The sequence below is a fragment of the Massilia sp. UYP32 genome (assembly GCF_050434365.1).
Lineage (GTDB): Bacteria > Pseudomonadota > Gammaproteobacteria > Burkholderiales > Burkholderiaceae_D > Telluria > Telluria timonae.
In genome coordinates, this window is record NZ_JBNDIK010000039.1 from 1 (window position 1) to 45,389 (window position 45,389).

At 64.3% G+C, this 45,389-nt stretch carries 43 protein-coding genes and 2 tRNA genes; 33 read left to right on the forward strand and 12 right to left on the reverse strand.

Annotation, left to right across the window (positions count from 1 at the left end; genetic code table 11):
• Positions 1–152: 152 nt before the first annotated feature.
• Positions 153–228 (forward strand) — tRNA-Phe (locus ABIB42_RS24335).
• Positions 229–346: 118 nt separating this feature from the next.
• Here the strand turns inward: ABIB42_RS24335 and ABIB42_RS24340 are convergent.
• Entirely contained in the window at positions 347–1,231 is an 885-nt protein-coding gene (locus ABIB42_RS24340) for a helix-turn-helix domain-containing protein (protein ID WP_429249131.1), read from the reverse strand.
• 200 nt (positions 1,232–1,431) lie between these two features.
• Here ABIB42_RS24340 and ABIB42_RS24345 point away from each other — a divergent pair, with 200 nt between their 5' ends.
• The 7 genes from ABIB42_RS24345 to ABIB42_RS24375 all read left to right on the forward strand — a co-directional run bounded on the left by ABIB42_RS24345 (position 1,432) and on the right by ABIB42_RS24375 (position 8,396).
• Positions 1,432–2,304, forward strand: coding sequence for a fumarylacetoacetate hydrolase family protein (locus ABIB42_RS24345; RefSeq protein ID WP_429249132.1), 873 nt, complete (start codon positions 1,432–1,434; stop codon positions 2,302–2,304).
• Between the two features lie 13 nt (positions 2,305–2,317).
• On the forward strand, positions 2,318–3,103 hold the full coding sequence (locus tag ABIB42_RS24350) for an alpha/beta fold hydrolase (protein ID WP_429249133.1): 786 nt from the start codon (positions 2,318–2,320) through the stop codon (positions 3,101–3,103).
• Positions 3,104–3,132: 29 nt separating this feature from the next.
• Positions 3,133–4,467, forward strand: a complete 1,335-nt coding sequence (locus tag ABIB42_RS24355) for an amidohydrolase family protein (RefSeq protein WP_429249134.1) — start codon at positions 3,133–3,135, stop codon at positions 4,465–4,467.
• 132 nt (positions 4,468–4,599) lie between these two features.
• Positions 4,600–5,370, forward strand: coding sequence for a hypothetical protein (locus tag ABIB42_RS24360; protein ID WP_429249135.1), 771 nt, complete (start codon positions 4,600–4,602; stop codon positions 5,368–5,370).
• Between the two features lie 254 nt (positions 5,371–5,624).
• Positions 5,625–6,971, forward strand: a complete 1,347-nt coding sequence (gdhA, locus tag ABIB42_RS24365) for an NADP-specific glutamate dehydrogenase (protein WP_429249136.1) — start codon at positions 5,625–5,627, stop codon at positions 6,969–6,971.
• Positions 6,972–7,253: 282 nt separating this feature from the next.
• Positions 7,254–7,502 (forward strand): hypothetical protein, encoded by a 249-nt coding sequence (locus ABIB42_RS24370; protein WP_429249137.1) that lies wholly within the window; start codon positions 7,254–7,256, stop codon positions 7,500–7,502.
• 549 nt (positions 7,503–8,051) lie between these two features.
• Positions 8,052–8,396: a zinc ribbon domain-containing protein YjdM gene (locus ABIB42_RS24375; RefSeq protein WP_429249138.1), complete on the forward strand. Its 345-nt coding sequence runs from the start codon at positions 8,052–8,054 to the stop codon at positions 8,394–8,396.
• Between the two features lie 13 nt (positions 8,397–8,409).
• On the opposite strand, the gene ABIB42_RS24380 is transcribed toward ABIB42_RS24375, so the two are convergent.
• Positions 8,410–9,285 (reverse strand): class I SAM-dependent methyltransferase, encoded by an 876-nt coding sequence (locus ABIB42_RS24380; RefSeq protein WP_071360516.1) that lies wholly within the window; start codon positions 9,283–9,285, stop codon positions 8,410–8,412.
• A 170-nt stretch (positions 9,286–9,455) separates the two neighbouring features.
• On the opposite strand from ABIB42_RS24380, the gene ABIB42_RS24385 reads away from it, so the two are divergent.
• The 5 genes from ABIB42_RS24385 (at position 9,456) to uvsE (ending at position 14,362) form a co-directional block, all read left to right on the forward strand.
• Positions 9,456–9,863, forward strand: coding sequence for a hypothetical protein (locus tag ABIB42_RS24385; protein WP_429249139.1), 408 nt, complete (start codon positions 9,456–9,458; stop codon positions 9,861–9,863).
• Positions 9,864–9,947: 84 nt separating this feature from the next.
• Positions 9,948–11,336, forward strand: a complete 1,389-nt coding sequence (locus ABIB42_RS24390) for a tetratricopeptide repeat protein (RefSeq protein ID WP_429249140.1) — start codon at positions 9,948–9,950, stop codon at positions 11,334–11,336.
• A gap of 232 nt (positions 11,337–11,568) precedes the next feature.
• Positions 11,569–12,153: a lipocalin family protein gene (locus ABIB42_RS24395; RefSeq protein ID WP_005671502.1), complete on the forward strand. Its 585-nt coding sequence runs from the start codon at positions 11,569–11,571 to the stop codon at positions 12,151–12,153.
• 218 nt (positions 12,154–12,371) lie between these two features.
• Positions 12,372–13,307 carry a CAP domain-containing protein gene (locus ABIB42_RS24400; RefSeq protein ID WP_429249141.1) on the forward strand — a complete coding sequence of 312 codons (936 nt, stop codon included), beginning with the start codon at positions 12,372–12,374 and terminating at the stop codon, positions 13,305–13,307.
• A 146-nt stretch (positions 13,308–13,453) separates the two neighbouring features.
• The gene (uvsE, locus tag ABIB42_RS24405; protein ID WP_429249142.1) at positions 13,454–14,362 is read left to right on the forward strand and encodes a UV DNA damage repair endonuclease UvsE; all 909 of its coding nucleotides are present in this window, start codon (positions 13,454–13,456) and stop codon (positions 14,360–14,362) included.
• Here uvsE and ABIB42_RS24410 read toward each other — a convergent pair.
• The 3 genes from ABIB42_RS24410 to ssuE are packed head-to-tail and all read right to left on the reverse strand — an operon-like array spanning position 14,342 to position 16,833.
• Positions 14,342–15,052, reverse strand: a complete 711-nt coding sequence (locus tag ABIB42_RS24410; protein WP_071360518.1) for an alpha/beta fold hydrolase — start codon at positions 15,050–15,052, stop codon at positions 14,342–14,344. The two genes, uvsE and ABIB42_RS24410, sit on opposite strands and share 21 nt — an antisense overlap.
• Before the next feature lie 60 nt (positions 15,053–15,112).
• The gene (gene ssuD / locus ABIB42_RS24415) at positions 15,113–16,264 is read right to left on the reverse strand and encodes an FMNH2-dependent alkanesulfonate monooxygenase (protein ID WP_429249143.1); all 1,152 of its coding nucleotides are present in this window, start codon (positions 16,262–16,264) and stop codon (positions 15,113–15,115) included.
• Between the two features lie 17 nt (positions 16,265–16,281).
• Positions 16,282–16,833, reverse strand: a complete 552-nt coding sequence (gene ssuE, locus ABIB42_RS24420; RefSeq protein ID WP_429249144.1) for an NADPH-dependent FMN reductase — start codon at positions 16,831–16,833, stop codon at positions 16,282–16,284.
• Positions 16,834–17,026: 193 nt separating this feature from the next.
• On the opposite strand from ssuE, the gene ABIB42_RS24425 reads away from it, so the two are divergent.
• From ABIB42_RS24425 to ABIB42_RS24460, 8 genes are read left to right on the forward strand one after another with little or no spacing between them, the layout of a single operon-like run.
• A complete protein-coding gene (locus tag ABIB42_RS24425; RefSeq protein ID WP_429249145.1) occupies positions 17,027–18,241 on the forward strand; it encodes an acyl-CoA dehydrogenase family protein in 1,215 nt (404 codons plus the stop codon).
• A gap of 5 nt (positions 18,242–18,246) precedes the next feature.
• A complete protein-coding gene (locus tag ABIB42_RS24430) occupies positions 18,247–19,062 on the forward strand; it encodes a methionine ABC transporter ATP-binding protein (protein WP_005671515.1) in 816 nt (271 codons plus the stop codon).
• Positions 19,055–19,717, forward strand: a complete 663-nt coding sequence (locus tag ABIB42_RS24435; protein ID WP_005671517.1) for a methionine ABC transporter permease — start codon at positions 19,055–19,057, stop codon at positions 19,715–19,717. The genes ABIB42_RS24430 and ABIB42_RS24435 overlap by 8 nt, the downstream gene beginning before the upstream one ends.
• A gap of 33 nt (positions 19,718–19,750) precedes the next feature.
• Positions 19,751–20,596 carry a MetQ/NlpA family ABC transporter substrate-binding protein gene (locus tag ABIB42_RS24440; protein ID WP_429249146.1) on the forward strand — a complete coding sequence of 282 codons (846 nt, stop codon included), beginning with the start codon at positions 19,751–19,753 and terminating at the stop codon, positions 20,594–20,596.
• A complete protein-coding gene (locus tag ABIB42_RS24445; protein ID WP_005671522.1) occupies positions 20,596–21,987 on the forward strand; it encodes an LLM class flavin-dependent oxidoreductase in 1,392 nt (463 codons plus the stop codon). Before ABIB42_RS24440 ends, ABIB42_RS24445 begins: the two co-directional genes overlap by 1 nt.
• Positions 21,988–22,009: 22 nt before the next feature.
• Entirely contained in the window at positions 22,010–22,981 is a 972-nt protein-coding gene (locus ABIB42_RS24450) for an aliphatic sulfonate ABC transporter substrate-binding protein (RefSeq protein WP_005671524.1), read from the forward strand.
• Between the two features lies 1 nt (position 22,982).
• Complete coding sequence (locus ABIB42_RS24455) at positions 22,983–23,804, forward strand: ABC transporter permease (protein ID WP_005671526.1); 822 nt, start codon at positions 22,983–22,985, stop codon at positions 23,802–23,804.
• Entirely contained in the window at positions 23,801–24,529 is a 729-nt protein-coding gene (locus ABIB42_RS24460) for an ABC transporter ATP-binding protein (RefSeq protein ID WP_005671528.1), read from the forward strand. Before ABIB42_RS24455 ends, ABIB42_RS24460 begins: the two co-directional genes overlap by 4 nt.
• Before the next feature lie 9 nt (positions 24,530–24,538).
• Here ABIB42_RS24460 and epsC read toward each other — a convergent pair whose 3' ends face one another.
• The gene (gene epsC / locus ABIB42_RS24465) at positions 24,539–25,471 is read right to left on the reverse strand and encodes a serine O-acetyltransferase EpsC (protein WP_005671530.1); all 933 of its coding nucleotides are present in this window, start codon (positions 25,469–25,471) and stop codon (positions 24,539–24,541) included.
• 165 nt (positions 25,472–25,636) lie between these two features.
• Here epsC and ABIB42_RS24470 point away from each other — a divergent pair, with 165 nt between their 5' ends.
• The 8 genes from ABIB42_RS24470 to ABIB42_RS24505 all read left to right on the forward strand — a co-directional run bounded on the left by ABIB42_RS24470 (position 25,637) and on the right by ABIB42_RS24505 (position 33,459).
• Positions 25,637–26,122, forward strand: a complete 486-nt coding sequence (locus tag ABIB42_RS24470; RefSeq protein ID WP_005671532.1) for an acyl-CoA thioesterase — start codon at positions 25,637–25,639, stop codon at positions 26,120–26,122.
• Between the two features lie 57 nt (positions 26,123–26,179).
• A tRNA-Phe gene (locus tag ABIB42_RS24475) sits at positions 26,180–26,255 on the forward strand.
• An 841-nt stretch (positions 26,256–27,096) separates the two neighbouring features.
• Positions 27,097–29,229 carry a type VI secretion system Vgr family protein gene (locus ABIB42_RS24480; RefSeq protein WP_429249147.1) on the forward strand — a complete coding sequence of 711 codons (2,133 nt, stop codon included), beginning with the start codon at positions 27,097–27,099 and terminating at the stop codon, positions 29,227–29,229.
• A gap of 11 nt (positions 29,230–29,240) precedes the next feature.
• Positions 29,241–30,662, forward strand: coding sequence for a DUF2169 family type VI secretion system accessory protein (locus tag ABIB42_RS24485; RefSeq protein ID WP_005671537.1), 1,422 nt, complete (start codon positions 29,241–29,243; stop codon positions 30,660–30,662).
• Positions 30,663–30,671: 9 nt separating this feature from the next.
• Positions 30,672–31,025 carry a DUF4150 domain-containing protein gene (locus ABIB42_RS24490; protein ID WP_005671540.1) on the forward strand — a complete coding sequence of 118 codons (354 nt, stop codon included), beginning with the start codon at positions 30,672–30,674 and terminating at the stop codon, positions 31,023–31,025.
• A 2-nt stretch (positions 31,026–31,027) separates the two neighbouring features.
• Positions 31,028–32,128: a polymorphic toxin type 15 domain-containing protein gene (locus tag ABIB42_RS24495; RefSeq protein WP_081590027.1), complete on the forward strand. Its 1,101-nt coding sequence runs from the start codon at positions 31,028–31,030 to the stop codon at positions 32,126–32,128.
• Positions 32,125–32,790 carry a GAD-like domain-containing protein gene (locus ABIB42_RS24500; RefSeq protein ID WP_005671545.1) on the forward strand — a complete coding sequence of 222 codons (666 nt, stop codon included), beginning with the start codon at positions 32,125–32,127 and terminating at the stop codon, positions 32,788–32,790. Before ABIB42_RS24495 ends, ABIB42_RS24500 begins: the two co-directional genes overlap by 4 nt.
• Positions 32,791–32,811: 21 nt before the next feature.
• Positions 32,812–33,459 (forward strand): hypothetical protein, encoded by a 648-nt coding sequence (locus ABIB42_RS24505; protein ID WP_429249148.1) that lies wholly within the window; start codon positions 32,812–32,814, stop codon positions 33,457–33,459.
• A gap of 347 nt (positions 33,460–33,806) precedes the next feature.
• Here ABIB42_RS24505 and ABIB42_RS24510 read toward each other — a convergent pair whose 3' ends face one another.
• The 5 genes from ABIB42_RS24510 to ABIB42_RS24530 form a co-directional block, all read right to left on the reverse strand.
• Positions 33,807–35,381 carry an AbgT family transporter gene (locus tag ABIB42_RS24510; protein ID WP_005662947.1) on the reverse strand — a complete coding sequence of 525 codons (1,575 nt, stop codon included), beginning with the start codon at positions 35,379–35,381 and terminating at the stop codon, positions 33,807–33,809.
• 213 nt (positions 35,382–35,594) lie between these two features.
• Positions 35,595–36,014, reverse strand: coding sequence for a hypothetical protein (locus ABIB42_RS24515; RefSeq protein WP_429249149.1), 420 nt, complete (start codon positions 36,012–36,014; stop codon positions 35,595–35,597).
• Positions 36,015–36,139: 125 nt separating this feature from the next.
• A complete protein-coding gene (locus tag ABIB42_RS24520) occupies positions 36,140–36,847 on the reverse strand; it encodes a hypothetical protein (protein WP_157225399.1) in 708 nt (235 codons plus the stop codon).
• Between the two features lie 248 nt (positions 36,848–37,095).
• Positions 37,096–37,683: a TerD family protein gene (locus ABIB42_RS24525; RefSeq protein ID WP_005662951.1), complete on the reverse strand. Its 588-nt coding sequence runs from the start codon at positions 37,681–37,683 to the stop codon at positions 37,096–37,098.
• Between the two features lie 27 nt (positions 37,684–37,710).
• Entirely contained in the window at positions 37,711–38,835 is a 1,125-nt protein-coding gene (locus ABIB42_RS24530; protein WP_005662953.1) for a toxic anion resistance protein, read from the reverse strand.
• Between the two features lie 148 nt (positions 38,836–38,983).
• Here ABIB42_RS24530 and ABIB42_RS24535 point away from each other — a divergent pair, with 148 nt between their 5' ends.
• On the forward strand, positions 38,984–40,789 hold the full coding sequence (locus ABIB42_RS24535; RefSeq protein WP_005662955.1) for a DUF885 domain-containing protein: 1,806 nt from the start codon (positions 38,984–38,986) through the stop codon (positions 40,787–40,789).
• A 7-nt stretch (positions 40,790–40,796) separates the two neighbouring features.
• Here ABIB42_RS24535 and ABIB42_RS24540 read toward each other — a convergent pair whose 3' ends face one another.
• Positions 40,797–42,227 (reverse strand): PKD domain-containing protein, encoded by a 1,431-nt coding sequence (locus ABIB42_RS24540; protein WP_157225400.1) that lies wholly within the window; start codon positions 42,225–42,227, stop codon positions 40,797–40,799.
• Between the two features lie 337 nt (positions 42,228–42,564).
• Here ABIB42_RS24540 and ABIB42_RS24545 point away from each other — a divergent pair, with 337 nt between their 5' ends.
• From ABIB42_RS24545 to ABIB42_RS24555, 3 genes are all read left to right on the forward strand, one after another.
• Positions 42,565–43,971 (forward strand): FAD-binding oxidoreductase, encoded by a 1,407-nt coding sequence (locus ABIB42_RS24545; protein WP_273034418.1) that lies wholly within the window; start codon positions 42,565–42,567, stop codon positions 43,969–43,971.
• Positions 43,972–44,294: 323 nt separating this feature from the next.
• On the forward strand, positions 44,295–44,795 hold the full coding sequence (locus ABIB42_RS24550) for a type VI secretion system amidase effector protein Tae4 (protein WP_081589827.1): 501 nt from the start codon (positions 44,295–44,297) through the stop codon (positions 44,793–44,795).
• On the forward strand, positions 44,792–45,265 hold the full coding sequence (locus tag ABIB42_RS24555) for a type VI secretion system amidase immunity protein Tai4 (RefSeq protein WP_005662960.1): 474 nt from the start codon (positions 44,792–44,794) through the stop codon (positions 45,263–45,265). Before ABIB42_RS24550 ends, ABIB42_RS24555 begins: the two co-directional genes overlap by 4 nt.
• Positions 45,266–45,389: the final 124 nt, after the last annotated feature.

The window sequence follows — 45,389 nt, forward strand, 5'->3', positions numbered from 1 at the left end:
GCTGTCATCTTGAGCACTGTCCCGTCCCCCTTCAGGGCATCCTAGGGGACATTTCTACTTAGCGGAGAGGGGACATTACTACTTTGCGCTAACAAAAGCGTTCGAGAGCACTTGCGCAACTGAAAATCGCTGGCTATAATCATGCCTCTCTTGGCCTGGTAGCTCAGTTGGTAGAGCAGAGGATTGAAAATCCTTGTGTCGGTGGTTCGATTCCGCCCCGGGCCACCAAGTATATCGTTCGCGCAACGCCAACCCTCAGCGGTTGGCGTTGTCGTTTCTGGCGTGCGCAGTCCCCGGCTCCGGTCCATCTCCGGCGTCACAAGGGCTAGCCTCTCAAGTACCGGTTTCAGACTGCCAGGCCGGTCACTGTCGCTGGCATCGCTCCCACCGCAGCACGCCGGAAGGTGGAGGGCGAAACCCCGGTGTGCTCCTTGAAGAAACGGGAAAAATTGCTGGGAGCGGAAAAACCGAGGTCGAGTGCGACCGATGTCAACGATGCGCCCTGGGCGATCAGCCGGCGCATCGCCTCTTCCACCCGAACGGCGCTCCAGAAAACCTGCGGACTCGTGTTGAGCTGATCGCGGAACAGCGTAAAGAAGTGCGCGCGCGACAGACCGACCTGGTGCGCGATCTCATCGAGTGCGATCTTGTCGCTGACATGCTCCCGCATCAGCGTGATCGCGCTACGCAAGCGATGGTCGAGCAAGGGCGGCAGCAAGCGCTTGGGATCGGCCACTGGTCCGCGCGCGGTGGCATCGATGGTGGCGCTGATCAGCTGCTCGACCAGGCCATTCAACCCATCCTGGGGTTCGCGCGCCGACAGGATCAGGTCCAGCACCTGCCAGCAGGCCTGGCGCAAGCCGGCATCGATCGGAATGCGCGATGACGGGAAGACGAAGGGACGACCGGTCGCCTGCCGCAGTTCATTGAGCCACTTCCGCGAAATCATAAACACCAGGAACACCGCCGGTCCCGTTCCATCCAGCCGCGTCATGTCGTGCGACTGATATGCATTTGTCGCAAGGCCCACATTTTCCTCGTACCGGACCACCTCGGGACCAACGTTGGCCTGGGCCCGCGCACCGCCCAGCCAGAACACGATCTGCGATTCGGAGTGCGCGTGCGCGACCAGGTCGGTACGCGTTTCCAGCACGATCGCCTGTCCAAACGTTCCTTCGTAGAACGCATACGACTCTGCCATCTTGTCTCCCTTGCCAGCATTGCTGGTCATATTTATGTCCAAATTGTAATCCGGGCAGCGGGCGATACCGGACATTTGAAAAAAGATATCAGACGCATTGATAAGCAGTTGGACCCGCCGATAAGCCCAGCCATGGGTTGATAAGCGCATTTTCCCGTTTGTTCCCAGACTCCTCCCACGGTTAGCGGTCCGAGCTTCAATCGGTCCCGACCGAATACCTGGAGGAATACATGCAAATCGCAACATATCAACTCGATGGACGCCGTTTCGTAGGACTCGTTTCCGACGACCGCGAGCAGGTCACGCCGTTCGCGCTTCCCGAGAGCGTGGCGGCCGAAGGCGCCCTGGCGATCATCAAACTGCTGGCCGACGGCGGCGCGCTCCCGGCAACCGCCGGGCAAGCCGTGCCGCTCGCATCGGTCCAGCTGCTGGCGCCGATCCCGGTACCACGCCGCAACGTCTGGTGCGTGGGCCGCAACTATCACGCCCACGCCAAGGAACTGCAAACCTCGGTATTCAAGGACAACGACGCCAATCCCGAAGCCTGGCCGATCGTCTTTACCAAGGTGCCCGAATGCGTCGTCGGTCCGTTCGACAACGTGATGCTGCCGGGCGCCGCGATCTCCGCGCAAATCGATTACGAGGCCGAACTGGCGGTGGTCATCGGCAAAGGCGGCAAGAACATTACCCGTGCCGACGCCATGGGGCACGTGTTCGGCTACACGGTGGTCAACGACGTCACCGCGCGCGACGTCCAGATGCGCCACCAGCAGTGGGACATGGGCAAGTCGTTCGACACGTTCTGCCCGATGGGTCCGTGGATCGTTACCGCCGACCAGCTCGATGGCACCAGGACCCGCGTGCGTTGCTGGGTCAACGGCGAGCTGCGCCAGGATGGACCGACCGACAACCTGATCTTCGACATCCCGACCCTGATCGAGACGATTTCGCGCGGAATCACCTTGTACCCGGGGGACATCATCGCCACCGGCACCCCTGCGGGCGTTGGGCTGGGCATGCAGCCGCCGCGCTTCCTGGCCGCGGGCGACGTGGTGCGGGTCGAGATCGACGGCATCGGTGCCATCGAAAACCAATTCGTTTAAAAGGAAACACTCCATGACTACCCACATCGTTGCAGGACTGACCGTCGAAGTCGAAGGCGAAGGCGCCACCATCGTGTGCGTCCACGGCCTGGGCGGCTCGAGCAATACCTGGACCCCGGTGATGGCGGCGCTGCAAGGCCATCGCATCGTTCGCATCGACCTGCCGGGCAGCGGCCGCTCGCCAGCCGGTAGCGGCGAATTGAACATCGCCAGCATGGCCGACGCGGTCCAGGCCGTGTGCCGCGAGCTCGACATTACCAAGGCAATCTTCCTGGGCCACTCGATGGGCACGATCGTTTGCCAGCACATCGCGACGCACAACCCGGCGCTGGTCACTGGCCTGGCGCTGTTCGGCCCGCTCGTGTGCCCACCCGACGCGGGACGCGCCGGCATCCTGGCCCGCGCCGACAAGGCAGCCACCGGCGGCGCCGCCGCGATGCAGGAAATCGCCGATGCCATCGTGGGCGCCGCGACGTCGAAGGAAACCAAGGCGCAACAGCCGGCAGTGCTGGCCCTGGTGCGCGAGAGCGTGATGCGCCAGACGCCCGAAGGCTACGGGCAAAGCTGCCGGGCGCTTGCGACGGCGCAGGCGGCGGCAATCGAAGACATTTCGGTGCCGACCTTGTTGATTACGGGAGACCAGGACGGCGTTGCGCCTGCGGCCAACGTGGCGGCAATGGCGGAACGTATCAAGGGCAGCGACATGGTGGTGCTGGAAGGCTGCGGTCATTGGACCACCTTCGAGCGTCCGCAGGAGTGCATGCAACAGCTGACGAAGTTCTTGAGTTCTTCAAAATAACCAGGCCCTGAGGGCCAGAGGAGACATACATGAAGAAGATTGCAATCACCAATGTCACGATTTTCGATGGCAGTGGCGACGACGTATTCAAAGGTGAAGTCCTCGTAGAAGGCAACCGGATCGTTGAAGTAGCGCATTTCCCAAACCAGGTGTCGGGCACCGCCGACCAGGTGATCGACGGCGGCGGCAAGTTCCTGATGCCGGGAATGACCGAAGCCCACACCCACTTTTCGTGGAATGACCAGCCGACGCTGTCGGCCATCCAGTTCATGCCACCGGAAGAACACATCCTGTGGTGCGTCGACGTGGCCAAGCGCTACCTCGACATGGGCTGGACCTCGGCCATTGGTGCGGCCGCCGCCAAGCCGCGTCTCGATATCGTCCTGCGCAATGCAATCACCGCCGGCCAGTGCGTCGGGCCGCGCTACCTGGCCGGCAGCCAGGAGATCGCCACCCTGGGCGGTCTCGGCGACAACACCCTGCCCCACCTCCCGTTCCAGGAACTGAGTTTCGGCCACATCGTGAGCGGCCCCGAGGAAGTGCGCAAGGCCGCGCGCATGTTCATCAAGTACGGCGTGGACCACCTCAAAATCAACCTGTCGGGCGAATATATTGCCGGCCTGCCGGCCGAACTGTCGCCGTTCTCGGACGAAGAAGTCGCCATGCTGACGAGCGAGGCGAAGCGCAACGGCAAGCGGGTGGCGGCGCACGCGCGCTCCGACGAGTCGGTACGGCAGTGCCTCCGCCATGGCATCGACATCATCTTCCACGCCAGTTTTGCGAACGAAGAAACGCTCGACATGCTGGAGGCGAACAAGGAGCGGCACTTCGTCGCGCCCGCCATCGGCTGGCTGGTGCGCACCAGCTTCCACGCGTCGGAATATGGCATCACGCCTGACATCGCCAAGCAAATGGGGTACCCGCAGGAACTGGAAGCGGCAGCAGCCTCGCTGCGCCAGATGCACAAGCGCGGCATCCGCATCCTGCCGGGCGGCGACTACGGCTTTGCATGGATGCCGCACGGGACCAATGCCAACGACCTCCAGTATTTCGTGGACTACATCGGCATGACCCCGACGGAAGCGCTGGTCTCGGCGACCCGCCTGGGCGGCGACATCATGATGCGGCCGGATGAACTGGGCCAGGTTCGCCCCGGTTTCCTCGCCGACCTGGTGCTGGTCGACGGCGACCCGCTGCAGGACCTGCGCATCCTGACCGAGCCCGCCAGGATTGCGATGGTGATGCAGGACGGTGTTATCCACAAAGGCTTGCAGGACGCCAGTGCGCGCGCAGCGGCCATTCACGTCCCGGCGCGCGAAAACCCGATGCTCGACAAGGGCGTGCAGGAAGCCGTGCCGGCCTGACCGCAGCCTCGTGCTGTCAAGCGCCCGCAGCGGTCCTGCTGCGGGCCTATCCCAACCCGAACGAATACCGACAGCGCCTCCGGCCCCATGCCGCGGCAGCGCGGGAGGCTGCTTGTCGAAAATGGAGATGGTATGAGTCTGAATAAATATGTGATGCGCAGTGCGGTAGCGATTGCTGCACTGACCGGAACCGGCACCGTGCTGGCGGCCGAGTTCCAGGTGGCTAACCTGAACGCCCTGTACACGACCCGTTCCAAGGCCGATCCGGTGCTCGGCACCGGGACCGACGATGAGAAGCTGAAGACCTACCAGTTCGAATATTTCGCAGGGTTCAAGTACGGCGATGTGTACGTCGATGCCGAGCTGTACAACGGCGAGAACGTCGGCGGCGCCGGCGCCGGCTCGTTCGGCGGCAACAGCCCCAACCAGAGCCTGCTGGTCTTCAATCCACGCCTGAGCCTGGGGAAGATCAGCGGCCGCAACCTGGCCTTCGGCCCGATCGCCGACGTGTCGCTGATCGCGCGCTACGAGCGCGCCAGTTACGCCGACTTCCGTTCCTACAACCACGGCATCTCCTTCAACTTCAACGTGCCGGGCTTCGCTTACTTCGAGTCGGGCATCCTGCGCCGCAATACCAATTTCTACAAGGGCGAGAAGCTGTGGCGCTCGGTCCTGATGTCGAAGCCGTTCGTGGGCGAACGGCTTCGTTTCAACCTGCTATCGCTGGTCAATGGAACGGGTGTGAATGGCACCGAAGTATTCCTGCGCCCGGAACTGCTGTGGGCTATCGACGCCAAGGGCAGCTTCCAGGCCGGCCTGCGCTACGAAATCCATCGCTACAAGATCGAAGGACGGGACTATTCGCGCAACTCGCCCACCCTGATGGCGAAGTGGACGATGTAATGATCAGCTAGCCGTCAGAACGTTCCCCACTCAGCCTCGGGGCGGTCTCTTCCAGCGAGCCGCCCTGTTGTCCGGTGCGCGCCGACCAGTCCTGGCTGCCGGCCGCCACCAGGGCACGAGCTTGCCACCAAATGCGGGGTGCACCACCGGAAAGCATGTCTGTGAGCATCAATGCAACGAAACAGCTACTTCAGACGAATTAAATTATCCGAAAATGCTCGACCGAAAAATTTTCGCATTCTATTGGATAAGTCATGAAATACGCCTCCGTGCATCAATACTTGCAACATGTCGCTGACCGCAATCCTGGCCAACCTGAGTTCCTGCAGGCAGTCACCGAGGTCATGGAAAGCCTGTGGCCTTTCATTGAAAAGCATCCCAAGTACGCCGAGCAGGGCTTGCTCGACCGCCTGGTCGAGCCCGAGCGTGTGGTGATGTTCCGCGTCTCGTGGGTCGACGACCACGGCCAGGTGCAGGTCAACCGCGGCTACCGCATCCAGCACAGCATGGCGATCGGTCCCTACACGGGCGGCCTGCGTTTCCATCCGTCGGTCAGGCTGTCGGTGCTGAAATTTTTGGCCTTCGAGCAGACCTTCAAGAACGCTCTGACCACGCTGCCGATGGGCGGCGGCAAGGGCGGTTCCGATTTCGACCCCAAGGGCAAGAGCCCGGGCGAGGTGATGCGTTTCTGCCAGGCTTTCGTGACCGAACTGTTCCGCCACGTAGGCTCGGACACTGACGTTCCAGCCGGCGACATTGGCGTAGGCGGGCGCGAAGTGGGCTTCATGGCCGGCATGATGAAAAAGCTGACCAATCGGGCCGATTGCGTTTTCACGGGCAAGGGCCTGAGCTTCGGCGGCTCGCTGATCCGGCCGGAAGCCACCGGCTACGGCACCGTGTATTTTGCTGACGAAATGCTCAAGACCCGCGGTCGCTCGTTCGACGGCCTGCGCGTCAGCGTGTCGGGCTCGGGGAACGTGGCGCAGTACGCAGTGGAAAAAGCGATGGCGCTCGGCGCCAAGGTGCTTACGATGTCGGACTCCAGCGGCACCATGATCGACATGGACGGTTTCACGCCAGAAAAACTGGCCATGCTGATGGAAGTGAAAAACCACCTCTATGGCCGCGTCAGCGACTACGCCCAGCGTGCCGGTGTCCATTTCGAAGCGGGCGTGCGCCCATGGCATGTTCCTGTCGACGTGGCCCTTCCCTGCGCGACCCAGAATGAGCTGGACATCGACGACGCGGCCACCCTGATCAAGAACGGCGTGCTGTGCGTGGTGGCAGAAGGCGCCAACATGCCCTCCACCATCGAAGCGGCAAAGGCGTTTGAAGCGGCCGGCGTGCTCTACGCGCCTGGCAAGGCCAGCAACGCCGGCGGCGTCGCCACTTCCGGCCTGGAGATGAGCCAGAACGCCGAGCGCATGTCCTGGCCGCGCGAGGAAGTGGATGCGCGCCTGCTACAGATCATGCAGGGTATCCACGCGGCCTGCCTGCAGTACGGCAAGCGCCCGGACGGCAGCATCAGCTATGTGGATGGTGCAAACATTGCCGGCTTTGTCAAAGTGGCCGATGCAATGCTGGCGCAAGGCGTGATCTAAGCAAGATCATCACCGATAGCGCAAAACGCCACCTCGGGTGTAATGCCGTTCAGTCAGGGTTGGTCTAGTAGCAACAAAACGCCAACCCGTGCAGGTTGGCGTTTTTCATTCCGACTACGGATTTGCGTTCGCTGAGCACTGAGAATGCCCTCGCGTTGATGCACGTACGATCCTGGATCTCCGGCCTTGCAATGGACCGAACCTCCCCAAAATCAGTCCTCTCACTTCCGGGTTTCGCTCGAAACGGAGTGCGTTGGCAAGCAACTTTCAAGGAGTACAGACATGGGCGCAAAGACAGGTTCTGGCAGCAAAGGCACGGCAAACGACACGGGCAAATCCGGCAATGATTCCGGCAGCAGGGTCAAGGAAGCCAGGGGTCCATCCTACGAGCACCGGCAAGGGGAAACCCCGTCGGACAAGAGCGAACAGCACCAGGGCAAGCATCCTCCGAATACGATCTACAAGGGTCCCAAGGACTTGCACCCGTCCGCTGACCCCGACCGTGGAAACCGCCAGTCCGACAAGGGCTAGCTGCATTTCCGTACCGGTTCCCGCAGGCCCGGGGGTCGGCGACCGTGCGCCCGCATCGCAGTGCGAGCGCGTGACTGCGTCCGCACCAGAGCAGTTTGTCGGATGCCAAGGTGCCGGTTGATATCGCTTCCGGCCGGGTAGCCTGGTTGGCAGAGCAGAAGATTGAAAATCCTTGTGTCGGTGGTTCGATTCCGCCCCGGGCCACCAAGAATAGCGAAAAAACGCCAACCTTCACCGGTTGGCGTTTTTTTTCGCGCCTGCGATCGCCATGTCCGAGGATCGTGCCCTGCCGGGAAAGCACCCGGAAGCGCATGAGAGCGCTCAGGAGGGTGGCGCAACGGGCTGTCGGTGTGTTTCCTTCTGGTATCATGCGCGCTGACTGATGGTTGTCGGCGCCGGACTGGTATCGGAGCCGCCCGCGCGGCGACCGCATGCGATACGCTGCGGCCATGCCGCGCCTTGTCCGATGGCGCGCAGCCGGTCCAGCGGCATCCAACCAGCCTCCCTATTGCGGCCCTCCCGGGCCAGCGTTGATATTTCAAGGTTCACATGCACACCCTTCCTCCCTGCCCCCAATGCCAATCCGCCTATACCTATGAAGATGGCGGCGGCCAATATGTGTGCCCGGAATGCGCCCATGAGTGGCCGGTCCAGGCGGCCGCCGCGGCGGCCGAGAGCGTGCGCGTCTACAAAGATGCTTCAGGCAATATCCTCCAGGATGGCGACACCGTCACCGTAATCAAGGACCTCAAGCCGAAGGGGTCGGGCGGCGTGATCAAGCAAGGCACCAAGGTCAAGAATATCCGCCTGGTCGATGCCGACCACGACATCGACTGCAAGATCGACGGCTTCGGCGCCATGAGCCTCAAGACGGCATTCGTGCGCAAGGTGTAAGCACGCCCGGCGCCTAGTGCAGCGCGCCGCCCGCCTCGCGGGTCAGCACGATCTCGAGGTATTCGGCCGGCGCCACCATCGAATCCGGCCCGGCCGTGTTGAAACGGTCGATCAGGGCCAGCAGGTCTTGCTCGAGCGCGTCGGCGGCGGACGGCGCAAGGGCGGCGAACGCCCGGTTCAGCGGTCCGTAGTAATCGCGGAACACATGCACCCAGTGCGTGGGCGACGCGTAGCGGAAGTTGAACATCCTGCGCGTGATGCGCGCCTGGAGCGCGTCGGCGCCGAACAGCTGGCGCACATGGTCTTCATTTCCCCACAGTAGCGGCGACGCCAGCCCGGGCGGCGGCGCGATGTGCTTGCCGACCGCCTTGAACAGCTGGCCGATGAAGCCCTCGGGCGTCCAGTTCGCCATGCCGATGCGTCCGCCGGGCCGCACCACGCGCCGGATCTCGGCGGCGGCGCGCGCCTGGTCGGGCGCGAACATCACGCCAAAGGTGGACAAGGCCACGTCAAAACTGGCGTCCGGGAACGGCAGCGCCTCGGCGTCCGCTTCGCGAAAGTCGATCGCCAGGCCTTCGGCGGCGGCGCGCGCCCGCCCCTTCTCAAGCAGCGCCGGCACGTAGTCGGTGGACGTGACGCGGGCGAAGCGGCGCGCCGCGGCCAGCGTGGCGTTGCCATTGCCGGCGGCGACGTCGAGCACGCGCTCGCCGGCGCGCACGTCGGTGGCCTCGGCCAGCAGTTCGCCGACGATCTGCAGCGTGACGCCGACGACGGCGAAGTCGCCGCTGGCCCAGGTGGCCTGCTGGCGCTGCTTGATCGCGGCCAGGTCGGGACCGGCGGCGCCCGGACCCGCTTGGGGCGACGGCGAGGGTTGGACTGGCTGAGTCATGATCCATCTCCTTGAGCTGGCAGGTTTTCGATATGACTGGCCGCGCCACCCATGGTTCGACGCTATACCTTGCGCCTTCTCAATCCTGAGGTGGGAAATCAGCCCGCCGCTGCGACTCCAAGAACAAGCCAGGCACCGCAGACACGGCGCCGCCTCGGAGGATTCCCATCATGAAACCGCGCCTTGTTCCGCGTGGCATTGCCGTCGCAATCGTCATCCTTGCCATCGCCGTCATCGGCGCAGTGGCGCTCGCCGCCATGCCGTCGCTCTGGTCGGGCCGCGGCACGGCCAATACCGGTTTCGACCCGCTGTTCGCCGGGGCCGCCGGCGCCACCTGCGCGCCGGCGCGCGCCGGTGCGCCGCCCCTGCTGGCCCACCTGGTGCAGGCCCAGACCCAGGCCCAGGCCCAGGCAGAAACCCGCCCCTTCGCGCCGGGCCAGCAGGCGCCGGCCAGGCCGGGCGCCAAGCCCGCGGACAAGCCGGGCAAAGCCGCGCCGCCGCCCCTGTACGACAACCTGGGCAAGCTGCACGTGCCGATCACCACCGCCAGCAAGCGCGCCCAGGCCTATTTCGACTAGGGCATCCGCCTGACCTTCGCCTTCAACCATGCCGAAGCGGCGCGCGCCTTCCGCGCCGCGCAAGACGCCGACCCGGACTGCGCCATGTGCTACTGGGGCGAGGCGCTGGTGCTGGGTCCGAACATCAACGCCCCCATGTTCCCCGAGGCCGTGGCGCCGGCGGTGGCCGCCGCGGCCGAGGCGAGCCGCCTGGAGCCGCGCACCCGCCCCGAAGAGCAGGCCGTGATCCGCGCCGTGGCGCGCCGCTACAGCCTTGACGCCGGCGCCGACCGCGCCGCGCTCGACAAGGCCTACGCCGATGCCATGGCCGAGGCGGCGCGCGACTTCCCGACCCACGACACCATCCAGGTGCTGTTCGCCGAATCGCTGATGGACCTGTCGCCCTGGGACTACTGGGCGGCCGGCGGCGCCCGGCCCAAGAACCGCACGGCCGAGCTGGTCGCCGCGCTCGAGAAAGTATTGGCGCGCAACCCGACCCATGCCGGGGCCGCCCACTACTACATCCACGCGATGGAAGCCTCGGCCCGACCCGAGAAAGCCCTGCCCGCCGCGCGCGTGCTGGCAAGCCAGATTCCCGGCGCCGGCCATATCGTGCACATGCCCTCGCACATCTATTACCGGCTGGGCATGTACCGCGACGCGCTGCGCGCGAATGTCCTGGCGGTCGCCACCGACGAACGCTACTTCGCCGACGCGGCCAGCGACCCCGTCTACCGCGGCGCCTACTACCCGCACAATATCCACTTCGTGATGGTGTCGGCCCTGATGGGTGGCGACGGTCGCACGGCGCTCGAAGCCGCGGGCAAGCTCGACAAGGTGATCACGCCCGAGCTCCTGACAGCCATCGGCGCGCTGCAGCCGGTCAAGTCGGCGCCTTACTTCGCCCATGTCCAGTTCAGCGATGCGGACACCCTGCTCGCGCTGCCCGACCCGGGACCCCAGTTCGTGCTCGTGCAGGCGATGTGGCATTACGCGCGCGCCGTCGGCCATGCGCGCAAGGGCGACTTCGAGGCGGCCGCACGCGAAGTCGCCGCCCTCGACAAGATCGAGAAGAACGGCGACTTCAAGGCGGTGAACGACTGGAACATTCCCGGCCGCGAGATCGTCCAGACCGCCCGCTCGGTGGCCCAGGCCAGGATCGCCGATGCGCGCGGCGACTTGCCGCGTGCGGTCAACGCCTACCGCAGTGCGATCGCGGTGCAGGATTCGTTGCCCTATATGGAGCCGCCCTACTGGTATTACCCGGTGCGCCAGTCGCTCGGCGTGGCGCTCCTGCGCAGCGGACAGCCGGACGCCGCCGAAAAGGTCTTCCGCGACTCGCTGGCACGCACCCCAAGCAATGGCTGGGCATTGCGCGGGCTGATGGAGGTGTACCGCAAGCGTGGCGACGAAACCGCGCTCGCGGCCGTGCAAAAGCAGTTCGCGACCACCTGGCTTGGCAAGCCGGACGGGCCGGCACTGTCCGCACTCTAGACCTTTGGCATGCCCGCTTGCGCGGCCTGGTCAAGCCTTGCCGAGCGTCGCGCGCCCGCGCCGGATGTCGGCGGCAACGACGGCTTCCTGTCGGTCGTCCTCACCCATGGCGCATGCTGGATCCACCATGGCGCTGGGCATGCCGCTGTCATGCGGCGCGGATGTAAATCATGCGACACAGCAATCCCATTGTCACTTATGCTAGGAGCCCGAATATTTACAAGAGGTTCCGATGAACGCCAAGCCTTCGTTCTTCGCGTCGTGCGCCGCCCTGGTCCTGTCCGCCCTGTGCGCCGTTCCGGCGCTGGCAGCGGACAGCGCCCGGCCGTTGCAGCCGATCGAATCGCTCGTGGTGCCGCGCTATATGGGCGTCTGGTACGAGATCGCAAAACTCCCCAACGATTTCCAGAAAAAATGCGTCGGTGACACCACCGCCACCTACACCCTGGGCGAGGATGGACGGGTGCAAGTCGTCAATCGCTGCCGCACCGCCGAGGGCAAGTTCGACGTGGCCGACGGCGTGGCGCGCCAGCTCGGCGGCGCCACCTCGCCCAAGCTCAAGGTGCGTTTCGCGCCGGCGATCCTGTCCTTCATCCCGATGGTGTGGGGAGATTACTGGGTCATCGACCTCGACGAGAAATACCAATTGTCCGCGGTGAGCGAACCCAAGCGCGAATACCTGTGGATCCTGTCGCGCACACCGCAGGTCGAACCGGCCGACTACGACGCCCTGCTCACACGCCTCACGGCCCAGGGACTGGATGTGTCCAGGCTGGTGCGCACCCCGCAAACCCAGTTGCAGCAGCCCGGGCAATAATAAGTCCGGAAGCGCCAGCCGGTCATTGCCGCCACGGCCCCGAACGGCCCGGCAAGCCTGGAAATCCAGGCAGCCGTCCCCATCTTCAACAGCAGCAGGAGTCGCAAACGACGCCGAGATCCGGCCGGCGTTTGCGCCATCCAAATCCTTGCCGCCCAGGCAATATCCTTAGCCATGCACCGGCCTCGCCGGCTGCCGTGCCGTCCTTGAAGAGTTCGATGTCCGGTCCGATGCCCTTCCTCGCATTCCGCCTTGCCCTTCCGACCTGGATCGCCGTGGCCGCGCTCCTGCCGGCGCCGCCTGCCGCACAGGCCGCCGCCTCATTTGCTTCAGCCTCTGTTTCCGCCTCCGCTCCCGCCAACGGCGGCGATCCGCTGGCGGCGCTGGTCAACGCCTACCGCGCCGATCCCGGCGCCTGCGACGGCCATCCCGCCGCGCCGGCTAACGCGCTCGATCCGCAACCGGCCCTGGCCCAGGTACGCATCGGCGCCGGCACCTTCATCGAATCCGCACTCGAACGCGCCGGTTACGCCGCCGCGCAGGCACAGGCGGTCTACGTCACCGGCCCCGAGGATGCGCAGGCCGCCATGACCGTGCTGGCGCAAAAATACTGCAAGGTACTGCTGAGCGACCGTTTCTCGGCGGTCGGCAGCTATCGCGAGGGTGCGACCTGGACCGTCGTGCTGGCACGACCGGCGCCGCCGCTGCCCTCGGCCACCTATCCCGACTGGCGCGAAGCCGGGCACGCGATCCTGGATGAAGTCAATGCTGCGCGCGCCAGTGCCCGTTCCTGCGGCAAGCAAGCGTTCCCGGCGGCGCCGCCCCTGAGCTGGAACCCCGCGCTGGGCGACGCCGCACTGGCCCATAGCCGCGACATGGCCACGGGACGCTACTTCAGCCACCGCGGCAGGGATGGCAGCCAAGCCGCCGAGCGCGCCCTGCGCGCCGGCTACAGCTGGCGCCGGGTGGGTGAAAACATTGCCTTTGGCCAGCGTTCGCCGCGCGAAGCCGTCGAAGGCTGGCTCGACAGCCCCGGACATTGCGCCAACATCATGAACCGCGCTTTCACCGAGATGGGCGCCGCCTATGGCGTCACGCCCGAGCGGCAGACCGGCGTCATCTACTGGACCCAGGTGTTCGGCGCATCGCGTTAAGCGCCGCAGCCACCGGGCCGGCCCATGCCTGCCCCGCCTTCGACCCGGATTGCGCGCCGAGCCGTGCCGCCCCCACAAGCTGCTTCAGATAGACTTCCCCTCAACATCAACCTCCCGTGCGCGCCTCGCTGCGCCGCCCTTTCCACATGCTCCAGTCCGCCCCGCAACCACGACTCGGCCTCGTCTGCATCACCGTTTCCAAGGACGTGCGATACCGCGCGCTCACGCGCAAGCGCCTGCTCGAGCATTCGGAAGATGGCCAACGCCGCTTGCTGGAAGACATTTATCGCGACAATATCCAGACCCTGGACAATGCGCTGCGTTACTGCGAGCGCGAAGGTATTGCCCTCTACCGCATGCCCTCGTCGATCTTCCCGTTCTCGGATACGCCATTCGGGCTGGACGTCCTGCAACAGTTCAAGGAAACCCTGGGCCGCTCGGGCCGGCGCGCGATCGAGCGCGGCATCCGCCTGGTGATGCATCCCGACCAGTTCGTGGTGCTCAGTTCGGACTCGGAAGACGTCGTGGCCAACAGCGTCAAGATCTTGCAGATGCACGCCGACATCATGGATTTGCTGGACCAGCCGCGTTCGCCCTGGGCGCTGCTGGAAATCCATGGCGGCAAGGCCGACCGCGAAGACAATCTGGTCGCGCGCATTGCCGAACTGCCGGACGCGATCCGTTGCCGCATCGGCCTGGAGAATGACGAATACGCCTACAGCGCCGACGAGATCCACGCCGTGTGCGTGCGCGCCGGCGTGCCGATGGTGTTCGACGCCCACCACCACATCGTCCACGAAAAGCTGGACAGCTACGAGCATCCGAGCGTGGCCGAGATGGTGGCCAGGGCGCGCGCCACCTGGCCCGAGCCGGCCCACCAGCTGGTGCACATCTCGAACGGCCGCGAAGGCTTCAACGACCGCCAGCATTCCGACCTGATCGCGACGATGCCCTCGTCCTACCTCGCCGCGCCGTACATCGAGATCGAGGCCAAGCTCAAGGAAGAGGCGATCCGCGGCCTGGATGGCTGGTGTTCAAGGTTCGCGACGACGTAGGGGCGGCAGCGCTTCCAACCACGGCACGATCACGTCGCACAATGCTTGCGGCGCCTCCAGCGGAATCATGTGTCCGCTGTCCTCGACCAGCGCGAACTGCGCCCCCGCGATGCCCGCATGCAGCTCCTGCGCTTCTTCCAGGCTGCGCAGGCGGTCGTGCCCCGCCGCGACCACCAGGGTCGGACAGCGGATCTCGCCCAGCAGATGCAGGTCGCCCGGCCGCTCGACCATCGACTGGTTGCGAAACGCCACGCCGCCCAGCCGCACGCCCATCGTGCGCACGCGCTCGATCAGCGCCTCGTTGTCCACCTCGCGCGGATGCAGCGAGCTGGCGATGGCGGTGCGGCTCAGCCCCGCGAACGAGACGGACGGCGCCGCTCGCGCCACCGTGCGCTTGCCCTGGCGCACGGCGTCGGAATCGGGCCGGGTCGAAGTGGCGATCTGCACCAGCGCGCGCACGCGTCCTGGCGCCTGGCGCACCATCTCGCGCGCGACATAGCCGCCCATCGAGAAGCCGATCAGGATGAAGGACGGCGGCGCCTCGGCCAATGCGCGGCGCGCCAGGTCCTCGAGGGTGGAATCATGACGCAGGTCGGCATGCGCCAGCGGGCCGAAGCGGGCCAGCCGGTCGCGCATGTCGTCCCACAGCGTCTCATCAAGCATGTAGCCTGGAACCAGCAGGATAGTCATCGCGCCATCATAGCAAAGCGCGCTGACGGCGCGGGGTCAGGCCAACCTTCAGGCTACCTTTCAGGCAGCCTTCTTGGGCAGGATGTCGCTCGCCATCATCTCGCCGAACGGGCCGGTGATCGACTGCTCCCCCTGCTCCGTTCCTTTCCCCAGCAGCGGGAACACCAGTTCGGCGAAGCGGTACGATTCTTCCAGGTGCGGATAGCCCGACAGGATGAAGGTCTCGATGCCGAGATCCGCGTACTCGCGCATGCGCGCCGCCACCGTCTCGGGGTCGCCCACCAGCGCCGTCCCCGCCCCGCCGCGCACCAGGCCCACGCCGGCCCACAGATTGGGCGCGACTTCGAGCTGGTCGCGCCGCCCGCCATGCAGGGCCGCCATGCGGCGCTGGCCGACCGAATCCATCTTCGCGAACGCGGCCTGGGCCTTTGCGATGGTGTCGTCGTCCAGGTGGCTGATCAACTCGTCGGCCGCGCGCCAAGCTTCTTCATTGGTCTCGCGCACGATCACGTGCAGGCGGATGCCGAATTTCAGCGTTCGCCCATGCTTCGCGGCCCGTGCGCGGATATCGGCCAGCTTCTCGGCCACCGCCGCCGGCGGTTCGCCCCAGGTCAGGTAGACGTCCATCTGCTCGGCCGCCAGCTCGTGCGCCGGCTCGGACGAACCGCCGAAGTACAGCGGCGGATACGGTTTCTGCACCGCCGGATACAAGGTCTTGGCGCCCTTGACCTGGATGTGCTTGCCCTCGAAGTCATAGCCCGCAGCGCCGCCCTCGCCCGCCATGCTGGCGCGCCAGACCTTGAAGAATTCGCTTGAGATCTCGTAGCGCTTGGTGTGATCGGCATACAGGCCATCGGCTTCGAGCTCGCCCTGGTCGCCGCCGGTGACGACGTTGATCAACAGGCGCCCGTTCGACAGGCGGTCGAAGGTGGAGGCCATGCGCACCGCCAGCCCGGGCGTCGACAGGCCGGGACGGATCGCAACCAGGAATTTCAGCCTGGTGGTAGCGTTGATCAGCGACGAGGCAACGATCCAGGCGTCCTCGCAGGAGCGTCCGGTCGGCAGCAGCACGCCGTCGTAGCCGAGGGTATCGGCGGCGACCGCGACCTGCTTCAGGTAATCGGCGTTGACCGGGCGCGCGCCCTTGGTGGTGCCGAGATAGCGGCTGTCGCCGTGGGTGGGGATGAACCAGAAAATATTGGGAGTCGACACGGTAAGTCCTCGGTGATTCATGCAGCGGCGGCGGTCTGCGCGCGCGCCTGGAGTTCGGCGTCCAGCTGTTCGATACCCGCGGCGACACGATCGGCGATCGGGCCCGCCAGGCGCGTGCCGCGCTCGCTGTCCCAGGCGATCTGCTCGGACGTGGCATAGATGCTGGACAGGATGGCGCGTGCCGACATCGAGGCCAGCACCGGGCGCAGCGCATAGTCGAGCGCCAGCAGGTGCGACTGGCTGCCGCCGGTCGCGAGCGGCAACACGACCTTGCCACGCAGCCCGTCCTGCGGCAGCAGGTCGAGGAACAACTTGAGCATGCCGGTGTAGGCCGCCTTGTAGATCGGCGTGGCCACCACCAGCGCGTCGGCCTGGGCCACCAGCGCCAGCGCGCGCGCCAGCTCCGGGTCATGCGCATCCATGCGCAGCAGGGCGGGACCGGGCAGTTCGCGTACCTCGAGGCGCGTCGTGCGCCAGCCGTGGACGGCGAGTTTTTCTCCGACGTGCTGCAACAGGCGGCTGCAGGACGACTGCGACGACGGGCTACCGCCCAGCAAGATGACGCTCATGGTGAGTTCCAGTTCTGACAACGATCGCCACAGCGTACGCCGCGCGCACGCTCGACCCAACGAATCGTTTCGCTCATCGATATGCGTTTGCCGTTTTAACTTTTCGCGCATATTCATGCCCGGATTTCTTCGTTCACGCGGCGCCGGCTCGGGAGGCAAGATGGCAGCTCACCCAATACCGGCACACAGCCCCATGTTTTCCATCCTGCAGCAATTGCGTACACAAGACGACCACGCTACCGCGGCCAGATCCGGTCCGTTGGCCATCGCCGCCGACCTGGCCGAGCGCCTGGCCGCCACCGCCGTCGAACGCGACCGCGCCGGCGGCCACCCGAAGCACGAGCGCGAACTGATCCGCGATTCAGGCCTGCTCACGCTGTCGGTCCCCGCCGAATTCGGCGGCCAGGGCGCCGACTGGGCCACCGTGATGGCGGCCGTGCGCATCCTGGCCAAGGCCGACAGCGCGCTGGCCCACCTGTTCGGCTTTCATCACCTGCAGCTGGCCGGCGTCCAGCTCTACGGCACCGAGCTGCAGCAGCGCAGCCTGCTCACCGCCACCGTGCGCCAGAAGCTGTTCTGGGGGAACGCCCTGAACCCGCTCGACAAACGCACCCGCGCCGTCGCCTCGCCGGCCGGCTATATCCTGGACGGCGTGAAGAGTTTTGCGTCGGGCTCGGTGGGTTCCGACTGGTTGACGGTGTCGGCTTGGGACAGTGAAGCCGACGCCGCCCTGATCGCCGTGGTGCCGACCGAGCAGGCCGGCGTGCACGTGGAAGCCGACTGGGACGCCTTCGGCCAGCGCCAGACCGACAGCGGCAACGTCCACTTCGAGAAGGTCTACCTGCCGACCGCGCTGGTGCTGCAGGCCCCCGGCCAGGCGCCGACCGCCCGCTCCACCCTGCGCTCCCAGGTCGCCCAGCTGGTCATGGCCAATCTGTACCTGGGCATCGCCCAGGGCGCCTTCGATGCCGCGCGCGATTACACGCTCGAGCAGGCGCGCCCCTGGTTCGCCTCCGGCGTGGACGATGCGATCGACGACCCCTTCACCCAGCACCGCTACGGCCAGCTGTGGCTGACCGTGCGTCCGGCCGCGCTGCTGGCCGACGAGGCCGCGCGCCAGCTCGACGCCGCCATCGGCAAGGGCGACGCCGTGACGGCGCGCGAACGCGGCGTCGTCGCGATCGCCGTGGCCGAAGCCAAGGTGCTGGCGCACCGCGCCGCGATCGAGATCAGCAACCAGATGTTCGAACTGCTCGGCGCGCGCGCCACGTCAAGCCGCTTCGGCTTCGACCGCTTCTGGCGCAACGCGCGCGTGCACACCCTGCACGACCCGGTCGACTACAAGCTGCGCGACCTCGGGCGCTACGCGCTCAGCGGCCGCGTGCCCGATCCAACGCCCTATTCCTGACCGACATGACAGCTTCCGTCCCAGTCATCCGCGTCGAGCGCGCCAGCAAGGCTTTCCCGCTGCCGGAAGGCGGCCGCTTCGACGCCGTGCGCGAAATCTCGCTCGACGTCCTGCCGGGCGAGATCTTCGGCCTGGTCGGCCGCAGCGGCGCCGGCAAGTCGACCCTGCTGCGCCTGATGAACCTGCTGGAAAAGCCCGACAGCGGCAGCATCACGGTTGCCGGCCAGGAGCTGACCGCCCTCGGCGCGCGTGAGCTGCGCGAGGCACGGCGCCGCATCGGCATGATCTACCAGCACTTCAACCTGCTCGCCAACGCCACCGTGTTCGAGAACGTGGCCTTCCCGCTGCGCATCCACGGCGCGATGAACGCGCCGCGCCTGAAGGCGCGCGTGGCCGAATGCCTGGAGCTGGTCGGATTGCAGGGCAAGGCCGGCAGCTATCCGGCGCGTCTATCGGGCGGCCAGAAGCAGCGGGTGGCGATCGCACGCGCCCTGGCCAGTTACCCCACGGTGCTGCTGTGCGACGAGCCGACGTCGGCGCTCGACCCGGACACCACGCGCAGCGTGCTCGATACGCTGCGCGACATCAACGCGCGCCTGGGCGTGACGATCGTCATCGTCAGCCACGAGCTGCAGGCGCTGGGCAGCCTGTGCCAGCGCGCCGCCGTGGTCGAAGATGGCCGCATCGCCGAACTGTTCGACCTGCGCGACCACAGTGCGCCGCGCAAGACCTCGCTCGGCCGCGAACTGGTCTACCACGCCGCCGAAGCCCATGCCGCCGAAGTCCATGCCGGCCTTCCGCCAGGAGAGCTGCATGCTTGAAAAATTCCTGCTCGTCGCGCCCGAGCTGTGGCGCGCCTTCGGCGAAACCCTGCTCATGCTCGGCATCGGCCTCTCGGCCGCAGTGCTGCTGGGCGGTCCGCTCGGCGTGATCCTGTTCCTCAACGGCTCGGGCGAACCAGGTCGTGGCCGCAGCATCGGGAAAGTGCTGGGATGGCTGGTGAACACCGTGCGCTCCTTCCCCTTCATCATCCTGATGGTGGCCCTGGTGCCGTTCACGCGCATCGTTGCCGGCACCTCGATCGGCCCGCTGGCCGCCAGCGTGCCGCTGTCCTGCGCCGCCATCCCCTATTTCGCGCGCCTGGTCGAACAGCAGCTGCACGAAGTGCCGCGCGGCGTGATCGAGGCCGCCGAAGCGATGGGCGCCACGCGCCTGCAGATCGTCACCCGGGTGCTGCTGCTGGAGGCTCGGTCCGGCCTGGTGCTGGCGCTGACCGTGTTGGCCATCAGCTTCCTGTCGTATTCGGCGGTGGCCGGCGTGGTGGGCGGCGGCGGCATCGGCGACCTGGCCATCCGCTACGGCTACTACCGCTTCGAGACCGACGTCATGGTGATCACGGTCGCGATCCTGATCGCCATGGTGCAGCTGATCCAGTTCGGCGGCGGACGCATCGCGCGCCGCCTGGACAAGCGCTGAACCGTTCATGAAAAGAGAAACGGAAGGAATCCCATGAACCTGAACCGCCGCATCCTGCTCGCCAGCCCGCTGATCCTGGCGATCGTCCTTGCCGTCGCCACCAATGCGCAGGCGAAGGACCCGAAGGAAATCGTCATCGGCACCAGCGCCGGGCCGTATGCCGACCAGGTCAGGCTGGGCATCAAGCCCATCCTCGAGAAACAGGGCTACAAGGTGCGCATCGTCGAATTCAACGACTACATCCAGCCCAACTTCGCGCTGGCCGAGGGCGCGCTCGACGCCAACGTGTTCCAGCACGTGACTTATCTGGACCGCTTCAAGGCCCAGCACAAGCTGCAGCTTTCCGAACTGGTGAAAGTGCCGACCGCGCCGATCGCGATCTACAGCCGCCGCCACAAGAGCCTCGACGCCGTGAAAAACGGCAGCACCGTGGCGCTGCCCAACGACCCGACCAACCAGGCGCGCGCACTGGTCATGCTCGATCAGCTGGGATGGATCAAGCTGAGGCCCGGCTTTGATCCGATCCGCGCCTCGGAGCGCGACGTGGCCGCCAATCCGAAGGGCGTCAAGCTGCTGCCGCTGGAGGCGGCACAGCTGCCACGCTCCCTGCAGGACGCCGACTACGCCTTCGTCAACGGCAACTACGCGCTGGCCTCCGGCCTCAACTTGCGCGACGCGCTGCGCACCGAGAAGATCTCGCCGGCCTACGCCAACCTGGTAGCGGTGAGGACGCTCGACCGCGACAAGCCTTTCGCGCGCGACCTGGCCGCTGCGTACAAGTCGCGCGCCTTCCTGGACGTCACCAACAGGCATTTCGCCGACTACGCCAAGACCGACTACCAGCTGGCGCTGCAATCGCCTGCCGGAGGAGCCAGGTAATGGCGCGCCGCATCCGCTTCAACGCCTTCCAGATGAATACCCCGAGCCACCAGTCGCCCGGGCTGTGGACCCATCCGAGGAGCGACAGCGAGCGTTACCTGACGCCCGGCTACTGGGTCGAGCTGGCGCAGCTGCTGGAGCACGGCGGCTTCGACGCCATCTTCCTCGCCGACGTGCTGGGCGTGTACGACGTCTACCGCAAGGGACCGGAAGCCGCGCTGCGCCACGGCGTGCAGGTGCCGCTGAACGACCCACTAGCCCTGGCGCCGCTGATCGCCCACGCCACCACGCGCCTCGGGATCGGCGTCACCGCCGCCCTGACCTACGAACACCCGTACACCTTCGCGCGCCGCATGTCGACGCTCGACCACCTGAGCGGGGGCCGGATCGGCTGGAACATCGTCACCGGCTACCTCGACAGCGCCGCGCGCAACCTGGGCCTGGGCCAGCAGCTCGGCCACGACGAGCGCTACGACCTGGCCGACGAATACATGGAGGTCGTCTATAAACTGTGGGAGCGCAGCTGGGAAGACGGCGCGGTGAAGCGCGACAAGGAACGCACTGTTTACACCGACCCGGCCAGGGTGCATCCGATCCGGCACAAGGGCCGCTACTACGAAGTGCCGGGCTTTCACCTGTGCGAGCCGTCGCCGCAGCGCACGCCCTTCCTGTACCAGGCCGGCGCCTCGCCGCGCGGCGCCCGTTTCGCCGCGCGCCATGCCGAAGCCACCTTCATCAGCGGTCCGAGCAAGGCGGTGGTGAAACGCGGCGTCGACGCCGTGCGCGCCGCCGCGCGCGCCGAAGGCCGCGATCCGGATGCGCTGCTGGTGTACGCCCAGGCCCTCGTCGTCACCGGCGCCACCGAGGCCGAGGCGCAGGCGCGGCTCGCGGAATACCGGCGCCACGTCGACGTCGAGGCCGCGCTCACCCTGCTGTCCGGATGGACCGGCGTCGATTTCGCGCGCCACCACCTGGACGACACCATCGAGTACATCGACACCGACGCCGGACGCTCGGCCCTGGCCTCTCTCAGCGCTGCCGACCCGGGCCGCGACTGGACCGTGCGCGAAGCGGCCGAATTCATCGGCCTGGGCGGACGCGGCCCCATCATCGTGGGCGACCCGCGCCAGGTGGCCGACCAGCTCGAATCCTGGATCGACGACACCGGCGCCGACGGCTTCAACCTCGCCTTCGCGCTGCCGCTGGAAGACATGACGCTGGTGGTCGAGCACATCGTGCCCGAACTGGCGCGGCGCGGCCGCTACGACGCCGCCCCACGCGGCGGCACGCTGCGCGGGCAACTGCTCGGCCAGGGTCCGCGCCTGGCGCCCGGCCATCCGGGCAGCCGGGTCGAGATCGCATCCCCGCTGTCTGGCATCCAGGCAGCTTGAATCACCACATCAAAGGACCATCATGAAACGAAGAAGCCTGTTGCAACTGGCCGCCAGCGGCGCCGCCCTCGCCGCCTTGCCAGCACGCGCAGCTCCCTTATCGGAACTGCGCCTCGACTACGCCCACTATTCGCCCACCAGCCTGGTGCTGCGCCACTTCGGCTGGCTCGAAGAAGAGTTCAAGGCCGACGGCACCCGCATCAAGTGGGTGTTCAGCGCCGGCAGCAACCGCGCGCTCGAATACCTGAACGCGAACAGCATCGACATCGGTTCGAGCGCCGGCCTGGCGGCCCTGCTGGCCCGCGCCAACGGCAATCCGATCCGCACGCCCTATCTGTTCTCGCGGCCCGAGTGGACGGCGCTGGTGGTGCCGAAGAACTCTCCCATCCGCAGCCTGGCCGACCTGAAGGGCAAGAAGGTGGCCGCGACCAAGGGCACCGATCCCTATCTGTTCCTGCTGCGCGCGCTGCAGACCGTGGGCCTGAAGCGCAGCGACATCGAACATGTCAGCCTGCAGCACGCGGACGGCCGGGCGGCGCTGGAACAGGGCCGCGTGGATGCCTGGGCCGGCCTCGATCCGCATATGGCGGCGGCCGAACTGGAAGGCGGCGCACGCCTGCTGTACCGTAACGTCGGTTTCAATACCTATGGTTTCCTGAACGTGCGCGAAGACTTCCTGGCCACCCGCGCGAACGAGACCGCGCGCGTGATCAAGGCCTATGAGCGCGCCCGCGCCTGGACCCGCGCCAATCCGTCGGAAGCGGCGAAAATCCTGTCCCTTGATGCCAAGGTGCCGCTGCCGGTCGCGCTGCTGCAGGTCAAGCTGCGCTCGGACTTCAGCAACGCCCAACCGACCGCCGAGCACCTGCGCGCGCTGCAGCTGGCGGCGCCGATCCTGCGCGACGAGGCGCTGGTGCGCCCCGGCACCGACCTGGACAAGGCGATCGCCGGCCTGGTCGACACCGGCTTCGCGCGCCAGCTCACCAGGGCCTGACATGGATCGGCAAGCCATCACCCTGGAAGCGCCTCCGCCATCACGGCGCGCATGGCGCCGCTTCGGCTTCCCTCTGGGCTTGCTGCTGCCGGCGCTGGCCCTGATCGGCGCGGAAGCCGGCGTGCGCGCCGGCCTGGTGCCGGCCAACCTGCTGCCGCCGCCGAGCGCCATCCTCGAATCCCTGTCCTGGCTGCTGGAAAACGGCCTGGCGGGCCACGTCGGCGCCAGCACGCTGCGGGTGGCGGCCGGCTTCGCCGCCGGCGCCCTGCTGGCGCTGCCGCTCGGCGCGCTGGTGGCCCTGAACCGGCGCGCGGAAAGCCTGCTCGACCCCAGCTTCCAGGCGCTGCGCGCGATTCCGTCGCTGGCCTGGGTGCCGCTGCTGCTGCTCTGGTTCGGCATCGACGAGGCGCCCAAGATCATCCTGATCGCGATCGGCGCCTTCTTCCCGGTGTACATGGGCGTGGTGGCCGGCATCCGCGGCGTCGACCGCGGCCTGACCGAGGTCGGGCTGCTGTATCGCCTGTCGCCGCTGGCGCTGGCGCGCCGGGTGCTGCTGCCGGCGGCCCTGCCCTCGGTGCTGACCGGCCTGCGCAACGGCCTGAGCCTGGCGTGGATGTTCATGGTGGCGGCCGAGCTGATCGCCGCCAGCCGCGGCCTGGGCTATCTGCTGACCGACGGCCGCGAATCGAGCCGCGCCGACATCATGCTGGCGGCGATCGTGCTGCTGGCCCTGCTGGGCAAGGCCAGCGACAGCGCGATGCAGGCGCTGGAACGGCGCTGGCTGGCCTGGCGCGACAGCTATGTGGAAAGGACGGCGCGATGAGCTTTCTCGAGATCGCCATCGATGACAAGCGCCACGGCGCGCGCACCGTGCTGCGCGGCCTGCGCCTGGGGCTGGACCAGGGCGAGATCGTCAGCCTGGTCGGCGCCAGCGGCTGCGGCAAGAGCACCTTGTTGTCGATCGTGGCGGGACTGGACGGCGACTACCGCGGCGCGGTGCACCTCGACGGCCGCCAGTTGACGGGGCCGGATGCCGACGTCGGCCTGGTGTTCCAGGCGCCGCGCCTGTTCCCGTGGCTGACCGTGGCGCAGAACGTCGTCTTCGGCGGACACGCGCGGCCGAACCTGGAGCGCGCCCATGCCCTGCTGGAGGAAGTCGGCCTGAAGGGATATGGCGATGCGCTGCCCAAGCAGCTGTCGGGCGGCCAGGCCCAGCGCGCAGCCATCGCGCGCGGCCTGTATCTGGAGCCGCACGTGCTGCTACTGGACGAACCGTTTTCGGCGGTCGACGCCTTCACCCGCATGCGCCTGCAAGACCTGCTGGCGCATGCGGCGCGCCAGCGCGGCCTGACCGTGCTGCTGGTGACCCACGATATCGATGAAGCGATCTATCTGAGCGACCGCGTGGTGCTGATGGATGGCGTGCCCGGCCCGGTGCCCGCCGAGTTCATGAACGACGCGCCGTGGCCGCGCGAGCGCGGCAAGCTGGCGCTGTCGCCGTTGAAACCGGCGATCCTCGACAGCCTGCACGCGGTGCACGCCATTTAGACGCTCGACTCAGGTGTTGCGCATCTGCGCCTGCGACACATTGCTGCCTGGCGGGACGCTCTGGGTCAGCCAGACGTTGCCGCCGATGGTCGAACCGGCGCCGATCGTGATGCGGCCCAGGATGGTGGCGCCGGCATAGATGACGACGTCGTCCTCGACGATCGGATGGCGCGGCGTGCCCTTGACCAGGGCGCCGCTCTCGTCGACCGGGAAGCGCTTGGCGCCGAGCGTGACGGCCTGGTACAGGCGCACGCGCTCGCCCAGGATCGCGGTTTCGCCGATGACGACGCCGGTGCCGTGGTCGATGAAGAAGCTGCCGCCGATCTGCGCGCCGGGGTGGATGTCGATGCCGGTCAGCGAGTGACCGATGTCGGCCGTGACCCGCGCCAGGAACGGCACGCCGAGGCGGGTGAGGCAATGCGCGATGCGGTGGTAGAGGATGGCGATGGTGCCGGGATAGCACAACATGATCTCGGCCACCGAGGTGGCGGCCGGGTCGCCGGCCAGCGCGGCCTGCACGTCGGACACCAGCAGCGCGCGAACCGCGGGCAGGCTGGCGGCGAACTCGCGCGTGATGGCGCGGGCGCGCTCGGTCAGGACTGCGTCCGCGGTCTGGTCATGCTCGGAGGCGAACTCAGGTGAAAAGCGCAGCGCGCGCCGTACTTGCTCGGCCAGGCGGTCGAGCGCCACGTTGAGCGTGTCGGCGACGAAGTAGTCGATGCTCTCGTCGTTCAGGTCGGGGCGGCCATAATGCGTGGGGAACAGGGCGGCGGAGATGCCGTCCACGATCTGGCGCACGACTTCGCGCGACGGCAGTTCGCGCACCCTGCCCTGGTGCCGGATATTGTGGGTGGATTCGCGCGAGGTGCGCAATGCGTCGATGACGGGACCGAGGTGCCACTGCACCGATCCACCTTGATGGTGGGGAAATTCGCTGTTCATTCGCCGAGCCTATACGATTCGTTTTTCAATGACTACGATTTTATTGGTATGTCGATATGCGTGCTTTGACGGGCTCAAAAACGGTCCCTGCCAACGGCAGAACTTGCCGCGCGGCAGTTTCTAAGGCAACATCAAGCACTGATTTTCTTTTGTAATGACACGACCATGAACCTCCCCTCCCACCAGCTCAGCATGACGGTGCTGATGACGCCCGACACCGCCAATTTCTCCGGCAACGTGCACGGCGGCACCATCCTGAAACTGCTCGACCAGGTCGCCTACGCCTGCGCCAGCCGCTACGCCGGCCGCTACGTGGTGACGATGAGCGTCGACCAGGTGACCTTCCGCCAGCCGATCCACGTGGGCGAGCTGGTGACCTTCCTGGCCGCCGTGAACTACACCGGGCGCAGCTCGATGGAAATCGGGATCAAGGTGATCGCCGAGGATATCCGCAGCAAGGTGGTGCGCCATGTGAACAGCTGCTTCTTCACGATGGTGGCGGTGGGCGACGACAAGAAGCCGGCGGCGATTCCGCCGCTGGAACCGTCGACGCCGGATGAATTGCGCCGCTTCGAGGAAGCCAAGGGCCGGCGCGAATCGCGCCTGGCGCTGGAGCGGGACCATGCGCAGCGGATTTCGAGCAAGGGGTGACCGTCGTCGCGACCGGATTGTTTATCCGGCGCAAACGCTGCTATAATGCGGCCTCTTGGCCTGGTAGCTCAGTTGGTAGAGCAGAGGATTGAAAATCCTTGTGTCGGTGGTTCGATTCCGCCCCGGGCCACCAAGAATGTCTTAGCAAAAACGCCAACCCATGCAGGTTGGCGTTTTTGTTTCCGTCACCCGGAATCCTCACATCCGGTCCATTTCCGGTTCCAAGCAGCATTGCCCCGCGGCGGCAACCGACCAAATCGTCCAACCGTCCGCGCTAGTTGGTCTGGTCGTTCCGGCCTGCGAAGCGACCGAATCGTCCACTCGTCCGGTTCGATAACGTTGATAAAATGTACTTGAAAAAACTCGGAGCCCGTGATGACCAACGCCCCAGCGCCAAAGTGGTTTGAGATGGAAGAAATTCGTCGTAGAAGGGTGTCCAACGCTGTATGGATACCGCTTCGACAGTCCGAGTCAGTGACGAAGATAGGCAACTATTCAACTGTCGGCTCGAATGCAAGAAGGCCGTCTCAGCGCGGCCAAAGAAGCTGAACAATGCTTAAGCGTGCCCTGCTACACGACAAGGAAAACGCCTGAGCACTCAGCAGTAGTTGTGCGAGCTAAGACCTTCGGCCTCCAGATCCTTGTATCGGTGTTCGATTCCGCGCTGGGCCACCTAGAACATACCTCACGCAACGCAACCATCATCAGTTGGCGGGTTCGTTTCTGGTCCCCGTAGACCACGTGCCTGGACGCCGGTACGCCGAGCGCGCTCCCCCTTCAAATAAGCCCGCGAAACGCGCGACCAAATCGTCCAATCGCCCGCTTTCCCGAGGCGTCGAACGATTGCATCAGCCTGAACGATTGACGCCGCGCAGTGGAATGACGCTTTCCCCAAGCTAGCTCAGCAAAGGGGGATACGATGTTCATTTACCATCCTCTATTGCTGCTAATTCGCCGTAAGCAAGGGAACCTGCATGGGTAACTCCCCTCGTAATCTGATAGAACTAATCCAAGAACGCCAGACCGCCCGTATCCTGCGTCTGGCGTTTCCCTTTAAGGATGGCCCAACATCCGAATTGCTGGTCAACAAGCTGGATGCGACCGAGGGGCTATCGCGCGATTTCGAATTTACTGTCGAGCTGCTGTCGAATAACGCCTTGCTCGACCTGAAAGACATGCAGGGCAAACTGCTGTCCGTGGAACTGGTGCGCCACGACGGAACGCTGCGCCATTTCACCGGCTACGTCTTCAGTTTTCGCTTGCTCAGGACAGATGGTGGTATCGCATACTACGAGGCCAAGCTCGGGCCGTGGCTGAAGTATCTGTCCCTGCGCAAGGACTGCTTCCTGTTCCATAACGCGACCCTGTACGACCAAACGACCAGCATCTTCCGCGACTATCTCGCGCATCCCGACTGGGACTTTCGCCGCTACGGGGAAGACCCGGCGATGACCGATGCCTGCCAGTTCAACGAATCGGATTACAACTACCTGAGCAGGCGCTGGGAAGCAGCAGGCTGGTACTACACCTACGACCATACGGCAAAGGGACACAAGCTCATCCTGAGCGACAATTCCACCTACGCGGAACCGATAGACGGCACGGAAATCGAGTTCCAGCGCGATTGCGGCTCGTATGAGGACAATGGCATTGGCGAGTGGTCGGCGGTACGACGCATTGTGTCCGCCAGCACGGCGCTGTCGTCCTTCAATTTCAAGTCGCCCAGGCCGGTCAATGTCGAGAGGCCGACAATCATCGAGCAGGGCAAGGTGCTGCGCAAGGAAGTCTACGAATATGCGGGCGCTTATGGATTTAAGGACAGTCGCGACGGCGAGCGCCGGGCGACGTTGCGCATCGAGGAGATTGAACACGCGGGTGAGCTATTCGAGGGCGCAGGCACCAACCGCAACGTGGTCCCCGGGCGCTGGTTCCGCCTCACCGGCCATTTCTACGGCGGCAGTAATGAGGTCCAGGAATTCCTCATCATCGATGTGCACCACACTGCCAGCAACAATTACCATGTGAACGACGCCAGTCCGCCGCACTACGAGAACCGCATTACTTGCATCCGCAAGTCCATCCCGTGGCGTCCCGGTCGCGGCTTCAACAGCGTCGAACCAAAAATGTATGGTCTGCAAACGGCTATCGTGGTGGGGCCGCAAGGTGAGGAGATTTTCACCGACGAGTACGGGCGTGTCAAAGTCCAGTTCCATTGGGACCGTGCAGGCGAGCTTAACGAACGAAGTTCTGCGTGGCTGCGCGTCGCCACCGCGTGGGCCGGTCCCAACTTCGGCATGACATCGATCCCGCGCATCGGCAGCGAGGTCATCGTCCAGTTCCTCGACGGGAATCCCGATCGCGGATTCGTCACCGGCATGGTGCCGAACGCGCACAACATGCCGCCGTGGGATCTTCCCGCAAACAAGACCCAGAGCGGCATCCTGTCCCGCTCGACGCCGGGCGGCAGATACGGCAATGCCAACGCGCTACGCTTCGAGGACAAGAAGGGCCAGGAACAACTGTGGCTGCACGCCGAGCGGGATCAGCTTACCGAGGTCGAGCGCGACGAGGACAAATGGGTCGGCAACGACCGCCGCAAGACCATCGATCGCGACGAAACCTCGCATATCAAGCACGACCGCACCGAAACGGTGGACAACGACGAGACCATTACCGTCCACAACAACCGCATCGAGCAGGTCGATAAAAACGAGACCATCGGCATTGGCGGCAACCGCGTCAAGACAATCGGCAGGAACCGCAAGGATGACATCGGCAAGAACTGGTCAACCTACGTCGCCCGGATGAAGACGGAAACGGTCGGCATGGCCTACATGCAGAACGTCGGTTTGGGCCGCATGGAAAACGTTGGCCTCGCCTACAACCTCAACGTCGGCACGATCATGGCAACCGTGGTCGGCATCAGCCAGATTACCAAGGTCGGCAAGTCGGTATCGATCACGGCGGGCGAAGAACTGTCGATCACTGTCGGCCTTGCGCAATTCAAGATGACAGCGGACGGCAAGATATTCATCAATGGTTCCCAAATCGGCATTGAGGCCAGCGGGCCGGTACAGATTTCCGGTAACGATGTGGACGTCAACTGATCGGCCCCCGCATGGAATTTCGCAACCTCACGCCTTTTCCCGCAATCGCCTTCGACGGTATCGACCAGCATGACCAGCGCTTCCATAGCGTGGTCATGCGACTTACATTCGAGGTACAGGACGACGGCACGCTCTTGCTGGCACCCGCACAAACGCCGCTGGCGATGACGGATGAATTCTACGGCGAAGCAAACCGATCCAGCGTCAGGCAGGAGTCCGACCTGGCACCCTACAAACCGCACACCGACGTGATCGTCATCGCCGACGCCTGCGCCCCACAGGGCAAACCCAGCAAGCTATTCGGGGTCGCTCTCAAGATAAACGGTGCGCCGGATTTGCCGCCCGAGCCGCACGGCCTCAATCCGACGTATCACGCCTCGCCTGAGCGTATGGCCGAATGGCGGGAGCAGTGCGCCCGGTTGACGGCGAAGGCGCTGGAAGGCCCGCTCGTGTTGCGCAAAGTGCTGCTGATCGGAGGCATGCGGGAGTGGCGCAAACGCGCTCCACTGACGCGCGCGCTGACCCTGTTCACGCTGCCGAAATGGAAGCTCACAGCCCCATTGCCCCTTACCACCCTGCCCCTCCGCTACGAATATGCCTACGGTGGCGAAAACAAAATCCTCGTCAATGAGCAGGCGGCCAGCCGCGTGGACAAAAAATATCGCTTGCCCGGTCGCGTTCCGCAACCCGATAACGCCAGCGCGGGCGACTTGCAGGAAGCAATCGCGCACAGCGTGTACGAACAAAATCCGGTGGGCCGTGGCTTTGCAGAGCGCTGGTATCTGAACGCGGCCAGGCTCGCATGCGTGCCGGCGCCGCACATAGAGGCCGCCAGCCAGCCCATAGGGCGCTTCGGCAAGGAATGCATACCGCAGGGCTTCGGCGTGGTCGGGCGCGGCTGGCAACCGCGTTTAGGGCTGGCAGGAACCTATGACCAGCAATGGCAGGAAGAGCGCCACCCGAATTTGCCTGCTGACTTCGATTTTGGGTACTGGAACGGCGCGCCCGCCGACCAGCAAGTCACACCCTACTTGAGCGGCGACGAGCAAATCTCACTGTTCAATCTGTGTCCAGAGAGCGCGGGCACAGTGCGCGACGCTTCCGGCAACACCTGCCTGTCTTTCGCCCTGCCGGGCCACCTGCCGTTTGTGCTGGCGCGGTTCCAGGACGGACGAATAGGCGAACTGGCGGCGAAGCTCGACACACTCATCATCGACGCAGCCCCGGATGCCAGCGACCCGGAAAAGAAAATCGCGGTCGTGTGCGTCTGGCGCGCTACCGTCGCCACCGCTCCTGGCGTGCGGGTGCTCGAAGCACGCATGCTGACCCATGCCGACGTTACGGCGCTGCGCGAGCGGGCGCAGAACATCAAGCCTCCATCGCCTCCGCGTCCGACAGTCGTGCCCCGACAAGAATCGCCGCCAACCGTTTAAGAGGAATCCATGCCTACTGGTGCCCGCAAGAACAGTATCTTCATGGCCGTCAGCCTGCTCCCCGACGTCTGCAAGACGCCGATGGGACCAAATATGGTGCCGATTCCCTACCCCATCGTTGCGGACCTGAGCAACAGCGTGGAAGTAGCGAAGTCGGTCCGGTTCAATGGCGATCCTGTCTTCCTGCTCAGCGACAGCGTCATCGCCACCGTGACCGGAAACGAGGCCGGAACGGGCGGCGGCATGAAGTCCGGTGTCAACAAAGGCAAAGTGCGTGCAACAGCCAGCTCCAAATCCGTGCGGGTGGAGAAAAAATACGTCGTGCGTCATGGCGACGAGTGCGATATGAATCTGGCGGGATAGGCATGACGACCAGAGGCGTAATATTAGAACAGGCAAAACCCTCGACAACGCACATCGATCCGCACGGCGGTGGCGCCAATCCACCGCTCATGCCGGAAACCGAAGCGGAACGGACTATGTGGCAAAAGTCCAGTCCGTGGGTGCATGGTTTGCTGGGGGTGGCGAGTTTCGTTCCAGGCTTATCGGTGGTGACAGGCGCTTTGGATGCAGCCATCTACACGGCTGAAGGGGAAGCCGTCGAGGCGGGCCTTGCGGTGGCAAGCATGATCCCCGGTGGCAAGGTCGTCACCACCGTGGGCAAGGTCGCCAAGAGTGCGGTCGGAATGGCGAAAGGAACGGGGACAGCAGCACGGGTCGCCAAGGGGGCGCACGAAGCGGAGGGAGTGCTCAAGGCAGCAAAGCGGGCGGGAGAGACCGCAAAGGTTGCGAAGGAGGCCAAAGCGGCCAGGGAAGCCAGAGAAGCCCAAGAGGCAGCGGAGAAGGCGCGCGAAGCGGCTTCGGGCGTCAAGAAGCCGAAAAAAGAGGTGACGGTCAAGGCGCGCGAGCATAAAGTTCCCTGTTTCCATCCTTTCGACAAGAAGAAATTTATCCAGATGAGCAAGGACGACCAGAAGGCATATTTGAAGGAGATGGCCGCGCAGCTCAAACGCCAGGAGGATGCGATCAACAGCCTGTCTGCTTCCAAATACAAGGAAGCCAGGGATTTATTTGCCACAATGAATCGTAATCCATCGGCAGCAGCGGCACAAACCGAATTCAGAGATCGAGTTACTGCCGATATTAAAGAGAGTATTGCAGCGAGTTTACGGAAAGGTGGAATGAGCGCTGCAAAGGCAAAGTCCCAAGCGGCTACTCGTGCCGAAAATGTAATGAGCGCACTCGCAGCGCTACATGACCCTGACATGGTGGCTGGTGGCTGGATGCATTCGGAGCCTACCAGGATGGGTCGTGCAGACGTGAACTCCTCGATTGGGGCCAGTTGGAATCAAAACGATCGAGTGGCTGGGATGGATATTGAAGCCGAAAAGGCAATTAAGAGCGGTCGAGGTGACCAAAAAATGAATGTTAAACTGGAGCCTTGCCGTGGCAGGGGGATAAGATGAGAGACGAAGATTTTGAAGTATTTATTGAAGAGTTTGGGGAGGCAACGCACCGAGTTGAGGTGCCAGCAATGGCCATTGAAAAGTGGCGCGGCAAGTTGCCCGATCAGCTCCTGACCTACTGGAAAGAAGAAGGTTGGTGTGGGTACGCAAAAGGGCTTTTTTGGACAGTCGATCCAGATGAGTATGAAGACTTGATCGACGAGTGGTTAGAAGGTACTAAGCTGGAAGAGCTTGATTCGTTCCATGTCATTGCCAGGTCAGCATTTGGTGATCTATACGCGTGTGGCGAAAAAACGGGACGGAGTGTTACGGTTGCTTGCCCCCTTAGCAAAATATCCGTTCTTCCAAAGGGATTAAAACCAAAAACAAAAGAAGATCTAGATTTATCGATCAGTGCGTTTTTTAGCTCCAGTGACCCATCGCGATTCAACTTAAAGGACGAGAGTGGCAAACCACTTTTCGAACGCGTTTTGGTCAAACTAGGACCACTCGAACCAGATGAGGTATATGGCTTCGAACCTGCGCTCGTGCTAGGTGGGAGAATGAATCTGGAAAATGTTGCCAAACTCAAGATCGATGTCCATTTGACTATTCTTCGGCAGCTCGCGCCACCAACACTGCCATTTTCCAATGTTGACATCGATAAATTACTCAATCCCTAAACTCTTATGAAATGTTGGTAAATGAAATTTACCGATGAAATGGTAGCCGCATTCCCGCTGCGGAATCCGCTCCCAGAACTCTTGCGGAAAACCTTCCACTTCATGGAAGAACACGGGTGCCTCCGGAGTCGCCACGATGGGGTTCGTTACATGACCGTACACCCTGAGCTTGAATATAGCAATCTCACAACGACAGCCGTCCACTTACCGGACCCTGCCGCCACCGCTTGCTGGACCAAAAGCAATGATCCCGATGTGAACGACCGACTGGTGATATTCCTAAGGACCGGAGGCGACGGATCGTGGGCTGGGCTTTGGCGCGACGACGACGGGCAACAGCGAATTGTTCATTTGGGATCGGGGTCGGGATCGGTGATGCTTTGTGTGCTGGCAGAAAATATGGAAGACCTATTGCGCCTCTTGGCAATCGGTTACGACGAACTCTGTTGGCCCGATCAGTTCCAACAAACTCCCGATGAGGTACGTGAGGAGGAAGACGAGGAAAACGACTATCCTCCGCCGCCGCAACTGTTCCGTCACTACCTTGAAGGAATACTTGGACTAAGCATTCCGACGCGGGCATCGGATATTTTTTTAAATACCGTAAGCATGGACGAATCGGAATCGAATGATCCATTCTGGAATTGGCTCCGTCTACTCAACGGGTAATAATGTGCAACACGCCTTGATACGGGATGTTCGGAGAAAGCAGATCATTGCTCTCGCTCAGCCGAATCGGCCGCAATCACAGGCATATATTTTTTAATTGATACGTAAGCGTTAAAAGCCCAAAGCTCTGGTTGCAGCTCTGGGATTTTTCATTTTGATATAAGACTTTTATCCACCCCACGTATTACAGTCCATATTGTCCGCGTTGCACGCCGCGCACGTCGCGGATATCAGAAGCCTGAAACCGCAAGGTCTCGGGCTCTTTCATTTCAGAAAACCCGAAGTCCAGCCGGAGCTTTGGGATCTTTTATTCATTCAGGGCGCCATTTAGCGGCGCCCCCAACCTGTCAACGCTCCGCCGGATAGGAATACGAAGACCCGATCCCCAACGGCAGCTCGATCGCCCAGAAAGCGAGGAGGAACGCCGTCCACGTCACGATCAGGCTGATCGAATAAGGCAGCATCAGCGCGATCAGCGTGCCGATGCCCGTCGACTGCACATATTTCTTGCAGAAGACGATGATCAGCGGGAAATACGGCAGCAAGGGCGTGATGATGTTGGTCGAGGAATCGCCCACCCGGTACGCCGCCTGGGTCAGGTCCGGCGACACCCCGAGTTCCATCAGCATCGGCACCATCACCGCCGAGATCAGCGCCCATTTGGCGGACGCGGAACCGATGAACAGGTTGACCGTGGCCGTCAGGAGCACGATGCCTGCCAGCGTGACGCCCAGCGGGAAGGCCATTTCCCTGAGCCACAGCGCGCCCTTGAGCGCGATGAGCGCGCCCAGGTTGGACTGCCCGAAGGCGAAGATGAACTGCGCGCAAAAGAACGCCATGACGACGTAGTAACCCATGCCGCTCATGGCATGGCTCATGCCCTTGACGATGTCGCGGTGGTTCTTCGCGGTGCCGGCGACATAGCCGTAGACCACGCCGGGAATCAGGAAGAAGATGAAGATCAGCGCGACGATCGACTGCATCAGCGGCGCCGACGAATGCGTCAGCTCGCGCGTATCCGGCGCACGCCAGGCCGAACCTTCCGGCATCAGCGAGAGCAGCAGCAGGGCCAGGCTGGCGACCATCGCGATGCCGGCCCAGCGCAGGCCCTTGATCTCGTTCGGCTGCAGGGCGTCCATCTTGGGCAGGCTGGCGGGATCGGCGTCGACCGGCGAACTCTTGTTCAGCCGCGGCTCGATCACCTTGTCGGTCAGGAACCAGCCGACCAGGATCACGAGGAAGGTCGAGGCCGTCGTGAAATAGTAATTATTGAGCGGGTTGATGACGATCGATGCGGCGGCCGGGTCGGACGACAGGCGCGCGGCGACCTGGGTCAGGCCGGCCAGCAGCGGATCGAGGCTCGACGGCACGAAGAAGGTCGCGGAAAACCCGCCCGATACGCCGGCGAAGGCGGCCGCGATACCGGCCAGCGGATGGCGCCCGGCGGCGTAGAAGATGACCGCGCCCAGCGGAATGACCAGCACATAGCCGGCGTCGACGGCCACGTGGCTCAGGATGCCGACACCGATCAGGACGGGCGTCAGCAGGAACCTCGGCGTCACCGCCAAGATCTTGCGCAGCCCGGCGTTGATGAAGCCGGTGTATTCGGCCACGCCCAGCCCCAGCATCGCCACCAGCACGACGCCGAGCGGCGGGAAGGTGACGAAGGTATTGACCATCTTCGCCATGAAATCCGTCAGGGCGGCCGGCGCCAGCAGATTTTTGATCTCGATCGGCGCGCCGGTGCGCGGGTCGATGTCGTTGAAGACCAGGCCGGACATGGCCCAGGAGGTGGCCCACACCACGGCCAGCAGCAATGCGAACAGGATGGCCGGGTCGGGCAGCTTGTTGCCTGCCACCTCGATCCAGTTCAGGACACGGTTCAATCCGCGCGGCTTGGCGCCAGTTGCTTGTGCAGTCATCGTAGCCTTTGCTTAAAGGGGACTTTGAAATGGTCGATAACGCGCAGCAGCAAGCCTGTCAATACTTGGGCATTGCCTGCCAGCTGTTATCTACAAGACACATCAAGCCACATAGTACGCAGAAGCCGGGCTGTCGAAAAGCTTCTTGATGAGCAAACGTCCTAAGGAAGGATTACGACGCGAATTTCCCTATTTGGCCCGAAGCAATCGAACTCATTCTTTTCGCTCCCTGAATTCACCTTCAATAACCGTGTCATCGTTGCTCTCGGGACGCTTTTGCCCACCGAATGTGAATACAGACGAAGACACGCGATCGACAATCGCGCGCCGTAGCCATGGGTAAGCGACGACAAACGCCGTCGCGACACCTGCAAACAGTGCCGGCACGTAGTCGCCCCGCGCCACGAAGGTGAACAGGCACAGTGCAAGTATGCTCACGATGAGCGGTCGACGGACAGGCTTGGGCAAGAGGCCGACAATGCGCAACCTGCCCTCTTTTATCCAGGGAAGTCTCGCGAAAAGAACGCCGAGCAGCAGTCCTGCCGCGATCCGGCCCGTGCCGAGATAATCGGCCACTACCCCGATGACGAGAAAACCGGTGTAGGTCATCGTAGCGGCCAAGGCGGCCAACATGGATATCGCAACGGCGGCCGTCAGCTTCGGCCTGCCGATTGCTGCAGTGATGAGAAAACGTAGGATTTGTGTACTCCTGCAAATGGGCCTCGAGGCTATGGCAAATTCTAACAGCCGCACCTGTTTCAGGGCGGCCTCGAGCCTGCCCCGCGCTGCGCCTGCGCCATCTCCACGGCCGGCAAGGTCACGGTCAGGAACGACGACACCTGCCCGATCAAGTCCGCCGCCTGCTGCCGCACCTGCTTCATCTGCAGCACCGACAGCTCGGCCTGGCGCACCGCCTGCTGGATCAAGGTCCGGCGCTGCACGAGCGCATCGCGCAAGGCCGCATCCGGCGCGTCCTCGACGAGTGTCGACACCACGGCCAGCACCAGCAGGTGCAAGCCCAGTCCCTGCGCCGACGCTTCGAGGTTGCGCATGGCGACCTCGCTGTCGGTCATCAGCTGCAGGAGCTGCGTGCGCGCCGACGTCAGCACCGGCCTGTATTCGGCAGGCGACGTCGGTCGGCGAAACAGCCGGCCGAACATGCCCGGCGGCCCCTTGGTAGTGTCGAGCGCAGCTTCCAGCAGCGCCGGCACGCCCATCTGCGTGAATTTCACTACGAGTTCGGTGATGGGATGGAGCAGCGCCGCCTGCTCCATCAGCGGCCCCTCTGCCCACTCGGTGACCAGCGCCAGCCGCACCGGCAGGATGCGCCGAAACAGGGTGGCCAGGCGCTGCTCCGAATGCGCGAACAGATCCGGATAATCGGCGTGGACGGTGGCGAGCGCATCGCGCACCGCCGGATGGTCTTCGCTGTCGAACAGCGGCCGGGCCACGGTTTTCCTGGTCACGGCAGACGCAGCCGGAAGCGCAGGAACGTCGTCGAAGGACAGCGCCCTGGGCGGACCATTACGCTCAGGCGCCGCGGCTTCGTGCTCGTCGCCAAAATCGAAGGCCCGCGGCCCGGCCGGACGGTCGACCGGGTCCGACGGCGGCTCCGGCGCGTCACCGAAGTCGAATGCCTTGGGCGTCTGGTGTGTCATCGATCTACCTGGCGGCGCCAGCCATCAGCGCCTCGGAAGGATACGCACAACGCTGCTCAGACGGTGCCGCCGAGCTTGCGAATAAAGGTCGCCAGGTTCAGCTTGAAGCCCGCGCCGACGGCCTGGAAGCGCCACTCGCCATCCTTGCGATACAGCGAACCGAATTGCAGCGCAGTCTTGTCCGAGTAGTCTTCGTTCAGGTTGTATTCAGCGATCGTCTCGCCGGTGTCGTCGTTGTACACCTTCACGTAGGCGCCGGAGACGCTGCCGAAGTTCTGCTTGCGCGCCTCGGCCTCGTGGATGGTGACCACGATCGGCATTTCCATGACCGCCGCGTCGACCTTGGCCAGGTCGACGGTGATGACTTCGTCGTCGCCATCCTTGTCGCCCGTGCGGTTGTCGCCCGAGTGCACCACCGCGCCATCGGGCGAGGTCGTGTGGTTGTAATAGACGAAGTGGGCGTTGCTGATCATGACCGGATGGTCGTCCGCGTCTTTCCGGCACAGGAACACCGACGAGTCGAGATCGAAGGCATGGCCCGCGGCCGCATTGACCTTCCATCCGAGGCCGATCCGCACGCGCTTCAAGCCCGGTGCGGATTTTTCGAGGTTGATGCGGTGGCCGGTCTGGAGCGTCGTCGACATGAGCTTTCCTTGTAGGGTGAATTGAAATTAGGCCGCGCCTGGCGAGAACCTGGCGATCAGCTCCTGCTCCAGCGCCTGCAGCTTCGGCAGCTCGTCGCGGCGGCGCTGCTGGCCTTCGTTCGAGATCTGCTCGAGCTTGTCGAACGCGGTCACCAGTTGCGTCTGCACGTGCTGGGCGGTTTCGAGGCTGACGATCGAGCGCTGCTTGGCACGCGCGACCGTCTCGGTATTTTCCAGCAGCATATCGGCCTGGGCGCGGAAGGCCGCGTCGGTGGCGTCGTAGGCGGCGTTGGCGACCGCCGCGCTCTGCTTGGCTTCCAGCTGCAGCAGGTAGAGCGAGAACACGTTGCGCCAGGCCGGGATCGACACATTGACGATGTCGGTGAAGGTATCGGTCAAGGCGCGCGCATTGTCTTGCGACAGGCGGATCTGCGGCACCATCTGCGTGGCCATCAGCATCGCGCGGCGCAAGTCGTCGATGCGTTTTTCGAGCCGCTCGAGACGGCGCCGCAGTTCGGTCGCCTGCTGCGCCTCGAAGGCATTGGCCGCCGCGGCTTGCTGCGCGACCGCCTGGCGCAGCCGCTCGGCCCAGGCTTCGCCCTTCTTCACGTCGGCGTCCAGGCCCTGATAATAAACCTCGAGGCCCTTGTACATCTCGTCGAAGTCGTGGATGCGCGCCCGGTGCACATTGGCGTGGCGCGTCATCTCGGACACCAGCGTGTCCATGCGCGACTCGACCACCTGGTATTGCGACAGCATCTTTTCCTTGACCGAGCCGAACATGTTCGACACGCGCGACAGCAGGCCGCCCGACTTGAGCTTGGCCGGGTCCAGGCCCTTCGAGGTGGCGATCAGTTCGTTCAGCTGCGTGCCGAACACGTCCGCATCCGAGGCGCGTACCGTGCCCAGCAGCTTGGCCGACACCTTCGCCACACCCGGTCCCGCGGCGCTGCCCAGGGTCTCGATGGCCTTGTCGTCGATGCCGGTGAGATCGACAGGGATCACCGGCGCCGCGCTTGCTTCCGGCCGCAATGCCGGCAGCGCGTCCGGCGTGAGGGCCGGATCCAGCAAGGGCGGCAGGCCGGCGGCAGGGGTCACGGGTGTCGTCGATGCAGCCTTCGCTTCCTCGTCGGAGGAGAACAGCGGTTTCATAGGATTCCTCGGGGGTTGGTATGACAACATCAATAGCTTACCACTGGACAATCGGGCTGCAAGGGTTTCTGCGCCGGGCATTCTGCCTGTTGTATTGCACCTGGGTCATCATGCTATTCTTGCATGGACCTGACCACCTAGAGAAGACATGACCCGCTCGCTCCCCCCTATTCTGTCCAATGCGCTGCGCACTGCGCTGTGCACCGTGCTGTGCGCCGCCCTCCCCGCTTTCGCCCAAGTCAAGACGCCGGCCACCCCGGAAAAGATGAACCAGTTATATAGCGACTACTGGGAAGACTACCTGCGCGAAAACCCGATCGCCGCCACCTTCAATGGCGACCATCGCTACAACGACCGCTTCGGCCCGACCTCGTCGGCCGAGAGCCGCAAGCAGACCCGCGCGCTGGCCGAGAAATACCTCGCCAGCAGCGCCAAGTTCGATCCGGCGCCGCTGCCCTCGGAAGACCGCATCAGCTATGACCTGCTGCGCTACCGCCTGCAGCAAGACCTCGACAGCCTGCGCTTCCCATCCGACCTGGTGCCGGTGGACCAGTTTTCGGGCCTGCATCTGCTGATGGCCCAGCTGGGTTCGGGCGCCTCCACGCAGCCGTTCCAGACCGTGCAGGACTACGAGAACTGGCTCAAGCGCGCTGCCGGCTACGCGCCGGCGGTCGACGACAGCATCGCCAATATGCGCGCCGGCATCCAGCAAGGCATCGTGATGCCGAAGGCGCTGATCCAGCGCGTGCTGCCGCAGCTCGAGAACGTCGGCAGCGACAACCTCGACACCAGCACCTATATGGGGCCGACCAAGAAATTCCCGGAGTCCTTCAGCGCCGCCGACAAGGCGCGCCTGACTGAGGCTTATGGAAAAATGGTGCGCGAACAGTTGGCGCCTGCCAACCGCAAGCTGCTGGCCTTCATGAAAGACACCTACTTGCCGGCAGGCCGCGACACGGCCGGCATCGGCGCTCTTCCCGGCGGCAAGGAATGGTATGCCTTCCTGGCGCGCCGCTCCACCACGACCGACCTGACGCCGGAACAGATCCACGAGATCGGCCTGCGCGAAGTCGCGCGCATCCGCGCCCAGTTCGAAGAAGCCAGGGTCAAGGTCGGCTTCAAGGGCACGCTGAAGGAATTCTTCGCTCACCTCAACACCGCGCCCGAGCTGCGCTTCAAGTCGCGCGAAGAGATCCAGGCGGCCTACGAGGCGATGCGTCCGCGCGTCGAGGCCAAGGTCGACCAGCTGTTCGCCCGCGTGCCCAAGGCGCCGTTCGAGATCCGTCCGGTGGAAGCCTTCCGCGAAGTGAGCGCGGCCCCGGCCTCCTACCAGCGCGGCTCGGTCGACGGCAAGCGTCCCGGCGTTTTCTACTTCAACGCCTACAAGCCGGAAACCCGCACCAACTTCACGACCACCGCCTTCTTCCTGCACGAAGCCATTCCCGGCCACCACTTCGAGCGCAGCCTGGCGCAGGAAACCACCGGTCTGCCGGCCTTCCGCCGCTTCGGCGGCAGCACCGCCTTCTCGGAAGGCTGGGGCCTGTACAGCGAAATGCTGGGCCAGGAAATCGGCATGTACAACGATCCATGGCAGTGGGTCGGCCGCCTGACCGCCGAAATCTGGCGCGGCGTGCGCCTGGTGGTCGATACCGGCATCCACTCGAAGGGCTGGACGCGCGAACAGGCAATCGCCTACTTCATGGACAACGTGCCGCAGAACGAGGTGACGGCGGTGCAGGAAGTCGAGCGCTATATCGCGATTCCCGGCCAGGCCCTCAGCTACAAGATCGGCGAACTGAAACTGCGCGAACTGCGCGCACGCGCCGAAAAGACCCTGGGCAAGGACTTCGACCTGCGCGCCTTCCACAACGAAGTGCTGTCGCACGGCGCGGTGCCGCTCGACGTGCTCGAAGCGGCGACCGACCGCTGGATCGCGGCGCAAAAGAAGGGTTGATTCCCTCCTACGGCGCAGTCACCTCCACATCCTGGCTGACCACGGTGCGGCGGCCATCCCGGCCGACCACCGTGGCCGCCACCGTGTAGAGCCCAGGCGCAGCAAAACTGTGGCTGGCGCGCGCGCTGGCCACGCCGCCGCGCTCGTCGATCCGGCGCGCTGGCGCGCTGCTGCCATCTCCCCACGACCAGTCCACGCCGCGCGTGCCGACCCGGTCGCCATCCACGAAGGACACCGATGCCTGCAGCGGCGCGCCGACTTCGACCGTGCGCGGCGCGACGAGCGGCCCGACCGTATGGCCGCTTTCATGTCCACGGTCCGGCCTGAGCAGCACCAGTCCGGCATTCGAGCTGGCCACGATCTCGCCGCGATCGTTGATCGCCATCGCGTGCTCGAGCACCAGCGTCGGCGGCACACGCCGCACGAGCCGGTTCAGGTCCAGCATGCCGCCGGCGGCGCTCCAGACGAAGGCGCGCATGGCGCCGGCCTTGTCCTCGGCAAAGCCGACGATCTGGCCTTTCGCATTGACGCCGCGCGCGACCGAGGTCCTGCCGCCCAGTGTGCCGAGTTCGCGCATGCCGCCGCGCCGCGTCCACGACATCGCCCGCTGGCGCCCGTCGGCAAAGCCGATGCCGCCGGCGATGTGCAGGCCGGGCGTCATCGCATTGACCCAGGCCGTGGTGCCGCGGCCGATCCCGAGGTCGACCATGCCGGTGGCGCGCGTCCACAGGAAGGGACGGTCGCCGCCATCGTCCCAGGAAGCCAGGCGATTGCCCGCCACCTCGCCCCCGGCGCCCACGGCCACGGGCGACGATTCGACGCTGCCCAGCGTGTCGATGTCGACCAGGCCGCTACCGCGCGTCCAGGCGAACACGCGCGTGAACTCGTCGTCGATCGTGGTCACGCCGGCGATCAGGCCGGCGTCGTTGAGCACGCGACCTGAAGGTTGCTGGAAGGCGGGCGTGACGCCCAGGTCTTCCACCCCGCTACCAATGCTCCAGCGGAACGGACGCGCCGAGTCGCCGAACGAGCCGGTGACGACGCCGCGGTTGTTGATGGCCCAGCCATACGAACGGCCCCGGCCAGGCTCGGCGCGGATGTCGAGCATGCCGCCGCCCGCGCTCCAGACGAAAGCGTTCTCGACGCCGTGTTCGTTGAGCGAGGTGCCGGCGATCTGGCCGGCCTCGTTCAGGTCGTTCGCATACGTGATGCCGCCGCCCAGCGAGCCGATGTTCTTCACGGTTGCGCCGTCATGGAAGAAAGCCGAAATGCGCCCGCCGTTCACCATCGAGAACGCCACCTGGCCGGCGGCGTTGATGTCGGGGTAGGTCGCGATGGTGCCGGGGCCGAGATTGATCACGCGGTAGCTCGTGCGCTGCGCGCCGTTTCTGCCGTCCGCCTCGCCGGACGACGACTGCGCAAGCACTGTCGCAGACATCCACATCGCGGCCAGTAGCAAGACCAGGCGGGGCAGCCTCCATATCGAGCTACCGGTCGGCACATCGTTTCCTCGAGCGATACGCATGCATGTCTCCGTTAAAGGTGGAACGTCGGGCCCGTCGCCATAAGTGGCGTTGGGGAGCGGCTCAATCATGCGTTGCACCTGAAGCGCACGGTATGTCGCATCTCGCACTTGTGCGGCCGTTTGTGCTGGGCCAATGCGATTCTCCAGTCCCTATTCCTGCACTCTATTTCCATCTCATGAGCTTGCGTCAACGCACTTCGCCTTCCTATGATGAAGCGAGACGTCGGACCAACCATCTGCGAGGTGCGTCATGGACACGCTGGCGAAGGGGCAATTCAATGAATTGAAGGGGCTGTTAAGAGGAGAACTTCTCGAGGCCAACGATGCGGGCTACGACGATGCCCGCGCCGTCTGGAATGCGATGATCGACCGGCGGCCGGCGCTCATCGTGCGCTGCGCCGGCACGGCCGATGTGCGCGCGTCGCTGGCCTACGCGCGCGACCACCAGCTGCGGCTGGCCGTGCGTGGCGGCGGCCACAATATCGCCGGCAGCGCGCTGTGCGATGACGGACTGGTGATCGACCTGTCGCGCATGAAGTCGGTGCAGGTCGATCCGGTGCGCCGCCGCGCCTGGGTGGAAGGCGGCGCCACCCTGCGCGACTTCGACCACGAAGCCCAGGCCTACGGCCTGGCGACGCCGCTGGGCATCAACTCCACCACCGGCGTGGCGGGTCTGACCCTGGGCGGCGGCTTCGGCTGGCTCAGCCGCACGCTGGGCCTGGCGGCCGACAATCTGCTATCGGCCGAGATGGTCACCGCCGACGCCGGGCGCCTGCAGGTGAGCGCGACGGAGCATCCCGACCTGTTCTGGGCCATCCGTGGCGGCGGCGGTAATTTTGGCGTGGTCACGCGCTTCGAATTCGCCTTGCATCCAGTCGGCCCGCAGATCACGGCCGGGCTGATCGTCTACCCGTTCGCCCAGGCCCAGTCGGTCTTGGAGCAATACCGCGATGCCGTCGCGACCATGGCCCCCGACCTCACGGTCTGGACGGTCCTGCGCAAGGCGCCCCCGCTGCCGTTCCTGCCCCCGCAAGTGCATGGCCAGGACGTGCTGGTGCTGCCGGTCTTTTCACCATCGCCGAGCGACGCCGTGGACGCCGCCATCGCACGCATCGCCAAGCTGGGCGAACCGCTGGGCATGCATGTCGGGCCGATGCCTTACGCGGCCTGGCAGCAGATCTTCGATCCGATGCTCACGCCAGGCGCACGCAACTACTGGAAATCGCATAATTTCACGCAACTGAGCGATGGGGCCCTCGACGTCGTTTTACGCTACGCCTCCGATCTGCCTACCCCGCAGTGCGAGATCTTCCTCGGCCTGCTGGGCGGCCAGGCCGGGGCGCCGCCGCAGCAGGCGACCGCCTATCCGCACCGCGACGCGTTGTACGTGATGAACGTGCACACGCGTTGGGAAGACCCGGCCGACGACGAACGCTGCATCGCCTGGGCGCGCAGCTTCTTTGCGGATGCCACGCCGTATGCGAGCGGTGGCGTCTACGTCAACTTCATGCCGCAGGACGAAGGCGAGCGTACGTCCGATGCCTATGGCGCCAACTATGCGCGCCTGGCGCAGATCAAGGCGGCCTACGATCCGGACAATCTGTTCCGTACCAACCAGAATATTCGGCCGGCGTCCGCTGCAGCTGCGGCCGGCTGACCGGCCGTGGCTTCGATGGCGTCGCGGATGCGGCGTCAGCGGCCGGATCTCGCCCTCGTTGTCCGCATCGCTCATCGCAGCAACGAGCCTCATCGCAAACGCCGATCAGGTCTTTGCACGTCTTAAGGAAAACCGCCCGACTATTGCGCTAGCGAAAGGCCAATGCCTATTTCTCGCGCGATGATGCACGACGTTGGGAACACACCTCACCGTTCGCTGTTTTCATTGCTTTGTGCTGCTGCTCTCGCGATGCACCGCGGCCTTGATCTTCCTGCGCGCGCTGTGATGACTCGGTACGACACAATTCAACAAGGACTACCGATATGACTCGACCGTCTTTTAGTGCTGCGTGGGCAGCTTCGCAGCGAATCTACGACCCTCTCAATCCCGGAGCCCGGGTGGCAGGAATCATAGGCGGCAACGTCAGGAAGAATATCGATAACCCGACTGCAGCGCAGCGATGGGAAAACACGTGTGCTGTACGCATGAGTTATATACTCAGCCAAGCTGGCATGGTCATTCCTGGCATCAAAGGACAGACTGTATCCGGCGCGGACGGGCGAAGATACTTCTTTCGAGTACGCGACCTGATCGGGTTCCTGACGCAGCGCTGGGGTAAAGCCGAAGTCGTGAAATATCCTGTCTCCGGTGGGGGCACACTTGCAGGCAAAACAGGCGTCATTCTGTTTGAAGTCTCGGGGTGGTCAAATGCGCAGGGGCATGCCACGCTTTTCGACGGTCGCTCCTGCTATGACCACTGTTATTTCAACGAACCCGAAGCGCGGTATCGCACGGATCGTGCAAATTTCTGGAGTTTGCCATGAGGTTGTCCCCCTTGCGACTGGCAGTGGTGGTGTTCACCATATTGTCGTTGCCAGCCCATGCTAGTACTCGCGATATCACATCCCCGCAAGCTGTAACCCGCACGCACGCGCAGAACTACAAGGACATGGTGCTAGCAACCTGTCTAACCCAGGCCTATCGGAATGACAATGGCGTGGCGAAGGATGCCGGAAGCAGCATCAGCGCGTTGCGCGACTGGACGTACTTCGATATGGATCAGAGTCCGGATGCAGTCAATTCCTTAGTGGAGAGTTACCTGGAACGGGATTATTCCAGTCCGCTGGTCGAATCGGAAGTCAAGGGAGTGCGATTCGATTTCTTGAAGTGCCTGGACCTGTACCACAGCAAGGCGCTGGACGATCTGACGAAGCGATTGGTCATCCACCCGAAACGCATTTATGGGAAGGAACGTCCTTCGCGACGGCAGGCTCATGATGCTACAGCCAGATAGCACGTGGCTGGACTTTTCCAGAGCATAGCTTGGACCTGTCAGAAATTCTGTGTGCGGGGCCAGAATTCGTAGTTAGATAATCGCGTTCGTGAAGCGCTCGCCGAACATGATGGCGAACTGGTTG

Bases quoted from the DNA above. Each gene is read 5' to 3' on its own strand.
- ABIB42_RS24340 (WP_429249131.1), bottom strand. From the start codon at position 1,231: ATGACCAGCAATGCTGGCAAGGGAGACAAGATGGCAGAGTCGTATGCG.
- ABIB42_RS24345 (WP_429249132.1), top strand. From the start codon at position 1,432: ATGCAAATCGCAACATATCAACTCGATGGACGCCGTTTCGTAGGACTC.
- ABIB42_RS24350 (WP_429249133.1), top strand. From the start codon at position 2,318: ATGACTACCCACATCGTTGCAGGACTGACCGTCGAAGTCGAAGGCGAA.
- ABIB42_RS24355 (WP_429249134.1), top strand. From the start codon at position 3,133: ATGAAGAAGATTGCAATCACCAATGTCACGATTTTCGATGGCAGTGGC.
- ABIB42_RS24360 (WP_429249135.1), top strand. From the start codon at position 4,600: ATGAGTCTGAATAAATATGTGATGCGCAGTGCGGTAGCGATTGCTGCA.
- gdhA (WP_429249136.1), top strand. From the start codon at position 5,625: ATGAAATACGCCTCCGTGCATCAATACTTGCAACATGTCGCTGACCGC.
- ABIB42_RS24370 (WP_429249137.1), top strand. From the start codon at position 7,254: ATGGGCGCAAAGACAGGTTCTGGCAGCAAAGGCACGGCAAACGACACG.
- ABIB42_RS24375 (WP_429249138.1), top strand. From the start codon at position 8,052: ATGCACACCCTTCCTCCCTGCCCCCAATGCCAATCCGCCTATACCTAT.
- ABIB42_RS24380 (WP_071360516.1), bottom strand. From the start codon at position 9,285: ATGACTCAGCCAGTCCAACCCTCGCCGTCGCCCCAAGCGGGTCCGGGC.
- ABIB42_RS24385 (WP_429249139.1), top strand. From the start codon at position 9,456: ATGAAACCGCGCCTTGTTCCGCGTGGCATTGCCGTCGCAATCGTCATC.
- ABIB42_RS24390 (WP_429249140.1), top strand. From the start codon at position 9,948: ATGTGCTACTGGGGCGAGGCGCTGGTGCTGGGTCCGAACATCAACGCC.
- ABIB42_RS24395 (WP_005671502.1), top strand. From the start codon at position 11,569: ATGAACGCCAAGCCTTCGTTCTTCGCGTCGTGCGCCGCCCTGGTCCTG.
- ABIB42_RS24400 (WP_429249141.1), top strand. From the start codon at position 12,372: ATGTCCGGTCCGATGCCCTTCCTCGCATTCCGCCTTGCCCTTCCGACC.
- uvsE (WP_429249142.1), top strand. From the start codon at position 13,454: ATGCTCCAGTCCGCCCCGCAACCACGACTCGGCCTCGTCTGCATCACC.
- ABIB42_RS24410 (WP_071360518.1), bottom strand. From the start codon at position 15,052: ATGACTATCCTGCTGGTTCCAGGCTACATGCTTGATGAGACGCTGTGG.
- ssuE (WP_429249144.1), bottom strand. From the start codon at position 16,833: ATGAGCGTCATCTTGCTGGGCGGTAGCCCGTCGTCGCAGTCGTCCTGC.
- ABIB42_RS24425 (WP_429249145.1), top strand. From the start codon at position 17,027: ATGTTTTCCATCCTGCAGCAATTGCGTACACAAGACGACCACGCTACC.
- ABIB42_RS24430 (WP_005671515.1), top strand. From the start codon at position 18,247: ATGACAGCTTCCGTCCCAGTCATCCGCGTCGAGCGCGCCAGCAAGGCT.
- ABIB42_RS24435 (WP_005671517.1), top strand. From the start codon at position 19,055: ATGCTTGAAAAATTCCTGCTCGTCGCGCCCGAGCTGTGGCGCGCCTTC.
- ABIB42_RS24440 (WP_429249146.1), top strand. From the start codon at position 19,751: ATGAACCTGAACCGCCGCATCCTGCTCGCCAGCCCGCTGATCCTGGCG.
- ABIB42_RS24445 (WP_005671522.1), top strand. From the start codon at position 20,596: ATGGCGCGCCGCATCCGCTTCAACGCCTTCCAGATGAATACCCCGAGC.
- ABIB42_RS24450 (WP_005671524.1), top strand. From the start codon at position 22,010: ATGAAACGAAGAAGCCTGTTGCAACTGGCCGCCAGCGGCGCCGCCCTC.
- ABIB42_RS24455 (WP_005671526.1), top strand. From the start codon at position 22,983: ATGGATCGGCAAGCCATCACCCTGGAAGCGCCTCCGCCATCACGGCGC.
- ABIB42_RS24460 (WP_005671528.1), top strand. From the start codon at position 23,801: ATGAGCTTTCTCGAGATCGCCATCGATGACAAGCGCCACGGCGCGCGC.
- epsC (WP_005671530.1), bottom strand. From the start codon at position 25,471: ATGAACAGCGAATTTCCCCACCATCAAGGTGGATCGGTGCAGTGGCAC.
- ABIB42_RS24470 (WP_005671532.1), top strand. From the start codon at position 25,637: ATGAACCTCCCCTCCCACCAGCTCAGCATGACGGTGCTGATGACGCCC.
- ABIB42_RS24480 (WP_429249147.1), top strand. From the start codon at position 27,097: ATGGGTAACTCCCCTCGTAATCTGATAGAACTAATCCAAGAACGCCAG.
- ABIB42_RS24485 (WP_005671537.1), top strand. From the start codon at position 29,241: ATGGAATTTCGCAACCTCACGCCTTTTCCCGCAATCGCCTTCGACGGT.
- ABIB42_RS24490 (WP_005671540.1), top strand. From the start codon at position 30,672: ATGCCTACTGGTGCCCGCAAGAACAGTATCTTCATGGCCGTCAGCCTG.
- ABIB42_RS24495 (WP_081590027.1), top strand. From the start codon at position 31,028: ATGACGACCAGAGGCGTAATATTAGAACAGGCAAAACCCTCGACAACG.
- ABIB42_RS24500 (WP_005671545.1), top strand. From the start codon at position 32,125: ATGAGAGACGAAGATTTTGAAGTATTTATTGAAGAGTTTGGGGAGGCA.
- ABIB42_RS24505 (WP_429249148.1), top strand. From the start codon at position 32,812: ATGAAATTTACCGATGAAATGGTAGCCGCATTCCCGCTGCGGAATCCG.
- ABIB42_RS24510 (WP_005662947.1), bottom strand. From the start codon at position 35,381: ATGACTGCACAAGCAACTGGCGCCAAGCCGCGCGGATTGAACCGTGTC.
- ABIB42_RS24515 (WP_429249149.1), bottom strand. From the start codon at position 36,014: ATGTTGGCCGCCTTGGCCGCTACGATGACCTACACCGGTTTTCTCGTC.
- ABIB42_RS24525 (WP_005662951.1), bottom strand. From the start codon at position 37,683: ATGTCGACGACGCTCCAGACCGGCCACCGCATCAACCTCGAAAAATCC.
- ABIB42_RS24530 (WP_005662953.1), bottom strand. From the start codon at position 38,835: ATGAAACCGCTGTTCTCCTCCGACGAGGAAGCGAAGGCTGCATCGACG.
- ABIB42_RS24535 (WP_005662955.1), top strand. From the start codon at position 38,984: ATGACCCGCTCGCTCCCCCCTATTCTGTCCAATGCGCTGCGCACTGCG.
- ABIB42_RS24540 (WP_157225400.1), bottom strand. From the start codon at position 42,227: ATGTCTGCGACAGTGCTTGCGCAGTCGTCGTCCGGCGAGGCGGACGGC.
- ABIB42_RS24545 (WP_273034418.1), top strand. From the start codon at position 42,565: ATGGACACGCTGGCGAAGGGGCAATTCAATGAATTGAAGGGGCTGTTA.
- ABIB42_RS24550 (WP_081589827.1), top strand. From the start codon at position 44,295: ATGACTCGACCGTCTTTTAGTGCTGCGTGGGCAGCTTCGCAGCGAATC.
- ABIB42_RS24555 (WP_005662960.1), top strand. From the start codon at position 44,792: ATGAGGTTGTCCCCCTTGCGACTGGCAGTGGTGGTGTTCACCATATTG.